Raw genomic sequence first — 56,777 nt, forward strand, 5'->3', positions numbered from 1 at the left:
CGCGGCTTCCCGCGCCTTCCCCCACCTGTCCCCGCCATGCCGCTGCCCGCCGTTCCGGCCGGTCGTGCGGTCCCCGCGCCTGCGGCGCCGACCCCTGTAGCGGTCACCGGGCAGAGCTTCCCCTTACAGCGCTGACACGCGCTGAACGATCACGCGTAACGCCGCGCTGGGAAAGTCCGCTGCGCCAGTAGTGAAAGGGGACATGACAGATGACCCAGTTCAATCGACGTGCCTTCCTGCGTGCCGTCGGCGCGACAGGCGGGGCGGGCGCGATGCTCGCCACCATGGGGGCGCTCGGCCTCACGCCCACCGCAGAAGCGGCGTCCCGCGAGGCGGCCTTCCGTGCCCCGCGCCGGGGCGACTTCCACCTCACCGGGAGGGCCGCCGCCAAGGTGGTCGTGCTCGGCGGCGGCATCGCGGGCCTCACCACCGCGTACGAACTCGGCAAGGCGGGCTACGACTGCACGATCCTGGAGGCGCGGGACCGGCCGGGGGGCCGCAACTTCACCGTCAGGGGCGGCGACAGCACCACCGACCTGTACGGCAACCGCCAGACCGCGCGCTTCTCCGACGGCCAGTACATGAACGCCGGTCCCGCGCGTATCGCCCAGTGGATGATCACCCTCGACTACTGCCGTGAACTCGGCGTGCCCATCGAGGTCTTCACCAACGTCAACGCGGACACCTACCTCTACAACGAGTCGGCCGGTATGACCGCGCCGATGCGCTACCGCGCGGCCAAGGCCGATGTGTTCGGCTATGTGACGGAACTCCTGGCCAAGGCGTCCGACCAGGGTGCCCTCGACGAGGCCCTGACCGAGACCGACCGGGAACGCCTGATGGAATTCCTCAAGGACTATGGCGACCTCGGCAATACGCTGGACTACACCGGCAGTTCCCGCCGCGGCTATTCCGTCTGGCCGGCCGCCGCCGGCACTCCGGGAGTCGTGAACACCGATGTGCCCGCCGCTTCCGAGATCTTCGCCTCGGGAGTCGGCCGCTACTTCGCGTTCGAGTTCGAATTCGACCAGGCCATGCTGATGTTCCAGCCCGTCGGCGGCATGGACCGGATACCGCACGCGCTGGCCAGGGCGATCGGGACCCACAAGGTCTGCACCGGCTGCGCCGTCACCCAGGTCACCGACAAGGCGCACGGTGTCAGCGTGACGTACACCCAGGGCGGCCGGACGAAGGTCGTCGACGCGGACTACTGCGTCGCCGCCATGCCGCCGAACATCCTGGCCAAGGTCCCGCACAACCTCGGCCCCGGCGTCCAGTCGGCACTGCAGGCCATCACGCCCTCCTCGGCCGGGAAGATCGGCCTGGAATACCGCTCCCGCTGGTGGGAGACCGACCACCGGATCTACGGCGGCATCACCGAGACCGACCTCGACGTCACCCACATCTGGCACCCGTCCTACGGCTTCCACGGCGAGCGCGGTGTGATGATCGGCTACTACAACACCGGCTCCCGCGCGGACTCCTACGCCCAGCTCAGCCCCAAGGACCGCGAGGCGCGGGCCGTGGCGGCGGGCGTGAAGATCTACGGGGAGAAATACCGCAGCGAACTGGCCACGTCCTTCTCCCACCACTGGCGCCAGTTCCCCTACCAGGAGGCCGCCTGGCACAGCACCCCCGGCGGCCCGGACGCGGCACGCTACAAGCCGCTCAACGAACCCGCCGGCCACGTCTACTTCGCCGGTGACTGGCTCAGCTACATGGACGCCTGGCAGCACGGGGCCTTCAGTTCGGCCCGCAAGGCGGTCACCGCACTCCACCAGCGCGTGCTCGCCTGACGGCGGGCTCCCAAGGTGCCGCCCCGCATCACCGGTGCGGGGCGGCGCGGAGCCGGCCGGCCGACGCCACCGTGGCGGCGGCCTCGCGCTCGCTCAGCCCGGTGTGCACCGCGGCCGTCACCAGGGCCGGCGCCAGCGCGTCGCCCAGACCGGCGTCATAGGCGCGGCAGGCGGCCCAGAACAGCCGGCCGTTGCGTTCTCCTTCGTGTGAATCCAGCACGAACCGCACCAGGGCCGCGGCCCGCTTCTCGGCGGGATGCCGCGGCCCTGCCGCGTGCTTGGGCTGCCGGTCGTACGGCGACGGCGGGGGAGCGGCGAGCCGCAGCAGCGCCGCGGGCGCCGCGGCAAGGGGGTGCCCGGCGGCGCCGGGGGCGAGCAGATAGCGGCCGGCCACCGTACGCGAACCGGGCCCGACCACGTAACCGCCTTCGCCGCGTATGTCGATGCCCGGGGCCAGCCGGCCGGCCGAATTGGGGACCGGGCCCGGCGCGGACAGCCACAGATGACGGCCGCCGCTCGGGGTGAGCACGGTGACGGTCCCGGGCACGGCGAAGCGGTGCGTTTCGGCCAGGGCGCGCAGCGCGCCGATCCCGTCGGCGCCGTGCTTCACGTCGAGGTCCAGGCCGATCAGATGGTGCGGCCCGCGGCCACAGGCGACGCCGTAGCCCGTGGCCCAGGGGGCGACGGCGAAGAGGGCGCGGATACGGGCCGGGTCGGTGGTCGCGTCGTGCACGCCGTGCCCGGGCCTGCCGCATTCGCCGCGGCACATGGCGGCGGACCGCGGCTCGTCGCGGTGCGGGGAGCGGACGGCGGGCAGCTTGGTGCGGGACAGCGGAATGACGGGCAGGCCGCGGGCGGCGGTCAGCAGCGCCGCGTGCAGGGCGCGGGTGTGGTCGGGGCGTGCCATGGCCTGCTCCCTGGATTTCGAACGTGTGTTCGTCTGCACTCCTCAGTGATACCGCGCTGGGGCGCCGCCGTCCACCGCGTATTGCGCCGACGTGCCGAAGCGCACGTCACGCGTACGGGGGGCGCGCTGGTGGACGATGCGTGCGGAGCGGCATCCGGGGGAAGGTCACCGCTCGGAGCGGCCTCTTTTTTGCCAAGCCATTACTCTTGACGCAGAGCTGCAGGACGCGGCCATGGAGGAGTGAGATGAGGAGCAGCAACCCGGTCTTCTCCCGGCGGGGTTTCACCCGCGGGAACGACTACGCCGGCTTCGGGGCGCAGGGCACCCAAGGCGTGCCCGGTGGCCCGCAGGGCGGCAACCCGTACGCGCAGGCGCCGCGCAATCCCTACGACCAGCCGCAGTCCCTCACCGCCGAGAACCTGGAGCAGGCGTACGCGGCTCCCGCCGCGGGCCCCGCGCAGACCGGCCGGATGACGATCGACGACGTCGTCATGCGTACCGGCATCACGCTCGGCACCGTGGTCGTCGGCGCGGTCCTCGGCTGGGTCGCGCTGCCCGACAACACCGGCCTGGCGGTCGGCGCGGCGCTGATCGCGTTCGTGCTGGCCATGGTGCAGGCGTTCAAGCGCACGCCCGTACCCGCGCTGATCCTCGGCTACGCGGTCTTCGAGGGCGTCTTCCTCGGAGTGCTCAGCCGGGCGTACAACGAGGCGTGGCAGGGCGCCCCGGTCCAGGCGGTGCTGGGCACCATGGCGGTCTTCGCCGGCATGCTCTTCGCCTACCGGGCGCGGATCATCCGGGTCACCGCGCGCTATCAGCGGATCGGCCTGGCCGTCGCGGTCGGCTTCGTCCTGGCGATGGTGGTCAACCTGGTCTTCGCCGCCTTCGGCAGCTCCGACGGCCTGGGGCTGCGCACCGGCCCGCTCGGCATCGTCTTCTGCCTGCTCGGCATCGCGCTGGGCGCGTTCTTCCTGTCGCTGGACTTCAAGCAGGTCGAGGACGGCATCCGCGGCGGCGCTCCGCGGCGGGAGTCGTGGCTGGCGGCCTTCGGGCTGACGCTGTCGCTGGTGTGGATCTATCTGGAACTGCTGCGGCTGATCGCGATCCTGCGCGACTGACGCCCTGCCCGCCGCGCCCGGCGGGCACATGGACGTACGGGCTGCCCGGAAGCACCGCTTCCGGGCAGCCCGACGGCGTGGTGGAGGGGGTCAGAGCAGATTGCGCGCGGCCCGCCGCAGGTCGTACTCGTGGACGAGGGCCTTGGCGTAGCCGTAGGAGAGGTCGTGCTCGCTGCGGAGCCAGCTCACCTTCTCGTCGAAGCGGAAGAACGACGGCCCGTCGGCGAGGTCGGACAGCCAGTCGCTGACCTCGCGGCCTGTGCAGTGCGGGATGCGGTCGAGCAGATTCCGGTGGGTTTCCTCGGAGAAATGCGTTTGGGACATCGGCGCCTCCGGTCTGTGGTCCGGTCACCCCACCGTGCCCGAGCGGCCGGTCGTTGGCAACCATCCCGGGCGGCGGATATGGGTGCGAGGGTGACTCCCGTACCCCGATAGGGTCGCGCCATGCCGGAGCGCACCGATCTGAATGCCGCACTCGAACGCCTCGCGGGACGCCTGCGGGCACTTCCGCAGCGCAGGCTCCAGGCGGGCGCGGCGGCCACAGGCCTCGAACTGGCGCGCTGGCTGGACCGCGAGGCGCAGCTGCTGGAATTCCCCGGGCGCGAGCCGTACGTGATGCCGGACGACGGCGTCTTCGTGGTGGGCGACCAACTGGCCCTCGCCGGGCGCGAATTCCTCGCGGTGGCGACGCCGCCCGAGCACCGGGCGCTCCTGGCAGAGGCGCGCGAGCGGGTGGCGCGGGCGGCCAGGGCGGTGGACTAGACGAGCCGCGGCGTCACAGCGAGGCGACGACCCGGTCGGCCAGCACATAGACGCTCTCCTCGCCGAAGGCGAAGGTCAGCGCATAGGCGCCGGCTATCGCGGAGCCGCCGCGCAGCACCGGCACATCACCCCGGTCCAGGGCGTCGCACAGCCGCAGTGCGGTCTCCCGGTGCCCCGGCGTCATGCACAGCGTGGTGCCGTCGGCGAAGACGTAGACGTCGAGCGTGCCGAGCGGGCCGGGACGGACGTCGGACAGCGGCACCCGGCCGTCGGCGAGGTCGGCGAGCCGGTCGGCGGTCTGGTCCTGCGAGGCGACGACCGGGGACGGCGCGAATTCCGGCCCCGAGGGGTGCGGGATCGTGCCGGGCGCGGGCAGGGTCGCCTCAGGCGCCTCGGCGGCGTCGGATTCGAGTCCCGCGTCGAAGCCGCCGTCGAGGCCGGCGAAGTCGGCCTGCCGGGGCAGGTAGGGCAGGACGGGCGGCACCTCGTAGTCGCCGCCGGGCAGCGTGCCGTCCGTACCGGTGCCGGAGAGCCCGCCGCGGAAGAAGGGCGCGTCGCCGGCGGTCTCGCGGGCCTCCTGCTCGGCCCAGAAGGCGCGGGCCTCGGCCAGTTCGCGCTCCCGCTCGTCGGCGAGGGCGTCGGCGACCGCGGCCCTGATGTCGCCGGCCGGGACACGCTGCCCCGGCACGCACGCCCCGGCCAGGTCCCGGCGCAGCGCGGACAGCTCGCGGCGCACACCGCGGGCGGACAGTATGGCGGCGGAACCCGCCGCCACGGCAAGCCCCGCGGCGACCAGCAGGACGGTGAAGTTGGCACTCACTGACGTTCTCCCGACTGACGCGACCCGAGCAATGCCCACTGGGGCATTGGACGAAACTTCCCCTCACCTCACTGTGCCGGTAAACCCCGGGCCTCCGCAGTGCGTAAAAGCATGAGTTGAGTAGGTCTGGGAGCCTGTCCGGTTTTTGTACAGACGGTTGACCTGCAAAAAGGCACCGCCCCCGGGAAAAGTCACGTCCCGGGGGCGATTTGATTGCGACTTACATCACAACTACGTGTACGCAGTCACCTGGCGGCGGAGTGTCACGAAAGCCGCTCGATGACCATGGCCATACCCTGCCCGCCGCCGACGCACATGGTCTCCAGGCCGAACTGCTTGTCGTGGAATTGCAGGCTGTTGACCAGCGTCCCGGTGATGCGCGCGCCGGTCATGCCGAACGGGTGGCCGACCGCGATGGCGCCGCCGTTGACGTTCAGCCGGTCCAGGTCGATGCCCAGGTCGCGGTAGGACGGGATGACCTGGGCGGCGAAGGCCTCGTTGATCTCGACCAGGTCGATGTCGCCGATCGCCATCCCGGCCCGCCGCAGCGCCTGCTGCGAGGCCTCGACCGGGCCGTAGCCCATGATCTCGGGGGACAGCCCCGACACGCCGGTGGAGACCACCCGCGCCAGCGGGGTGACGCCCAGCTCCCGCGCCTTGGTGTCGGACATGATCACCAGCGCGGCCGCGCCGTCGTTGAGCGGGCAGCAGTTGCCCGCGGTCACGGTGCCGTCGGGCCGGAAGACCGGCTTGAGGCCCTGGACGCCCTCCATGGTCACTCCCGGCCGGGGACCGTCGTCCGCGGCCACCACGGTGCCGTCAGGCAGCGTCACGGGGGTGATCTCGCGCTCCCAGAAGCCGTTCCCGAGCGCCTTCTCGGCCAGATTCTGCGACCGCACGCCGAATTCGTCCTGGTCCTGCCGCGTGACGCCCTTGAGCGCCGCCAGATTCTCGGCCGTCTGCCCCATCGCGATGTACGCGTCGGGCACCAGCCCGTCCTCGCGCGGGTCGTGCCAGCCGGCCCCGCTCTGCTCGGCCCGCGCGGCCGTGCGCGCGACGGCGTCGCCGAACAGCGGGTTCATCGTGTCGGGCAGGGTGTCGGAGTTGCCCTTCACGAACCGCGACACCATCTCGACGCCGGCCGAGACGAAGACGTCGCCCTCACCTGCCTTGATGGCGTGCATCGCCATCCGGGTGGTCTGCAGCGACGAGGAGCAGTAGCGGGTGACGGTGCAGCCCGGCAGGTGGTCCATGCCCATCTGCACCGCGACGATCCGGGCCAGGTTGAAGCCCTGCTCGCCGCCCGGCAGTCCGCAGCCCAGCATCAGGTCGTCGATGTCGCGCGGGTCGAGCTGCGGCACCTTGGCGAGCGCCGTGCTGATGATCGTGGCGGCCAGGTCGTCCGGGCGCAGATCCTTGAGCGACCCCTTGAAGGCGCGGCCGATGGGCGAACGGGCGGCAGAGACGATGACGGCTTCGGGCATCGCGACACTCCTCGGCGAGCTGCGGGCGGACGTGGTGCGTGGTGCTGCGGGCGGTGCCGCGGGGATGCGCGCGTCCCGGCGACCCGGGGCGCCCGGCACACGGCCGCGGACTCTCTGGAAAGTTACCCGTACGTATCGCAGCGAGTCACCGGGCGGCCGCTGTGATGCGGACTACTTTCTGAGCGCTTGCTTACCCGCGATGCTACGCCCGTACCCCACCGCGGCGGGAGCGGTACCGGCCGGCGCGCGTCCGCCGGGAGCTACGCCGACCGGTGCGCGGCGCCCTCCTCGTCCGCGCCCCGCGGCCCTTCCGCGTCCCCGGCGTCCGGCTGGGGATGCTCCTGCGCCAGCAGCCGCCGCCTGCGCCGCTTGATCAGCACCCAGCGCCCGCGCGGCCCCGACGCCGTGTCCCGCGCCGCGGTGACCTCGGTGCCGCCCTCCGCGGCGGCCTCGGCCGCCGCCTGGGCGACCGGCAGGAAGCCCTCGCCGCGCCGGACGTCCGGCCGCTCGTCGGTCTGCGGCCACACGCCCAGCGCGGCACACAGCGTCGGCAGTACGGCCATGGCGGCGGTCGCGTAGCCCTCGGCAGAGGGGTGGAAATTGTCCGGGCCGAACAGCTCGCGCGGCCTGGCCTCGAACTCCGGCCCCAGCAGGTCGCCGAGCGAGACGGTGCGCCCGCCCACCCCCACCACCGCGATGGTCTGCGCGGCGGCCAGCTGGCGGCTCATCCGGCGGGCCAGCCAGCGCAGCGGCTGGTAGACCGGCTCGACGGAGCCCAGGTCGGGGCAGGTGCCGACGATCACCTCCACGCCGGCCGCGCGCAGCCGGCGCACCGCGTCGGACAGCAGCCGGACCGAGGTGGCCGGCGGCATGCGGTGGGTGACGTCGTTGGCGCCGATCATGATCACCGCCACGTCGGGCGGCGGCGCCGCCGGGTCCAGGACCAGCGCCACCTGGCGGGGCAGATCGTCGGACTGGGCGCCCGGCTGTGCGACGTTGACCAGCTTCACCGGTCTTTCCGCGACCGCCGCCAGGCCCGAGGCGAGCAGCGCGCCCGGCGTCTCCCTGGCCCGGTGCACACCCTGCCCCGCGGCCGTGGAGTCGCCGAGGAAGACCAGCCGCAGCGGCGGCTCCCCGGTGCGGTGCGCGAACGCGGAACCGTACCGGCCGTCCGCCCGCGGCGGTACGTCCCCCGAGCCGCCGACCACCCGCTTGGCCAGCCGGACCTCCGCCAGCACCAGACCGAGCGCGGCTCCGCCCAGCAGGCTGACCCCGCCACCGCCGAACGCCGCCGCGGTCACGATCCGCCGTGCCACCCTCGCCCTCGACATCGAGCCCGCTCACCTCCTGTGTACTAGCCGGTACTAGATCCTGCTTGCCCAGAACGACACCCCGGGCAACGCCGACGTCGGTGTTTCGCTCCGGTCCGCGCGCAGCACCTAGGCTGACCCCACCATCACGGAGAACCCGGAGACACTACGGTGCAGTTTCACGACTCGATGATCAGCCTCGTCGGCAACACCCCGCTGGTGAAGCTGAACAGTGTGACCGAGGGCATTCAGGCGACCGTCCTGGCCAAGGTCGAGTACTTCAACCCCGGCGGTTCGGTGAAGGACCGCATCGCACTGCGCATGATCGAGGCCGCGGAGCGCAGCGGCGAGCTGAAGCCCGGCGGCACCATTGTGGAGCCGACCTCGGGCAACACCGGTGTGGGCCTGGCCATCGTCGCCCAGCGCAAGGGCTACCACTGCATCTTCGTCTGTCCTGACAAGGTCTCGACGGACAAGATCAACGTCCTGCGGGCCTATGGCGCCGAGGTGGTCGTCTGCCCGACGGCCGTCGACCCGGAGCACCCGGACTCGTACTACAACGTGTCCGACCGCCTGGTGCGCGAGACCCCGAACGCCTGGAAGCCCGACCAGTACAGCAACCCCAACAACGCGCTGTCGCACTACGAGTCCACGGGACCCGAGCTGTGGCAGCAGACCGACGGGCGGATCACCCACTTCGTGGCGGGCGTCGGCACCGGCGGCACCATCTCCGGGACCGGCCGCTACCTCAAGGACATCAGCGAGGGCCGGGTCCAGGTCATCGGCGCCGACCCCGAGGGCTCGGTCTACAGCGGCGGTTCGGGGCGGCCGTACCTGGTCGAGGGCGTCGGTGAGGACTTCTGGCCGGGCGCCTACGACCCCGACCTCGCCGACGAGGTCCTGGCCGTCTCCGACAAGGACTCCTTCCAGATGACCCGGCGGCTGGCCCGCGAGGAGGGCCTGCTGGTCGGCGGCTCGTGCGGGATGGCGGTCGTGGCGGCGCTCAAGGTCGCCGAGCGGCTCGGCCCGGACGACGTGATCGTCGTCCTGCTGCCGGACAGCGGCCGCGGCTATCTGTCGAAGATCTTCAGCGATGTGTGGATGAGCTCGCACGGCTTCCTCGACGAGAGCGAGGGCGAGGCGCGCGTCGCCGACGTCCTCGCGCACAAGGAGGGCGGGATGCCGCAGCTGGTCCACATGCACCCGGACGAGACGGTCGGCCAGGCGATCGAGGTGCTGCGCGAATACGGCGTCTCGCAGATGCCCGTGGTCAGGCCGGGGGCCGGCCACCCCGACGTGATGGCGGCCGAGGTGATCGGCTCGGTGGTGGAGCGGGATCTGCTGGACGCGCTGTTCTCCAAGCGCGCCACCCTGGAGGACCCGCTGGACAAGCACCTGTCCCCGCCGCTGCCCCAGGTCGGCTCGGGCGAGCCGGTCGCCGGCCTGATGACCGTGCTGGAGGCCGCGGACGCGGCGATCGTGCTGATCGCGGGCAAGCCGTCCGGCGTCGTCAGCCGCCAGGACCTGCTGGCCTTCCTGGCCGGGCACGGCGGGGCCTGAGCCGCCCGGCGGGCCGCCGCGGCGGTCCCGCCGCCCGGTCGGCGGAGATTCGCGGAACTGGTACACCCACGACACGTACGCGCAGCACGGACTTAACACGCGTCCGGCAGATTGGGTGTTGTCGAAAGGGCAGGTACTCCACCGGCCCGGACGGCACACCAACGGCGCCAAGGACCTCCGGAGCGGCTCCCGGACTCCATGGTGACCTGGACGCGCCAGCCCGGTCCTGACCCGGCTCGCGTCCCTCGCGGGGACCGCCGTCGTCCCGCCCTCCGGACTCGCTCCGGGGGTGCGGCGGTCCCCGCGATTAACGTTGTCCGCTCACGGCGTCCGCGACCTCGGCGCACGCGGGGGGGGGGGGGGGGGCGGGCGGCGGGGGGGGGGCCCCCCGGGGGGGGGGGGGCGGCCCCNCCCCCCCCCCCCCCCCCCCCCCCCCCCCCCCCCCCCCCCCCCCCCCCCCGCGGCCATGTGCGGCGGCTTCGCCGCAACCGGCGCTCAGTCGCCGTCCTGGCGGTGCCTCGACGCGAGCACGTTGGTCAGTCCCTGGACGAGATTCACCCCGATGATGCCCGCCCAGCTGATGAACAGCCCCGCGGTGCCGGCGTTCGCCACCCCGATGGCCGACAGCGGGATCGCCAGGATCAGCGTGAAACCGGCGAATCCGTAGCGGGCGAACCGCGCGCTGGGCTGCGGCGGGCCGATCGGGCGGCGGTCGGCGCGGGCCAACGACGTCTGCTGCTGAGCGAGTTCGCGGCGCACCCGCTCCTCGACACGCCTGTCGACGCGCTCTGTCACCTTCTCGATGAACGAGTCGATGAGTTCCGACTCGTACTCCGCTCCCAGATCCTTGCGGGCCTGCAAGGTGGCGGAGAGTTCTTTGCTGAGTTCCGGGTCGCGGGCGTCCATACGCTCACGGTAGAGAGCCCGGCAGGTGGGCGACACTGGGGTTAGCCCCCGATTTTCCCGGGGGCCAGCCGTCCGGAGGAGGACCATTCCATGGCCGACGTACCGCTGCTGACCGCCCTTCACGGGGGCGCCGACCGGGCGGACGCGGTGACCGTCGACGGGCGGAGCTGCTCGTACGGGGACCTGCTGGGAGCGGCCGGCGCGGTCGCCAGGCGGGTGGCGGGGGCCGAGGCCTTCGCGGTCAGGGCCACGGCGTCCCTGGAGACGGTGGCGGCGGTGGTCGGCGGACTGCTCGCCGGGGTGCCCGTGGTGCCGCTCGCGCCGGACGCGGGTCCCGCGGAGAGCGAGCACATCCTGCGGGACTCCGGCGCCGAGGTCGTGCCGGTGGACTTCGCGGAGCGCGCGGACTTCCCGGTGTCCGCCGTTCCGCCGCCCGGCCACGCGAACGCGTCCCACGGGCGCACCTACCGGGGCGCGGCCCTGGTGCTCTACACCTCGGGGACGACCGGGCCGCCCAAGGGCGTGCTGATCTCGCGCGCGGCCATCGCGGCCGACCTCGACGCACTGGCGCAGGCGTGGCAATGGACCGCGGAGGACACCCTGGTCCACGGACTGCCGCTGTTCCACGTCCACGGCCTGGTGCTCGGCGTCCTGGGTGCCCTGCGCACCGGCAGCCGGCTGGTGCACACCGGCCGGCCCACCCCGCAGGCGTACGCGGCGGCGGGCGGCAGCCTCTACTTCGGGGTGCCCACGGTGTGGCACCGGGTGGCGCGCGACGAGGCCGCGGCAAGGGCGCTGGCCGGCGCGCGGCTGCTGGTGTCGGGCAGCGCGCCGCTGCCCGCGCCCGTCTTCCGCGACCTGCGGGCGCTGACCGGCCAGGCGCCGGTGGAGCGCTACGGCATGACGGAGACGCTGATCACCGTGAGCGCGCGGGCCGGGGGCGCGCGTACGCCGGGCGCGGTCGGCACCGCGCTGCCCGGCATCGCCACCCGCATCGCCGACGCCGTCGACGGTGTCGGTGAACTCCAGGTGAAAGGTCCCACGCTCTTCGACGGCTATCTGGGGCGGCCGGAAGCGACGGCGGCGTCGTACACCGCGGACGGCTGGTTCCGTACCGGCGACATCGCGGCGATCGGGGCGGACGGCACGCACCGGATCGTCGGCCGGGCCTCGACCGACCTGATCAAGTCCGGCGGCTACCGGATCGGCGCGGGCGAGGTGGAGAACGCCCTGCTCGACCATCCGGCGGTGCGGGAGGCGGCCGTCGTCGGGGCGCCGCATCCGGACCTGGGGCAGGAAGTCGTCGCCTATGTGGTGGCAGACGGTGTGAGCGCCGCTGAGCTGACGGACTTCGTCGCGTCGCGACTGTCGGTGCACAAGCGGCCGCGCACGGTCCGCTTCCTCGCCGAACTGCCGCGCAATGCCATGGGCAAGCCCCAAAAGCGGTTGCTGCCTCCGGCCTGACCGGGGTAGGGCTTAGGGCAACAGGCCTGCTCGGACGGGTCGCCCCGGTGGCGTGGGACACCCGACCCCGGGGTTGCTCCTAGCCGGGCGGCAAGTAAGCTCAAGCCTCAGACACGATGCCCGCACCAACCGGGCGGCCCGCCCCGGCCGCCCGGGTCGCCGATACCCCGGTCCCGCTCCGACGGGTGGCGGTGATACGTCCTGCCATGGAGGCAGCACCGCATGTTCCACCGCATTGGACGCACAGTCGTCCGCCATCCCGTATGGACCATCGTCGCGTGGGTGATCGCGGCCGTCGCGATCATCGCGACGGCGCCGAGCCTGCCGTCCAACAGCGACGAGAGCAGCTTCCTGCCCAGCAGCTATGAATCCATCAAGGCCATGGACCTGCAGGAGAAGGCCTTCCCCTCGGCCTTCAGCCCGTCCGCGATCGTCCTGTACGAGCGGGCCGACCACGGCAAGCTGACGGCGACCGACAAGGCCGACATCGCCAAAATCACCAAGGGACTCGGTCAGAAGAAGATCGACCAGGTCCAGAAGGTGACCGACGGCACGCCGTCCAAGGACGGCAAGTTCGACACCGCGCTGGTCCAGATGGACAAGAAGTCGCAAGGCCAGCCGAAGCAGGCCGATGCGGCGAAGGCGCTGCGTGACGACTCCACGGCGCTGGCCAAGGGCACCGCACTCAAGGTGCAGGTCGGCGGTCAGGCCGCACAGAACCTCGACCAGCAGGACGCGGGCAAGACCTCCGACGCAGTGGCGCTGATCGGCTCGCTGCTGATCATCATCATCACGCTGGCGATCATCTTCCGGTCCCCACTGATCGCCGTCATGCCGCTGATCCTGCTCGTCGGTGTGGTCTTCACGGTCGCCAACGCCCTGATCGCCGACGCCACCAAGGTCTTCGGACTGCAGGCCAACAGCTCGATCTCGGCGCTGCTGATCGTGGTGGTGCTGGGCGTCGGCACCGACTACTTCCTCTTCCTGATGTTCCGCTACCGGGAACGGCTGCGGGCGGGTGACGAACCCAAGGAAGCGATGATCAACAGTGTCACCCGGGTCGGCGAGGCCATCGCCTCGGCGGCCGGCGCGGTCATCATCGCCTTCTGCGCGCTGGCGCTGTCCACCCTGGGCTTCCTCACCCAGCTCGGCCCGGCCCTGGCCATCCTGGTGGCCGTCACCTTGGTGGCGGGGCTGACGCTCTTCCCGGCGATCTGCTCGCTGATCCCGCCGCGCATCCTGTTCTGGCCCGGCAAGAAGTGGGACCAGGAGCCCACCGGCACCCGCTTCGCCTCCATCGGCAAGCTGGTCGGCCGCAGGTCCGGAATGGTGGCGATCGTCTCCGGCCTGGTGATGGTGCTGCTCGCGCTCGGAACCCTCGGCTACAAGGCGTCCTACGACCTGGCGTCCGGCTCGATCCCGAAGACCAAGGAGTCGATGGTCGTCCAGGACACCCTGTCCACGGCGTACTCCGCCGGAGCCGCCGAGCCGACCAACGTCTACCTCACCAGCACCGCGGGCAAGCCGCTGCCGGCCGACTTCACCTCGTACGCCGACAAGCTGCGCGGGGCCGACGGGGTCGCGGACGTCACCTTCGACCAGAAGACCGACCTGAACAAGGCCGGGACCACGGCCAACTTCACCGTGACGCTCAAGTACGAGGCGGCGAGCGACCAGGCCATCAAGGCGGTCGGGGACGTCCGCACCGTCGCCCACGACAACGCGCCGCCCGGTACCGAGGCCTACGTCGGCGGTTCCTCGTCGGTCTTCAAGGACATCAACGCGGCCGTCAACCACGACTACCGCACGGTCTTCCCGGTGGCCGCGGTGCTCATCATGGTCATCCTGGGCCTGCTGCTGCGCAGTGTGGTCGCGCCCTGGTACCTGATCGCGTCGGTCGGCCTCGGCTTCGGCGCGACGCTCGGCGCGACGGTGCTGATCTTCGGCCGCGGCGACGGGCTGATCTTCCTGCTGCCGATCATCATGTACCTGTTCGTGGTCGCCATCGGCACGGACTACAACATCCTGATGATCGCGCGGCTCAGGGAAGAGGCCAGAGAAGGCCGCGACCCGCGTGAGGCGGCCAGCATGGCGCTGCGGCACGCGGGTCCGACGATCGGCGCGGCCGGCCTGATCCTCGCGGCGACCTTCGCCACGCTGATGCTGTCGGGCAACGCCTTCCTGACCCAGATGGGCTTCGCGGTCGCCTTCGGCATCGTGGTGGCGGCCTTCGTGATGGCGATGTTCTTCACGCCGAGCCTCACCGCGCTGATCGGTCACGCGGCCTGGTGGCCGGGGCACGCCGACCGGGCCGAGCCGCTGGAGGCCGGGGCCGCGACAGCGGGCGGCACCGGTGACGCACACGATACGGAGCTGGACGAGTCCCGGCGGCGCTGAGCTGCTGCTTCGCCGGCGGCAGCCGGGTTGTCCACAGGGCCGGACAGGTGTCGATCACCTGTCCGGCCCTTTCGGTTACGCTGAGGCAGCAGCCAGTGACCGGCACTCCCGGGCGGGCGCTGCCCGGCATGGTCGCGGCTCTTGCCCGAACTGCATACCGTCATGCAGAGTCTTGGGCGAGTGAATAAGTGCCGGTGGACGGGGTCAGGGATGAACGGCGATGGGTAGTGCGGCCGGGGCCGAGCAGGGGACCGCGACCGGCGGCGCGTGCCGGCTGCTGAAGCTCTTCGAGGCGCACCGGCTGACACCCACGCAGCGCAGGATCGCGCACTGCCTGGTGCGCAGAGCCGTCGACGCGCCCTTCCTGTCCAGCGTGGAGGTGGCCGAACTCGCGGGCGTCAGCCAGCCGTCCGTGACCCGCTTCGCGGTGGCGCTCGGCTTCGACGGCTATCCGGCGCTGCGCAAGCACCTGCGCGAGGTGCCGTCGTCCGCCGCGCCGGACGCGGCGGGCGGCAACGAGTACCAGCAGGCGGTGCACGCCGAGATCGAGAATCTGCGGCATCTCGCGGCGCTGCTCGCCGACCCGGGGCCGGTCGCCCGGGCCGGCGCGCTGCTCGCCGGCTCGGTGCCGCTGCCGGTGCTCGGGCTGCGGGCGGCCGGGGCGCAGGCCCGCGGGTTCGCCTATTTCGCGGCCAAGGTCCACCCGGACGTGCGGCTGCTGGACGAGGGCGGCACGATGCTCGCCGACCGGATCGACGCGGCGGCGCGCGCGGGGGCCGGCGCGCTGCTCTGCTTCGCGCTGCCCCGGCACCCGCGGGAGGTGGTCGACGCGCTGGCCCACGCGCAGGAGGCGGGGCTGACCGTGGTCACCGTGGCTGACAGCGCGTTCGCGCCGGTCGCCGCGCACAGCGACGTGCTGCTGCCGGCCGCCGTCGGGACGGGCCTGGCGTTCGACACCGCGTGCGCGCCGATGCTGCTCGGCCGGGTGCTGCTGGAGTCGATGTGCGACGAACTTCCGGACGCGCAGGCGCGGCTGGAGGAGTTCGACACGCAGGCCGCGGCGCGCGGGGTCTTCGCGGAGTGAAGGGCGCCGGCCGTTCGCGGTGCGGCCGGACGAGTACGTCTTAACGAAAATCTGAGAATCGCGAAGTAACCTCCCCAGCACTTGTCAGGCGATGCCGTGCGGTGGACACGGCGGGGAGGAGGCGCGACGTGGTGCGCGGGGCCTACACATTGGCGCGGGTGGCGGTGGCGGTACGGACGGCGGGGACCTGGCTGTGGTGGCTGGGTGTCGTCGCGGCGGTGCCCGGAACCGCGGTGACCTTCAGTCCCACCGGACGGCGGATCGGCGTACTCGCCGGCGCCGCCCTCTTCATCATCGCGGCGGTGGCCGCGTTCGTCGTACGCGGCGGCCGGCACACCGCCCGCGCCGAGGCGGCGACCAGGGCCGCGAAGGGGGTCTTCCTCCAGGACCGCAGGGTCACCGCCCGCGCCTGGTCGCGGCGGCGCCGGTGGTGGCTCGTCGCGGCCTTCGCCGTGGCGGCGGCCTCCTCCGCCGTCCTGCCCTGCGCGGGCGGGATGCTCCTCGCCGGCCTCGGTGCCGGGCTGTTCGCGAGGTCGCTGCGGCTCGCGCGGATCGAACGGGACAGGGACGCGCTGCTGTGGGTCCGCCCCGACGGCGACCCCGCCGCCTACCAGCTCACCGGCACGGCCGCGGGGGACGCCGCACCCGGCGGCGCCCGTCGCCGACGGGGCTGAGCCGCTGCCAGGGCGGCGCTACGGCTGGAGCGGGGGGACGTCCGCGCCGCTCTCGGTGAGCAGGTCGGCGAGGGTCTGGGCCGGGCGGACCGGTGAGAATGCGGGCGCGGCGCCCGATCCGGCGGTGTAGGCCCAGACGGCGGGCCGGGGCAGCGAGTTGTAGGCGAAGTGCGTCGAGAAGTAGTAGGCGCCGGTGTCCAGCAGCGCGACATGGTCGCCCGCGTCCAGCCGGGGCAGGGCGCGGCCGCGGGCGACCAGATCCCCGGCGAAGCAGCAGGGTCCTGCCACGTCCTGGATTACCGGCTCGCCGGTCTTGCGGCGGCCTGCGGGGTCGAGGGCGAGCACCCGCAGCGGCCAGGAGTCCGGCGCGAAGACGGTACGGGTGGCGACCTGCGCGCCGGCGTGGGTGACCGCTATGGCCCGGCCGCCGGCGGACTTGGCGTACTCGACCCGGGCCAGGACGGTGCCGTGCTTGGCCAGCAGCGCGCGGCCGAATTCGGTGACGATGCCGTAGCGACCGTCGAAGAGGCCGGGGACCTCCGTACGCAGCAGGTCGGCGTAGTCGCCGAAGGTCGGCGTGATCTCGTCGGAGCCGAAGTTGACGGGCAGGCCGCCGCCGATGTCCAGGACGGTGACCTGCCGGCGGCCGGCGGCGGCGTTGATCCGTTCCGCAAGGTCGTAGGCGGCCCTGACGCCGGCGGCCATCAGCGGCAGCGGCACCCCCTGGGAGCCGGTGTGGGTGTGGAGGCGGTTCAGCCAGGGGCGTTCGGTGTACGTGCGCAGCACCCAGTCCTCGGCGCCCGGGTCGCGCAGGGCCACGCCGAATTTGGAGGTGGCCGTCGCGGTGCTCATCGCGTCGATGCTGCCGCCGCCGACCTGCGGGTTGACCCGCAGCCCGATGGGGGAGGGGGAGGGCGCGGCGGCCAGCAGGGCGTCGATCCTGGCGATCTCCTGCGGATTGTCGGCGTTGACGGCGATACCGAGGGCCAGCGCCTCGCGCAGTTCCGCGGTGGTCTTGGCGGGGGAGTCGAGCACGGTGCGCCGCGGCGGGATACCGGCGGCGCGGGCCAGGGCGAGTTCGCCGGGGCTGGCCACTTCGGCGCCGAGCCCGTACTGCCCGAGCAGCGCCAGGACCGGTACCAGGGACGCGGCCTTCACGGCGAAGGTGTGCTCGACGGCCACCCCGGGAGTGGCGAAGGCCGCGTGCAGGGAGGTCGCCGCCTGCCGGATGCCGGCGGTGTCCAGCAGTCCGACGACTGGTTCCGCCTCGCTCACCAGGCCGTTTTCCACCGCTGACCGCAGCGCGTCGTCCCGGCGTACCGCCCCCTCGTCCGTCATGGACGCCATCCCACCATCCCGGCGGGGCGCGACGCCACCGCGTCGGCCCCGGGTGCGAGCTTGTTGACTAGGGCTATTCAGCTGGCCAGGATGTGAATATTCACTGCCATGACGAGGAGGCCGCACCGATGACGGGACCGAGGCCGGTACGCGCGCCGCGCGGTACGGAACTGAGCGCTCTGGGCTGGCAGCAGGAAGCCGCCCTGCGCATGCTGCAGAACAACCTCGACCCCGAGGTGGCCGAGCACCCCGACAAGCTCGTCGTCTACGGCGGCACCGGCAGGGCCGCCCGCGACTGGAACAGCTTCGACGCGATGGTCAGCACCCTGCGCGGCCTGAAGCAGGACGAGACGATGCTGGTCCAGTCCGGCCGCCCGGTCGGCGTCATGCAGACCCACGAGTGGGCGCCCCGCGTCCTGATCGCCAACTCCAACCTGGTCGGCGACTGGGCCACCTGGGAGGAGTTCCGCCGCCTCGAAGCACTCGGCCTGACGATGTACGGCCAGATGACCGCGGGTTCGTGGATCTACATCGGCACCCAGGGCATCCTCCAGGGCACCTACGAGACCTTCGCCGCTGTCGCCGCCAAGCGGTTCGGCGGCTCGCTCGCCGGGACGATCACCCTCACCGCGGGACTCGGCGGCATGGGCGGCGCCCAGCCGCTCGCCGTCACCATGAACGGCGGCGTGGCCATGTGCGTCGACGCCGACCCGCGCGCCATCGACCGCAGGATCGAGCACCGCTACCTCGATGTGCGCGCCGACTCCCTCAACCACGCGCTGCGCCTGGCCACCGAGGCCCGCGACGCGCGCCGGCCGCTGTCCATCGGAATCCTCGGCAATGCGGCGGAGCTGGTGCCGCAACTGCTGGCCCTCCAGGCGCCCATCGACATCGTCACCGACCAGACGTCGGCCCACGACCCGCTGGCTTACCTCCCGCTGGGTGTCGAGCTCGCCGACATGGCCGACTACGCCGCCGCCGAGCCCGCCGAATTCACCCAGCGCGCCCGCGAGTCGATGGCCCGGCACGTCGAGGCGATGGTCGGCTTCCAGGACGCGGGCGCGGAGGTCTTCGACTACGGCAACTCCATCCGCGGCGAGGCGCAACTCGCAGGCTACGAGCGGGCCTTCGCCTTCCCCGGCTTCGTCCCCGCCTACATCCGCCCGCTGTTCTGCGAGGGCAGGGGCCCTTTCCGCTGGGCGGCGCTGTCCGGCGACCGAGGCGACATCCACCGCACCGACCGCGCCATCCTCGACCTCTTCCCGGAGAACGAGTCGCTGGCCCGCTGGATCAAGCTGGCCGGTGAACGCGTCCACTTCCAGGGCCTGCCGGCCCGCATCTGCTGGCTCGGCTACGGTGAACGCGACCGGGCGGGCGAGCGCTTCAACGAGATGGTCGCCGACGGCACCCTCAAGGCCCCGATCGTGATCGGCCGCGACCACCTCGACTGCGGCTCCGTCGCCTCCCCCTACCGCGAGACCGAGGCCATGCTCGACGGCTCCGACGCCATCGCCGACTGGCCGCTGCTCAACGCCATGGTCAACGTCGCCTCCGGCGCGTCCTGGGTGTCGATCCACCACGGCGGCGGCGTCGGCATCGGCCGCAGCATCCACGCGGGCCAGGTCACCGTCGCCGACGGCACCCCGCTCGCGGCGGAGAAGATCCGCCGGGTGCTCACCAACGACCCGGGCATGGGCGTCGTCCGCCATGTCGACGCGGGCTACGACCGGGCCGCCGAGGTCGCGGCCGAGCGTGACGTCCGGGTCCCGATGCGGGAATCCTCGTGACGCCCGGCGCCGCGGGCGCCGGCTTCCACACGATGTGGCGGGAGCTGGCCGCGATCGGCCGGCACGCCGGGTCCGGCGGCTACCGCCGCTACGCGTGGACGCCGGCCGACGCGGACTGCCGGGAGTGGTTCCGCGAGCAGGCCGCGGCCCGTGGGCTGGCGTACGAGACCGACCGCAACGGCAACCAGTGGGCCTGGCTCGGCGATCCCGCGGCGGGCGACGCGGTGGTCACCGGCTCCCATCTGGACTCCGTCCCCGACGGCGGCGCCTTCGACGGGCCGCTCGGCGTCGTCTCCTCCTTCGCCGCCCTCGACGAGATCCGCAACCGCGGCGCCCGGCCGCGCAGGCCGCTCGCGGTCGTCAACTTCGTGGACGAGGAGGGCGCCCGCTTCGGCCTGGCCTGTGTCGGGTCCCGGCTGACCGCCGGCCGGCTGGCCCCGCAGGACGCCAGGGAGCTGACCGACGCCGACGGGGTGAGCCTCGCGCAGGCCATGGAGAAGGCCGGGCAGGACCCGGCCGCGATCGGCCCCGACGAGGAACGGCTGGCCCGCGTCGGCGCCTTCGTGGAACTGCACGTCGAGCAGGGCCGCGCCCTGGACCTCCAGGACCGGCCGGTGGGCGTCGCCTCGGCGATCTGGCCGCACGGCCGCTGGCGCTTCGACTTCCGCGGCGAGGCCAACCACGCCGGCACCACCCGGCTCGACGACCGCCACGACCCGATGCTGACGTACGCCAACACGGTGCTGGCCGCCAGGAAGAAGGCCCGGCTGGCCGGCGCGCTCGCCACCTTCGGCAAGGTCGCGGTGGAGCCCAACGGCGTCAACGCCATCGCCTCGCTGGTCCGCGGCTGGCTGGATTCGCGGGCCGCGGACGAGGACACCCTCGCCGAGGTCGTGGCCGCGATCGAGCAGGCGGCGAGGGAGCGCGGCGCCCGGGACGGCGTCGAGGTGAGCGTCGTGCGCGAGTCGTTCACCCCGGTGGTGGAGTTCGCCCATGAGCTGCGTGATCGCCTTGCTGCCCTGCTCGGAGCGGGTGCGCGGGTACCCGTTCTGCCGACAGGCGCGGGACACGACGCCGGAATCCTCTCCTCGGCCGTCCCGACCGCCATGCTGTTCGTACGCAACCCCACCGGCGTCTCGCACTCCCCGGCAGAAAGCGCGGCCGAGGACGACTGTGCCGCCGGAGTGTCCGCGCTCGCCGACGTATTGGAAGGTCTCGCGTGCAGGTGACGTACTGGCTGGAACACGCCTGGCTCGGCACACACGCCGAACCGGGCATCGCCCTGACCGTGGCCGACGACCGGATCGCCGAGGTCCGCACCGGAGTCGAACGCCCGCCCGCCGGCGCGGCCGTGCTGCGCGGCCTGACCCTGCCGGGCCTGGCCAACGCCCACAGCCACGCCTTCCACCGGGCGCTGCGCGGCAGCGCGCAGATCGGCGCGGGGGCGGCGCAGACCGGCGGCGAACGGGCCGGCACCGCGCTGTCGGCGCCGACGTCCTTCTGGAGCTGGCGCGACGTCATGTACGACGTCGCACGGGTGCTCGACCCGGACAGCTACTTCACCCTCGCCCGTGCCGTCTACGCCGAGATGGCGCTGGCCGGCATCACCTGCGTCGGCGAATTCCACTATCTGCACCACCAGGGCGACGGCACGCCCTACGACAACCCCAACGCCATGGGCGAGGCGCTGATCGCCGCCGCGGGTGAGGCCGGCATCCGGATCACCCTGCTGGACACCGCCTATCTGCACGGCGGTTTCACCCGCACCTCCTACCGCCCGCTGGAGGGGCCGCAGCTGCGCTTCGGCGACGGCACCGCCGACCGCTGGTACGACCGCTGGTCGCAGCTCAAGGGCGAAGGGCACGCGAAGATCGGCGCCGCCGTCCACTCGGTGCGGGCCTTCTCCGACCGTGACGGCTACCGGCTCCTCGCCGAGCGCACCGCCGAAGTGCCCACCCACATCCACCTGTCGGAGCAGACCGCCGAGAACGACGCCTGCCTCGCGCTGCACGGCCGCAGCCCGACCCGGCTGCTGGCCGACTCCGGCTTCTGGCGGCGCAATACGACCGCTGTGCACGCCACCCACCTCACCGCGGGCGACATCGCGCTGCTCGGCGGCGCGGGCAGCACCGTGTGCATGTGCCCCACCACCGAGCGGGACCTGGCCGACGGCATCGGCCCGGCACCGCAATTGCGGCGCGCCGGCTGCCCGATGAGCCTGGGCAGCGACAGCCACGCGGTCATCGACATGTTCGAGGAGGCGCGGGCGGTGGAGCTGAACGAGCGGCTCCGGGCCAGGACCCGCGGCCACTGGACCGCGGCCCAGCTGCTGCGCGCGGCCACCGAGGACGGCCACGCCAGCCTCGGCTGGCCCGACGCGGGACGCCTGGAGGCGGGCGCGCTCGCCGACTTCACCACCGTCGCGCTGGACTCGGTGCGCACCGCGGGGCCGCCGCCCCGGCTGGCCGGCGAGACCGCGGTATTCGCCGCGACGGCGGCCGACGTACGGCACACCGTGGTGGGCGGACGGCAGATCGTCCGCGACGGGCAGCACCAGCTCGTCCAGGACGTACCGGCCGCGCTCGCCGCCGCGATCGGCGCCATCCGCGACTGACCCGCACCCGACACCCGGACCCCGACCCGTAACCCGACCCGGACCCCGCCTCGCGGCACCGGCCGGTGAAAGCACAGGAGATGACGACGACCGGCACGGCGACCAGCACGGTCATCACCAACATCGGCGCTGTGGTCACCAACGATCCCTCCCGTTCCACGACCGGCGGCAGCGACCCCCTCGGGCTGATCCCCGGCCCCGCGGCCGTCGTCGTCGTCGGCGACCGCATCGCCTGGGTCGGTGCTTCCAGCAAAGCACCCGCCACCGACAACCGGCTCGACGCCGGCGGGCGGGCGCTGCTGCCCGGTTTCGTGGACTCCCACGCGCACCTGCTCTTCGCCGGCGACCGCGGCGCCGAATTCGCCGCCCGGATGTCCGGCCGGCCCTACACCGCGGGCGGCATCCGCACCACGGTCGCCGCCACGCGCGCCGCCCCCGACGCGGCCATCACCGCCACCCTCACCCGTCTCCTGGCCGAGGCGCTCGGGCAGGGCACCACCACCCAGGAGACCAAGTCCGGTTACGGCCTCACCACCCGCGACGAGGCCCGCGCCCTGGAGATCGCCGCCCGGCACACCGACGAGGTCACCTATCTCGGCGCGCATGTCGTCGCCCCCGAATTCGCCGACGACCCGGCCGGATACGTCGCCCTGGTCACCGGCGAGATGCTGGACGCGTGCGCCCCGCACGCCCGCTGGGTCGATGTCTTCTGCGAGCGCGGCGCCTTCGACGGCGACCAGGCCCGCGCCGTCCTCACCGCGGGAATGTCCCGCGGCCTGACCGCGCGGGTGCACGCCAACCAGCTGGGCCACGGCCCCGGTGTGCAGCTCGCCGTCGAACTGGGCGCCGCCTCGGCCGACCACTGCACCCACCTGACCGATGCCGACGTCGCCGCGCTCGCCGACGCCGCGGGCACCACCGTGGCCACGCTGCTGCCCGGCGCGGAATTCTCCACCCGTGCCCGCTACCCCGACGCCCGCCGGCTGCTCGACGCCGGGGCCACCGTGGCACTGTCCACCGACTGCAACCCCGGCTCGTCCTTCACCACGTCCATGCCGTTCTGCATCGCGGTGGCGGTGCGCGACATGGGCATGACCCCGGACGAGGCGGTGCACGCCGCCACCTATGGCGGCGCGCGCGCTCTGCGGCGCAGTGACATCGGCCGGATCGCCCCGGGCGCCCGCGCCGATCTGCTGCTGCTCGACGCGCCCAGCCACGTCCACCTCGCCTACCGCCCGGGAGTGCCCCTGGCGGCGGCGGTGTGGAAGGACGGTGTGCTGCGCGGACGCGGCACCGGCGGCGGCCTATTCCTCGACGAGCAGCCCGCGGCGCAGCCGTGACAGCGTCCGGGTGAGCAGCCGCGACACGTGCATCTGCGAGATGCCCAGCTCGTCGCCGATCTCGGCCTGCGTCAGGTTGCCGACGAAGCGCAGCGACAGGATGGCCCGGTCGCGCTGCGGCAGCCCGGCGATCAGCGGCTTGAGCGACTCGACGTATTCGACGCCCTCGATCTCGGGCGCCTCGTAGCCGATCCGGTCGGCGAGCGCGCCCTCCGGGTCGTCCTCGGCGGGCTGGGCGTCCAGCGAGCTGGCCGTGTAGGCGTTGCTCGCCGCCATGCCCTCGATGACCTCGTCCTCCGGCAGGTCCAGCCGGGCGGCCAGCTCGCGCACGGTCGGCGTGCGGTCCAGTTGCTGGGCCAGCTCGTCGCCTGCCTTCGCCAGGTCCAGGCGCAGCTCCTGGAGCCGCCGCGGGACCCGTACCGACCAGCTGGTGTCGCGGAAGAAGCGCTTGATCTCACCGACGATCGTCGGCATCGCGAAGGTCGGGAATTCGACCCCCCGGCTCAGCTCGAACCGGTCGATCGCCTTGATCAGGCCGATCGTGCCGACCTGGATGATGTCCTCCATCGGCTCGCTGCGGGTGCGGAACCGGGAGGCCGCGAATTTCACCAGCGCGAGATTCAGCTCGACCAGGGTGTTGCGGACGTACGCGTGCTCCTCGGTGCCCTCCTCCAGCCCGTGCAGGCGGGCGAAGAGGGTCTTGGACAGGGCGCGCGCGTCGACCGGCCCGATCTCGTCGTACGGGGGAATCTCCGGGAGCCCCTCAAGCCCCTCGAACTGCTCCAGCACATGGTTCTCGTGATCCAGGCCGAGCCGGGGTGCCATATGGTCCTCCCTTTCCTGCGGCGCCGGCTGCGCGCCGATGCCGTATCTCCACCCCTACGCCTGTTGCCTGGGGCTTCGCAAGTTGTGGGGGAGTCCTGGGCGATTTGTCCGTCCCGTCGCTCACACACCGCATACGGTGGGTCATTTTGCGTGAAATCGCCCGGGTCCCGTGCGGCTACGTCAGAGTGACGACTACCGTCTCACTTGCGAACCGCGTAGGGTCTGGGACGCGTCATCACGAAGGGCGAAGGAGCGAAAATGGACCGCGAAGCGGTCGACACCGCCGGCCTCGGCCGGCTTCATGTCGAGGTCGCGCACAATGGCCACACCGCGGTCTTCACTCCGGCGGGTGAGCTTGATCATCACACCGCGGATCTGCTGAGCGAACCGCTCGGCGCCGCCGTGGACGCCGGTGCGAGCCGGCTGGTGGTCGACTGCTCGCAGCTGGAGTTCTGCGACTCGACGGGACTCAACGTCCTGCTGAGCGCGCGGCTGCGGGCCGAGGCGAACGGCGGCGGCGTGCACCTGGCCGCCATGCAGCCGACTGTCGCCCGGGTGCTGGAGATCACCGGCGCCGAGGCGGTCTTCACCCTGCACGACACACTTGACCAGGCACTCCAGGAGTAAAGGGATGCGAGCGGGGGCGGGACACGGACAGGGTGCCGGACGGCACCCGAGGTTTCGTGGTCTCCCGGACGTGTTCCGGGAGATCCATCGGGCAGAAGAAGGTCGGACCCAGTCGTACATCCGTGAGGTGAGGCCTAGATGAGCACCACCCGGCCCTTCGCCGCGGATGACCGTGGCCCCGACGCGGGCGACGGCGCCCAGCAGGGCGAGACAGGAGCGCGCGAGCCGGAGACCGTACGGCGGCTCCAGCTCAGCGGCGAAAGCGGCATAGTGCCCCGCGCCCGGGACTTCACCCGCCAGGCGCTGCGGGAGTGGGGCTGGCTGCCGGCCGCGTCCGCCGACCGCAGGGCCGCCGCCGAGGACGTCCTGCTGGTGGTGTCCGAGCTGGTCACCAATGCCTGCCTGCACGCCGGAGGCCCCGAGGAGCTGCTGCTGCGCCGCGGCGACAAGTCGCTGCGCCTCGAAGTGGTCGACGGCGGCGACGGCGAGCCCGCCCCGCGCACCCCGCACCGGGCCGGCCGCCCTGGCGGCCACGGCATGTTCATAGTCCAGCGGCTGTGTCTGGACTGGGGCGTCGTCCGCAGAACCGATCAGCCGGGAAAGACCGTCTGGGCCGAACTCGCGGCCCCGTCCTGACCCGCGGTACGCCCTCGGACCCGTGGTGAGTCCGCGGCCTGGGGGCGTCCGCCGGTACGGCCCCGGACTCTCTGTGCACGTCCGCGGTACGAGGCGGGCGCCGCACGTGTCCGTCGCTCCGTCCGCGTACGCCTGCCGATACGGGCAGATGCCGCGCCTGCGCGGGTACGTCCGCCCGTACAGGGGCGGATACCGCGCCAGACCTCCCGCGTGAGTCCGCCCACTCGTACGCCCCGCCGGCGCCGTCCTCATGCCCGCAGCACCCGCGTCAGCGCCGCGAGCGCCGCGGGATAGCCGCCCTCGCCCGGGGTGCCGTAGCCGACGATCAGGCCCTGCGGGCGGCCGGGAGCCGGCCGGACCGTGCCCTCCGCGGTGTGCCAGTGCCCGCCCAGGGCGCCGACGGCGAGACCCTCGGCCGCGGCCCTGCGCAGCGCCTCCGCCTCGTCCGGGCCGTCCTGCGGCAGGCTCACCAGCGCGTGCAGCCCGGCCGCGATGCCCCGCACCCCGACGCCCGGGCACCCCGCGGCGCCGGTCAGCCGGGCGACCAGCAGGTCCCGGCGGCGCCGGTAGCGCAGCCGGGCGGCCCGCACGTGCCGGTCGTAGGCGTGGTCGGCGATCAGCTCGGCCAGCGTCAACTGGCCGATGGCCCCGGTGTGGTAGTCGCTGTAGAGCTTGGCCTCGGTGACCGGCCGCACCAGCTGCGGCGGCAGCACCATCCAGCCGAGCCGCAGCGCGGGCCCCAGCGTCTTCGACGCGGTGCCGACGTAGACCACATGGTCGGGCGCGGTGCCCTGCAACGCGCCCACCGGCTGCCTGTCGTAGCGGAATTCACCGTCGTAGTCGTCCTCGACCACGACGCCGCCGGTTTCCCGCGCCCAGGCGGTGAGCGCGTGGCGGCGGGCCGGGTGCAGGGTGACGCCGGTCGGGTACTGGTGGGCGGGGGTGACCACCACCGCGTCCATCCGCGGCAGGTCCGCGCCAGCGCCCCGCTCGTCGACCGGCACCGGCACCACCCGGCCGCCGGCCTGCCGGACCACCTCGCGGTGGAAGGGCAGCCCCGGGTCCTCCATGCCGACCACAGGACCGGCGCCCGTACGTCCCGGCGCACCGCCCAGCACCCCCGTCAGCAGTGCCAGGCCCTGCACGTATCCCGAGACGACCACGATCCGGTCCGGTTCCGCGACCACCCCCCGGGTCCTGCCCAGGTATTCGGCCAGCACCGCTCTCAGCTCCGGCCTGCCGCGCGGGTCGCCGTAGCCGTAGGCCGCGGACGGGACGGCGGCCAGCGCGCGGCGGGTGGCGCGCAGCCAGGCGGAGGTGGGGAAGGACGCCACATCGGGGCTGCCCGGGCGCAGGTCGTGCAGCGGCGGCCGGGCGGCGGAGGAACGGCCGGGCGCGGGCGCCGACGGCCCCCGCGGGCGGTCCGCGACCACCGTGCCCGAGCCCTGACGGGCGGTCAGGTACCCCTCGGCGGTGAGCTGGTCGTAGGCGGCCTTGACCGTGCCGCGGGACAGCCCGGTCTCCGCGGCCAGCCTGCGGCTGGACGGCAGCCGGCTGCCCGGGGCGAGCCGCCCGCCGCGCACGGCCTCGCGCAGCGCCCGCTCAAGGCCCGCGCGGCGCCCGTGCGGAGTGCCGGACGGCAGGTCGAGATGCAGGTCCACGCCGGATTCCCTGCGCTCTGCGGCGGCGGAAGTGGGCCATGGATCGTCCATGGAAGTGGACCTTATCCGCGTTCCACTCCGGCCGTAGATTCGCTGTCATGAGCACCGAGACCACTGACACCCCCGGCGCTGCGAGCGCCACCGCCCAGCCTGTTGTCGTCCCCGCCGTCCGCCTCGCCGTGGACACCCTCGTCCCGCACGCCAACCGCGCCATGAACGCGCTGGACGCCGCGGCCCGCGACGTCGGCCTCGAAGCGCCGCTGCTCGAACTGGTCCGCGCCCGCGCCTCGCAGCTGAACGGCTGTGCCTATTGCGTCGACACTCACGCGCGGGACGCGCGCGAGGGCGGCGAGAGCGAACGCCGCCTCTATGCGCTGCCGGTGTGGCGCGAGACCCCGTTCTTCACCGCCCGCGAGCGGGCGGCGCTGGAACTGACCGAGGCCGCCACCCGGCTCACCGACGGGCAGGTCGGCGACGATGTTTTCGCCCGGGCGGCCGCGCAGTTCAGCGAAAAGGAGCTGGCCGAACTCATCTGGGCGATCACCGTGATCAACGCCTGGAACAGGCTCGGCGCCACGGCGCGCCCGTGGCCGCTGTCCTGACGGCCGCCGCCCGGCACCGGGCGGCGCGCGGGCGCCGCAGGGGGCGTGAAGGGACTGCGGCGTACCACCACCTCGCACCCGGGGGGTGCGGTCTACCATCAAGCCCATGACCCGCGTACTTCTGGCCGAGGACGACGCATCCATCTCGGAACCGCTCGCGCGCGCACTGCGCCGCGAGGGCTACGAGGTCGAGGTGCGCGAGGACGGACCCACCGCGCTGGAGACGGCGTTGCTCGGTGCCGTCGACCTGGTGGTGCTCGACCTGGGCCTGCCCGGGATGGACGGCCTCGACGTATGTCGGCGGATCCGCACCGAGGGCCACACCTTCCCTGTGCTGGTGCTGACCGCCCGCGCCGACGAGGTCGACACGGTCGTCGGCCTGGACGCCGGGGCGGACGACTACGTGACCAAGCCCTTCCGGCTGGCCGAACTGCTGGCCCGGGTGCGCGCCCTGCTGCGGCGCGGCACCACCGAGCCCGCGCAGCCGTCCACCCACGGGGTGCGGATCGACGTCGAGTCGCACCGCGCCTGGATGGGCGACGACGAACTCCAGCTCACCGCAAAGGAGTTCGACCTGCTCCGGGTGCTGGTACGGGACGCGGGCCGGGTCGTCACCCGCGAGCAGCTGATGCGCGAGGTGTGGGACACCACCTGGTGGTCGTCCACCAAGACGCTGGACATGCACATCTCCTGGCTGCGCAAGAAGCTCGGCGACGACGCGGCCAATCCGCGGTACATCTCCACGGTTCGCGGGGTCGGTTTCCGGTTCGAGAAGAACTGACCCGCCGCCGCCGTGCGCCGTCGTCTGATCTCCTCCACGCTGGCCGTGGTGCTCGTCGTCATCGCCGTCTTCGGGCTGTCCCTGATCATCGTGGAGACCAGGACCATCGAGAGCAGCGCGCGCGACGGCGTCGAGTCCGAGGCCGTACGGCTGGTCGGGATCGTGGAGAACCGCATCCTGGCGGGGGAGAGCGTCGACGCCAAGGGCCTGGACCGGCAGATCGCCGCCGACCGCTACGCGGTGGTGCGGGTGCCGGACCGCCCCCTGGTGACCCTCGGGAACCGCCCCAGGGGCAAGGTCATCACCTCCACCCAGCGCGGTGACCACGGCGAGTCCGTCACCGTGGAGCAGCCGCGCTCCACGGTCAGCGAGGAGATCGGCCGCAATCTGCTGGTGATCCTGGCCGTCGCGCTGCTCGCCGTCCTCGCCGCGGTCGGCCTCGCCGTACGCCAGGCCATGAGGCTGGCCAGCCCGCTCAGCGACCTCGCCGCGACCGCCGAACGCCTCGGCTCCGGTGACCCGCGGCCCCGGCACCGCCGCTACGGCGTCCCCGAACTGGACCGGATCGCCGATGTCCTGGACTCCAGCGCCGAGCGCATCGGGCGGATGCTCACCGCCGAGCGCAGGCTCGCCTCCGACGCCTCGCACCAGCTGCGCACCCCGCTGACCGCGCTGTCGATGCGGCTGGAGGAGATCGTGGCCACCGACGACCAGGAGACGGTCAAGGAGGAGGCGACGATCGCGCTCGGCCAGGTGGAGCGGCTGACCGACGTGGTGCAGCGGCTGCTGACCAACGCGCGCGACCCGCGGACCGGCTCCGCGGTCTACTTCGACCTCGACGAGGTGATCAAGCAGCAGGTCGAGGAATGGCGCCCGGCGTATCAGAACGAGGGCAGGTCCATCGTCCGCTCCGGCACCCCCGCACTGCGGGCGGTCGGTACGCCGGGCGCGGTCGCGCAGGTGCTGGCCACCCTGATCGAGAACTCGCTGATGCACGGCTCGGGCACGGTCGGGCTGCGGACCCGGGTGACCGGGAACCAGGCGGTGGTCGAGGTCACCGACGAGGGCCGGGGGGTGCCGTCCGACCTGGGGGCGCGGGTCTTCGAGCGCACGGTCAGCGGCCGCAACTCCACCGGGCTCGGCCTCGCGCTCGCCCGCGATCTCGCCGAGGCGGACGGCGGCCGGCTCGAACTGCTCCAGCAGCACCCGCCGGTCTTCGCACTCTTCCTGGCCCGGGAGATGCAGCCACCGTCGCCGCGCGAGGACATCGTGAGCTGATCAGGCGGCGGCCCGCGTCAATCCGGCGGCAGGGCGCGGCCAGGCCGCGGGACGAGCGTCAGCCGTTGAGGTTGACGCCGTTGGCGTCGGCTTTCCTGGGCTTGCGCCGGACCCCGCCCGCCGCCTGGTCGGCGGCGGTGCCGTCCGCGGTCCCGTCCGCCGTCAGGAACGACTCGGCCTGCTCCACCGCGTCCCGCGCGGGGAGCCGCCGGAAGACCCAGGTGCGGTACGACCAGAAGCGGAAGAGCGTCGCGACACCGATACCGAGGAATTTGAACACGTTGCTCTGCAGCTGGCTGTCCCAGTGGAAGCCGTACGTCGCCACGAACAGCACGCCGTTCTCGATCACCATGCCGATGCAGCTGAAGAACAGGAAGAGCCCCAGCTCCTTGGTGCGGCCCGCCCGGTCCCGGTCCCGGTAGGTGAAGTAGCGGAATCCGACGTAGTTGAACGCGATCGACACCAGCGTCGCCAGGACGCTGGCGCGCACGGTCTGCAGCCCGGTGCTGTGCCGGACCAGGTTGAACACCCCGATGTTGACCAGGACGCCGGCGCCCCCCACCGCGCCGAATTTCGCGATCTCGCGGTACATCAGACTCAGCTTGACGCGCAGGGCGTGGAATCCGGTCATGGTGATCGCTCGGGCCCTGTCTGTCGGGTGGGTGGGTCGGTGAAGCGGGCTGCCGGGGACGGTTCGGGGTTCCCTCATGCTAACCGCCCCCTGGAAGACGCCGTAGGGCCGTCCGGCGTTCGGTCGGCCGCAAGGCCGATACCCTGGTAATGCCATCACCGGGGGACCGGCCCCCGTGCACCACCGGCAGGAAAAAACGTGACATTCCCCGTAGTCGGCATGGTCGGCGGCGGCCAGCTCGCCCGTATGACCCACGAGGCGGGCATCCCGCTCGGCATCAGGTTCAGGATTCTCAGCGACACGGCTCAGGACTCGGCCGCGCAGGTGGTCGCGGACGTCACCGTCGGCGACTACCGCGACCTCGACACCCTGCGGGCCTTCGCACAGGGCTGCGACGTGATCACCTTCGACCACGAGCATGTGCCGACCGAGCACCTGCGCGCCCTGGAGGCGGACGGCATCGTGGTACGCCCCGGCTCCGACGCCCTGGTGCACGCGCAGGACAAGGGCGTCATGCGCACCAGGCTCGCCGAGATCGGTGTTCCCTGCCCGCGCAACCGGATCGTCGCCGATCCGGCGGACGTCACACGCTTCGCGGGCGAGACCTCCGGATACCCGGTGGTCCTCAAGACCGTGCGCGGCGGCTACGACGGCAAGGGCGTGTGGTTCGTCCGCGCCGAGCAGGACGCGGCCGACGCCTTCCGGGCCGGTGTGCCGGTGCTCGCCGAGGAGAAGGTCGACTTCGTGCGCGAGCTGGCCGCGAACGTCGTGCGCTCGCCGCACGGCCAGGCGGTGGCGTATCCGGTGGTGGAGTCCGTGCAGGTCGACGGGGTGTGCGACACGGTGGTCGCGCCCGCGCCCGGGCTGCCCGACGAGCTGTCCGCGCAGGCGCAGCGCCTCGCGCTGACCGTGGCCCGAGAGCTGGGCGTGATCGGCCACCTCGCCGTCGAGCTGTTCGAGACCGCGGACGGCCGCATCCTGGTCAACGAACTGGCCATGCGCCCGCACAACAGCGGCCACTGGACCATCGACGGCGCCGTCACCTCGCAGTTCGCCAACCACCTGCGGGCCGTGCTCGACCTGCCGCTCGGCGACCCGCGCCCGCGCGCCCGCTGGACGGTGATGGCCAACGTCCTCGGCGGCGACTACCCCGACATGTACGCCGCCTACCTGCACTGCATGGCCCGCGACCCCGGGGTGAAGATCCACATGTACGGCAAGGACGTGAAGCCCGGCCGCAAGGTCGGCCATGTCACCACCTACGGCGACGACCTGCCCGACGTGCGCGAGCGCGCCCGCCACGCGGCCGACTATCTGCGAGGGACGATCGATGAGTGAAGCGCAGGACACCACCGCACCCGCGGTCGGCATCGTCATGGGCTCCGACTCCGACTGGCCGGTGATGGAGGCCGCGGCCGGCGCGCTGCAGGAATTCGACGTCACCTTCGAGGTCGACGTCGTCTCCGCGCACCGCATGCCGCACGAGATGATCGCGTACGGCGAGCAGGCCGCGGGCCGCGGGCTCAAGGTGCTGATCGCGGGCGCGGGCGGCGCCGCCCACCTGCCGGGGATGCTCGCCTCGGTCACCCCGCTGCCGGTCATCGGGGTGCCGGTGCCGCTGAAGTACCTCGACGGCATGGACTCGCTGCTGTCCATCGTGCAGATGCCGGCCGGCGTGCCCGTCGCCACGGTCTCGGTGGCCGGCGCGCGCAATGCCGGGCTGCTGGCGGTGCGCATCCTGGCCGCGCACGACCAGGAACTGCAGGCCCGGATGCGCGACTTCCAGGTGTCGCTCAACGAGCAGGCCACCGAGAAGGGCCGCCGCCTGCGCGCGAAGGCCACGGGAGCGGCGGGCTTCGGCTTCGCGAAGTAGTCCTCCGCGGCCTGGCGCCGGTGTCGCGGGGCGGTCCGCCGTCGCCAGGCGCCGGCCTGGTCGGGCGGGCGGCCGTCGCCAGGCGGTCGCCTTCGTCTGGCGACGCCTCTTCCATGGACGCCGCCGCATAGGCTGGCCTGCATGGACCTTCCCGCCCGCGCCCGCGACCTGCTCGCCGCCCACCCCGTCGTCGACGGGCACAACGACCTGCCGTGGGCGCTGCGCAAACAGGTCTGCTACGACCTCGACCGGCTCGACATCGCCGCCGACCAGAGCGACCGGCTGCACACCGACATCCCGCGGCTGCGGGCCGGCGGCGTCGGCGGGCAGTTCTGGTCGGTCTACGTGTCGGTGGAGCTGGCCGGCGCGGACGCGGTCACCGCGACCCTGGAGCAGATCGACGTCGTCCGCCGGATGACCGCCCGCTACCCCGAGGACCTCGCGCTCGCCCTGACCGCCGACGACATCGAGGAAGCCCGCGGCAGGGGCCGTATCGCCTCGCTGATGGGCGCCGAGGGCGGGCATTCCATCGACGGCTCACTGGCCGTCCTGCGGGCCTTCTACGACCTCGGTGTGCGCTACATGACGCTCACCCACAACGACAACACCCCGTGGGCGGACTCCGCCACGGACGAGCCCGCCGCGGGCGGCCTGACCGCCTTCGGCGAGGAGGTCGTCAGGGAGATGAACCGGCTCGGCATGCTGGTGGACCTCTCGCACGTCTCCGCCGACACCATGCGCGCCGCCCTGCGGGTGGCCGGTGCGCCGGTGCTCTTCTCGCACTCCTCGGCCCGCGCGGTCTGCGACCACGTACGCAACATCCCCGACGACGTGCTCGCCCAGCTGCCCGCCAACGGGGGCGTGGCCATGGCCACGTTCGTGCCGAAGTTCATCCTGCCCGCGGCCATCGAGTGGACCGCGGCGGCCGACGACAACATGCGCGCGCACGGCCGGCACCCGCTGGACACCACACCCGAGGGGATGGCCGTCCAGCGGGCGTACGAGGCGGAGCACCCGCGCCCGGTCGCCACCGCGGCGACGGTCGCCGACCACCTCGACCACATGCGCGAGGTGGCCGGAGTCGACCACATCGGCCTCGGCGGCGACTACGACGGCACGGCCTTCACGCCCGAGGGCCTGGACGATGTCGCCGGCTATCCGAACCTGATCGCCGAACTGCTGCGCCGCGGCTGGTCGGACGCCGACCTCGCCAAGCTCACCTGGCACAACGCGGTGCGGGTGCTGCGGGACGCGGAGTCGGCGGCGACCGCGCTGCGGGCCGTGCGCGGCCCGTCGGTCATGGTGCAGCCGGCCGGCTGACCGCGCCGGGCCGCGCGCTCAGCAGGCGCAGAGGCAGAACGGGTGTCCCACCGGGTCGGCGTAGACCCGCCAGTTGCGGCTGCCGTCGAGGTCGCCCTCCAGCAGCGTCGCGCCGAGCGCGAGCACCTTCTTCTCGGCGTCGTCCATATCCGCGCGCTCCACCGCGATGTCCAGGTGGTACTGCTGCGGGCGCTCGGGGTCGGGCCAGGCGGGCGCCCGGTACGCGGGGGCGAGCTGGAAGGACAGCTGCTGGCCTCCCTCGCGGTTGAGGTCCACCCAGGTCTCGTCGTCGGCCTCGACGGTGCCGCCCACCAGTTCGGCGTAGAAGGCGGCGAGGGCGGCGGGGTCGGGACAGTCGAGGACGACGGCGCTCAGCCGGCCGATCATGGCGGGTCCTTTCGTCGGACGGTGTTACCGGCATAGGGGCATGTAGCGGTAACCGTTACTTCATGATGGGGGAGCAGCGGTAACGTGGCAAGGGTGGAGCAGCCCGGAGTACGCGACCCCGCGCCCGAACCGCTGCGGTTTGTGCAGGATCTGGTCAACACCGTGGATCTGGAGAGCGACCGCGACGAACTGCGGACCGCGGCGGAGGCCGCCGCCTGGGCACGCCGGCAGGGCCTGTCGGGGCGTCACTTCGACGCCGGTGCGCTCGCCGACGTGCTGACGCTGCGGGAGGCCCTGCGGGAGGTCTGCGCGGCCCACGCGGGCACCGACGTGCCCGCCGCCACTGTGGACGCCCTGGACCGGCTGCTGGCGCGGGCGCCGCTGCGGCTGGCCGTCGACGCCGAGGGCCGCGCCGCCGTGCGCCCCGCCGACGGGCTCACCGGCGCGGCCGGGGTCACCGCCGCGGCTGCCTCGGCCATCGCGCGGGCGAGCGCGGACGGCACCTGGCAGCGGCTCAAGGCGTGCGCCGCCGACAGCTGCCGCTGGGTCTACTACGACCGCAGTCCGGCGGGCCGCAGCCGCTGGTGCACGATGGCGATCTGCGGCAGCCGGGCGAAGATGCGGACCTACCGGAAGAACAGCAGGGCGGACGCGCCGGAGCCGGGCTGACCGCGGGTGCGCGGCTACGCCTGCGGGCGGCCCATCGCGCGATACGTCCAGCCCGCCTTGCGCCAGACCGCCGGGTCCAGGGCATTGCGGCCGTCGAGCACCGACCTGCCGCGCGCCACATCGGCCAGCGCGGCCGGGTCCAGCTCGCGGAATTCCCGCCACTCGGTCAGGTGCAGCACTATGTCTGCGCCGCGGACCGCCTCCAGCGCGGTGGGGGCGTAGCCGAGGGTCGGGAAGAGCGAGCGGGCGTTGTCCATGCCCTTGGGGTCGTAGACGGTGACCTGGCCGCCCTGCAACTGGATCTGGCCCGCCACATTGAGCGCGGGGGAGTCCCGTACGTCGTCCGAGTCGGGCTTGAAGGCGGCGCCGAGCACCGCGATCCGGCGGCCGAGGAAGCCGCCGCCCAGGGCCTCGCGGGCCATTTCCACCATATGGGTGCGGCGCCGCATATTGATCGAGTCGACCTCGCGCAGGAAGGTCAGCGCCTGGTCGGCGCCCAGCTCGCCCGCCCTGGCCATGAAGGCGCGGATGTCCTTGGGCAGACAGCCGCCGCCGAAGCCGATGCCGGCCCGCAGGTATTTGTGGCCGATCCGGTCGTCGTAGCCGATCGCCTCGGCGAGCTTGGCCACGTCGCCGCCGGCCGCCTCGCTGACCTCGGCCATGGCGTTGACGAAGGAGATCTTGGTGGCGAGGAAGGCGTTCGCCGCGGTCTTGACCAGCTCGGCCGTCGGATAGTCGGCGACGACGAAAGGCGTGCCTTCTGCGACGGGCGTGGCGTAGACCTCGCGCAGCAGCGATTCCGCGCGCTCGCTCGTGACGCCCACCACGATCCGGTCCGGGTGCAGCGTGTCCTGCACCGCGTAGCCCTCGCGCAGGAATTCCGGGTTCCAGGCCAGCTCCGCCTCCGCGCCCGCCGGCGCCAGCTCGGCCAGCAGCGCCGCCAGCCGGGCCGCGCTGCCCACCGGCACGGTGGACTTGCCGACCACCAGGACCGGCCGCCGCAGCAGCGGTGCGAGCCGGGTGAAGGCGCGGTCCACGTAGCTCATGTCGCAGGCGTACTCGCCCTGCTTCTGCGGAGTGTTGACGCACACGAAGTGCACATCGCCGAAGTCGGCCAGCTCCTCCCACGACAAGGTGAAGCGCAGCCGCCCGGTCGACCCCTCGATCCCGGCCACGTGCTTGGCCAGCAGCTCCTCAAGTCCCGGCTCGAACATCGGCACCCGGCCCTGCGACAGCATCTCGATCTTGCGCGGCTCGATGTCGAGCGCGAGCACGTCGAAGCCGAGTTCGGCCATGGCGGCGGCATGGGTGGCGCCGAGGTAGCCGGTACCGATGACGGTGAGCTTGAGAGGCATGGGCCAGAGCATAGTCGGCACGGGGTGGACCAAAAGGGGGGTGTACGCGGGCCGGCCGGTCCACAATGCGGTGACCGATCCGGCGGGGTCGGGCTTACCGGGGTGGGGTGCGATCGTGGCTGGTGGCGAGGACGGCAGAGGCGGCGGGGCCGGGGGAGGCCCGCTGCGGCACGCGGGCGACCGGACGGACGGGACCGGGGGCGGCCCCGCGGACGCGGAAGCGCCCGGGGCCATCCAGCCGCCGGGGCCGCCGCAACCGGCGAAGGCACCCGGATCGGGCGCCGTACCCGAGCTGTCCGGGACCCCCGAGCTGTCCGGGACCCCCGAGTCGTCCGGGGCACCTGAACCGCCCGGCGCGCCCGAGCCGGCCGCTCCGGAGTCGCCCGAGCGCCGGCGTGCCCGGATCCGCCGCCGCACCCGCCGGGTGCTGTACGGCGCGCTCGTCCTGCTGTGCACCGGCGCCCTGCTGATCGCCGGCACCGGCTACTGGGCGTACGAGCACTACACCGGCCGGGTGCAGCGCATCCCCAACGCCTTCCCCACCGGCCTGCCGGCGGGCGCGGTCCCGCCGCCTTCCAAGAGCGGCAGCCAGACCTTCCTGCTGGTCGGCGTGGACGCCCGCTCCGACCTGCCCACCACGGGCAAGGACGCCGAGGCGCCGGAGTGGAAGCCGGGCGCCCAGCGCAGCGACACGATGATGCTGGTGCACCTGCCGGCCGACCACAAGCACGCCTATGTCGTCTCGCTGCCCCGCGACTCCTGGGTGAACATCCCTGGGCACGGCATGGCCAAGCTGAACGCGGCCTTCTCCTGGGGCGGCCCGCCGCTGCTGATCGACACCGTGCAGCGGCTGACCAGGGTCTCGATCGACCACCTCGCGGTGATCGACTGGAGCGGCTTCAAGAAGCTCACCGACGCGGTCGGCGGGGTGGACATCACCGTGGACAAGACCGTCGAACGCCGCAACGGCCCCGGCGGCGTATGGACCGCGGGTCCGCACCACATGGACGGCGACGACGCGCTGGACTACGTACGCGAGCGCTACGGCCTGCCCAACGGCGACCTCGACCGCACCCACCGGCAGCAGAATTTCCTGCGGGCGGTGCTGGCCGAGGTGCTCTCCGGCGGCACCGTGACCAATCCGCTCAAGCTCAAGCGCACCCTGGACCAGGTCACCTCGGTGGTCAGCGTCGACGACCGGCTGTCCGACGGCGCGCTGCGCGGCCTGGTGTGGGACATGCGCTCGGTGGGCTCCTCGGACATGGTCTTCATGAACGCGCCCGTCGCGGGCTTCGACACCGTCAGCAAGCAGTCGGTCGTGCTGCTCGACGACAACGGCGGCTCGCAGCTGTGGGAGGCGATACGCAACGACACCATGGCCGACTTCGTGGCCACCCACGCCCTCGACAAGCTCGGCACCAAGGTGTCGTGAGCGCTCCTGGCGCCCTTCGGGCGAGCCGCTTGTGCTGTCGTGAACGTCACGTAGGCCGCATGATGGGCGCGGCTTTAGGATCGTAGGGTTACTTAACGGTAGTTAGCATCGGGGAGTGAGACTCTGTGGCCGGATCCTCCGACTTCGACCTTTTCCGGACCTCCGAAGAGCACGACATGCTCCGGGACGCCGTGCGCTCCCTCGCCGAGGCGAAGATCGCCCCTTTCGCCGCCGAGGTGGACGAGCAGGGCCGCTTCCCCCAGGAGGCGCGTGACGCGCTGGAGGCCAACGACCTGCACGCGGTGCACATCCCCGAGGCCTACGACGGCCCGGGCGCCGACGCGCTGTCCACCGTCATCGTGATCGAGGAGGTCGCCCGGGTCTGCGCCTCCTCCTCGCTCATCCCCGCGGTCAACAAGCTCGGCTCGCTCCCGGTGGAACTGTCCGGGTCCGAGGAGCTGAAGACGAAGTACCTGGGCGCGCTGGCCCGCAAGGAGGGGATGTTCTCCTACGCCCTGTCGGAGCCCGAGGCGGGTTCCGACGCGGCGGGCATGAAGACCCGTGCCGTGCGCGACGGCGACTTCTACGTACTCAACGGCGTGAAGCGCTGGATCACCAACGCCGGGGTCTCGGACTTCTACACGGTCATGGCCGTCACCGACCCCGACAAGCGCTCCAAGGGCATCTCCGCCTTCGTGGTGGAGAAGAGCGACGAGGGCGTCTCGTTCGGCGCCCCGGAGAAGAAGCTCGGCGTCAAGGGCTCGCCGACCCGCGAGGTCTACCTCGACAACGTCCGCATCCCCGCCGACCGCATCATCGGCGCGGAGGGCACCGGCTTCGCCACCGCGATGCGGACCCTCGACCACACCCGCGTCACCATCGCCGCCCAGGCCCTCGGCATCGCGCAGGGCGCGCTGGACTACGCAAAGGGATATGTGACGGAGCGCAAGCAGTTCGGCAAGGCCATCGCCGAATTCCAGGGCATCCAGTTCATGCTGGCCGATATGGCCATGAAGCTGGAGGCCGCCCGCCAGCTCACCTACGCCGCCGCGGCCAGGTCGGAGCGCTCGGACCCCGACCTGACCTTCTTCGGCGCCGCCGCCAAGTGCTACGCCTCCGACGTGGCCATGGCGGTCACCACCGACGCGGTCCAACTGCTCGGCGGATACGGCTACACACGCGACTATCCGGTCGAGCGGATGATGCGCGACGCCAAGATCACCCAGATCTACGAGGGCACCAACCAGATCCAGCGGATCGTCATGGCCCGCAACCTGCCCGCGTAGCAACTCTGTAACACCGCCGCGCGAAGAGCACCCGGACCGGGTGCTCTTTGTGCGTGTGAGGTCGTGTAGTAGTCGGTTTGCGATCAATTGACAAGCGTGCGCGGGGGCTTGTAGAGGTGTGAGGGCCATCAGTGGGGCGGGGGGCCATCGTGTCCGCTGAGCGGCCTTTCCGCACTTGTGATCCGATCCCGTGAAGGGAAGACGTGTCCATAAACCGCCGTACCGCAATCGCGGTGCGTTCCATTGGCGTCGCCTCCGCCGCAGCCGCTCTTGCGCTGGGCGTTGCAGGCAGCGCGTTTGCTTGCCACATCGGCCAGTTCACCCCGTCCGCCTCGTGTGACGGCGACCACGGCGTCATCACCGTCCTCGACCAGGACAACAGCACCAATGTCGACATCACGGTGTCGCAGGGCTCGACCGAGGTCGGCTCCCAGAAGGGCGTCAAGGGCACCACGGAAGGCGTTGCCTTCGCCATCGCCGTGGACTGGACGCCGAACACGGTCTACACCGTGCACGTCGTGAAGTCGGCCGGGCAGGTGGAGGTCGGTACCAAGGAGGTGACCACGCCGGACAAGGCGTGCGCGTCCCCGTCGCCGTCCCCGTCGCAGACGACTCCCACCACGCCGCCCGAGACCACCGCCCCCGCGGCTCCGGCGCCGACCACCACCGCCCCGGCCGCGGCTGTCGCCGACACCAACGCGCCCTCGCCGGCCGGTGGTACGTCCAACCTGGCCGAGACCGGTGGCGGCTCTAACACCGGCATGATCGCCGGTGTCGCGGCGGTGCTCGTCGCGGCCGGCGGTGGCACGGTCTTCATGCTGCGCCGCCGCAACCCGGCGGGACGTCACTGACGTTCGCACCCCCAGAGGCGTAAGTGCCGCCGGAAGGCGGTACGCTGCGACGCCGCTGTCGTGTCCACGACGGCGGCGTCGCATTTGTTCGTCAGCACATCCGCACCGTCAGCACGTCGAAAATGGGGGCACCACATGGCTATTCGCAAGTCCACCATGCAGGAGCAGGTGGCCGAGGCCATCGCGCAGATCAACCCGGGCGACCGGCCGATCGCCACGATCCACACCGTGACCGGCCCGAGCCCTTACCTGACCAACGCGCTGGGCGTGATCGCCCAGGCGTTCGTGAAGTACTACTTCGTGACGGTCACCGAGCAGGCCGTGGTCTTCCACAAGGCCGGCCGGATGAGCGCCCGGCCCAAGGAGCTGGTCGTGGCCATACCGCGGCAGGAGGCCGCGGCCCTGGTCAGCGAGGTCAAGCGGAACGCCATGTGGAGCTCGCTGAAGTTCCAGCTGCCCGGCGAGGCCAAGCCGACCCGGCTGAACGTCGCCCGTTACTGGCGGCCCGAGCTGGACCAGTGGGTGCTCGCGGTCACCGGCGCGCCGATCGCGGCCTGAGCCTGGACCCCGCGGGATCCGTCAGGAACCGCTGAGCACGAAGGACGGCCCCGGTTCCCACCGCGTCGATCGCGGGGGAGCCGGGGCCGTCGATGCCGCCGCGCGGCCGGGCACGTGGTGCGCGGCTACTTGGCGGCGGTGACCTTGTCGTCGTTCTTCAGCTCGCCGAAGAGCGTCTTCGCCTTCGTCATGTCCCACTTCACGGCGTCGCCGTCATTGGGGGTCTGGTAGTTGGCGCTGGCGATCGGCACGGTGATGGATTTCCCGTCGCCGCCGGTGGCGCCCTTCATCGCCCAGAACATCGACGCGAGATTGCGCAGGCTCATCTTCTTGTCCACGATGAGCGTGTCGAGGCCCGAGCCGATCACCGGGTAGAGCTTGAACGGGTTCAGCACCGTCGAGGGCGACGCCGCCTGGTGGGCGAGGGTCGACAGGAACTTCTGCTGGTTGCGCATCCGGCCCAGGTCCTGGTCGGCCTCCTGGTGGCGCTGCCGGACGAAGGCCAGCGACTGCTGGCCGTTCATCTTCTGGCAGCCCGCGGAGAAGTCCGCGCCCGACGCCTTGTCGTGCAGCGGCTTGTCCAGGCACATGTCCACGCCGCCGAGCGCGTTGACCAGGTTCACGAAGCCCGCGAAGCCGATCTCGGCGTAATGGTCGATGTGGAGGCCGGTGTTGTACTCGACGGTCCTGGTCAGCAGCTCGGGGCCGCCGTCGGCGTACGCGCGGTTCAGCTTGTGGGTGGAGGCCGGGTAGCGCTTGTGCGACTGCTGGCCGGTGAAGGCCGGGATGGTGACGTAGGAGTCGCGCGGCAGGCTCATCATCGTGGTGCCGTTGCTGCCGGTGTGCAGGATCATCATCGAGTCGGTGCGCTGGCCCGACGCGGCTCCGGTGTGCAGATCCTTCTCGTCCTGCTTGGTCAGCCCCTCACGGCTGTCCGAGCCGACGATCAGGTAGTTGGTGCCCTTGCCGGTTGCCGGGCGGTCCTCGACCTTGCTCAGGTCGACCTCGCGCCGCACCTTGGAGTCGGCCCAGAAGTACGTCGACACCGACACCACGAGCAGCACCACGACGAGCCCGAGGGCCGCGTAGCCGATCTTCTTGCGGGTGCTCCAGCGCGGGGCGCGCGGCCCCGCGCCGCCGGGGCCGCCGGTGGCCGGCGGGCCGTAGCCGTCGCCCGATCCGTCGCCGGGCTGCGGGATCGCGCCGGGCGGCGGGCGGTCGCCCGGCGCGGGGCGGCGAGTGGGCTGCGGCGGGACTCCGCCCGAGGCAGCGGCGGCCCGGCGCGGCGACAGTTCTGGGGGCAGCGGAGGCTCGGATAGCCGGCGCCGCTCGGTGTCATCGCTCCAACCGTTCATGTCCGTCAGTGTGCCCGGCCGCGGCGTGGGACCTTGAATCCAGGGCGGTTCTGTAGCTAATCCGATGCATTCGGCCACCAGCCGCAGCTGTTTCGTAACGGACATAAAGTAGCGGTCATGATCGATCCATCCGCAGGCTCCGGCACCCCCGAGCCGCCCGCCGTCCCGCGCGCCCCGGACGTCCCGCAGTTCCCGGTGATCCCGGGCAAGGCGACGTCCGCCGCCCGGATCACGCTGTCGCACATCATGAGCGCCCATGACACCAACCTGCTGGGCACGGTCCATGGCGGCGTCGTGATGAAACTGGTGGACGACGCGGCCGGCGCGGTCGCGGGCCGGCACTCCGAGGGGCCGGCGGTGACCGGCGCGATGGACGAGATGGCCTTCCTCGAACCGGTCAGGGTCGGCGACCTGCTCCAGGTGAAGGCCCAGGTCAACTGGACGGGGAAGACCTCCATGGAGGTCGGCGTCCGCGTCGTCGCCGAGCGCTGGAACGAGGCGGGGCGGCCCGCCAAGCAGGTCGCGAGCGCCTATCTGGTCTTCGTCGCCGTGGACGCCGAGGGCCGCCCGCGCCGGGTGCCGCCCGTGATGCCGGAGACCGCGCAGGACCGGCGCCGCTGGCAGGAGGCCCAGATCCGCCGTACGCACCGGCTGGCCCGCCGCCGGGCGATCCTGGAACTGCGCAGGGAGCGGGCGGCGGAGGGCCTGGACGACTGACCCGCCGCCCCGCCCGCGGCTCGCGTCAGGGGCAGCCCACCTGGTCGCCGGTGAGGGCGCCGGCGGCCTGCCGCGTACCGGGGTCGGGCGCGGGCGCGGTCACCGGCCTCACCTTGGCGGTGGCGAAGTCCGGGCCGAGCGTGACCCGCATCAGCGGCCCCTGCTTGGCCGCGGGCACCAGCCGCGCCCCCGGCAGGGCGACAGCCAGCGCCTTCGCCGAGTCGTCCCAGCGCGGGTCGTAGCGGATCACGCTGTGCGGTACGTGCCGGGGCGCCGTGGCCGGTGCGCCGGGTGTGAGGAAGCCGGTGGCGTGCAGCGCCTGCTGGGTGTTCGCGGCCAGGCCGCGGACGCCGGTGCCGTTCTCGACCCTTACCCGGATCCTGGCCGGGTCCACCCCGACCGGTACGCCGGCCGGCCCGGCGCCGGCCGGGCGCGGGGCGGTGAGCGGCTTGTCGGCGCGGATGGCCGCCCACAGCCGCCCGGCTTTCAGGGCGTCCCACTTCACGGTGGAGCCGACGCCGGGGACGTGGAAGCTGCTGGTGCTCAGCGGCACCGAGGTGAATTCCGACGAGCCGGGCGTGAAGTCCTTCATGGCACGGGCGAGACCGATCAGGTCCCCGCTGCCGAGCCCCTGGTCGGCGCGGACCGAGCCGAGCACAGCGGAGACCACCTTGCCGAGCCGCAGCGGGTCGCCGAGGGTGCCGCCGCTGGTGGTCTTGTGGATGACCTGGGCCAGGAAGCGCTGCTGGCGCTGCATCCGCCCGAGGTCGGCGGCCGGGTCCAGATGCCGGGAGCGCACGTACTGCAGCGCCTGGCCGCCGTTCAGGGTCGTGGTGCCCACCGGCAGGTTCAGGCCGGAGTACGCGTCCTTGAGCGGGCGGGAGGTGCAGACCGGGACGCCGCCGATCACGTCCACGGTCTTCATGAAGCTGGTGAAGTCCACCTCCAGGTAGTGGTCGATGTGGACGCCGGTCAGCTGCTCGACGGTCCGCACGGTGAGCTTGGGGCCGCCGTCGGCGTAGGCCTGGTTGATCTTGGCGGGCCGGGGCGCGGACACGGGCTTCGCGGTGCCCCCGCTCCCGGCCTTGGCGCCGGCCTTCTTCCCGGCCCTGCTTCCGGGCGCCGCGGGCAGGGCGGGCAGCAGGACGTAGGTGTCGCGCGGGATGCTGACCACGCTGGCGCGGGAGCGGCCCTGCGACAGGTGGACCAGGATGATCGTGTCCGTGCAGTGGCAGGGCACGCCGCCCAGGTGGTAGCGCTTCTTCTCGTCCGGGGCGATGTCGTCCCGGCTGTCGGTCCCGACGAGCAGGAAATTCGTGCCTTTGCTGCCGCCGGGGCGGCCCTGCATCCCGCCGAAGGCGTCCACCCGGCCGATCGCCCCGTCCACCCCGGTCACCACGGCGTGGCCGATGCCGCTGGCGGTGATCACCAGCAGCGCCACCGCGCCGACGATCCGGGTGCTCAGCCGGATCGGCGGCCACCGGCCCGGCGCCGGCCGTCGCCCCGGCTGCGTCCGTGGGGGGCCGGGTGGACGGCGGCTGGTCAGCGGCACGGGATTCCCTCCGCAGTGGTACAGAACAGGAAGACCCGTTCAGGCTAGGGACAAATAGGACTGTCAGTCTTGCCCCCACGCGCTGGGGTCCCCCATTGGCGGTAACGTTTCCCGCAATGAACGCCGCCACTGACTCCGCGCTCCCGGCCGTCTCCGTGATCATGCCGGTGCTCAACGAGGAGCGCCACCTGCGTAACTCCGTCCGGCACATCCTGGAACAGGACTATCCGGGCGAGCTGGAAGTCGTCATCGCGCTCGGCCCGTCGAAGGACCGGACCGACGCGATCGCGGCCGAGCTGGTCGCCGAGGACCCCCGGGTCCATACGGTGCCCAATCCCACCGGGCGCACGCCCGCCGCCCTGAACGCCGCGATCTCCGCGTCCCGCCACCCGGTCGTGGTGCGGGTCGACGGGCACGGCATGCTCTCGCCGGACTACATCGCCACCGCCGTACGCCTGCTGGACGCCACGGGCGCGGCGAATGTCGGCGGCATCATGCACGCCGAGGGCGAGAACGCCTGGGAGGAGGCGGTCGCCGCGGCCATGACCGCGAAGATCGGCGTCGGCAACGCCGCCTTCCACACCGGTGGCTCCGCCGCCCCCGCCGACACCGTCTATCTCGGTGTCTTCCGGCGCGAGGTGCTGGAGCAGCAGGGCGGCTACAACGTGGAATTCATCCGCGCCCAGGACTGGGAGCTGAACTACCGGATCCGCGAGGCCGGTCATCTCATCTGGTTCTCGCCCGAGCTGCGGGTCTCCTACCGGCCGCGGCCCAGCGTGCGCGCCCTGGCCAAGCAGTACAAGGACTACGGCCGGTGGCGCCGGGTGGTGACGCGCTACCACCGCGGCTCGGTCAATCTGCGGTATCTGGCGGCGCCCGGCGCCCTGCTGGCCAATGCGGCGGGCATCGTCGTCGGCGCCGTCCTGACGCCGTGGGCGCTGCTGGTGCCCGCGGCCTATCTCGCGGCCATCACCGTCGGTTCGCTGCCGGCCGGCCGCGGCCTGGGCGCGGGCGCCCGGCTGCGCATCCCGCTCGCGCTGGCCACCATGCACATGTGCTGGGGCTACGGCTTCCTCACCAGCCCGCGCTCGCTGGCCCGCAAGGTGATCGCCAGCCGCCGCCCCGCCGTCACGGCGACCGCCGCGGAGTCGACGACGGCCGACGCGTAGCCCGTACGTACGCCCGCGGGCGCCGCTCTTACGACGGCGGAGGGGTCCACCGGAAGCTCCGGCGGACCCCTTCCGCGTACCTGCGCTGCCTGCCACGGGCCGTTCAGCCCGCCCAGCGGTAGATCGGCTGGATGGGCATGCAGCCCGTGGTGTCGGCGCCGTTGATGGCGTCGGCGGACTTGGGGACGCCGCCCTCCTTGGGCAGCGTCGTGCTGTAGTCGGTGCCTTTCTTCCAGTCCCCGCCGACCGTCAGGGTGATGCTCTGCACGGTGTCGGACGGCTTCACATTGCTCACCGGGATCTTGAGCGCCTTCGCCACCGAGGTCGCGTCCGCCTTGCCCTGCTCACCGTCGGCCGCCGGGTACGTCAGGGTGGTGCCGGGGCTGGGGGCGGCCTTCTGGCTCGACTCGGCCTTGGTGAAGCCCGCGGTGCCCAGCGCCGCGGCGATGTCCCCGGCGCGGTGCGGCACGGCAGGGTTGCCCGTGGTGCCCGCGGTGCCGTTGACCACGGTGACCGGGATCGTCGCGGGGGCCGCGGCGGGCGGTCCCGTCGGGTCGACCGGCTTCGGCGAGGTGCTCGCCGTCCCCGGGGCCTTGGCCTTGCCGTCCGCGTCCATGGCCACGTCGTTGCGCATCAGCGACCACACGGTGGAGGCCGCCGCGGCCGGCACATAGTGCGCGTTGACCGCCTGCGGGTCCGCGTCGTGCGGCATGGTCAGCATCGTCATCCGGGCCGGCGGGATGCTCTTCAGCTCCATGCCGAGGTCGTAGAGCTTCTTCGGGGTACCGATCTCCGAGGAGACCTCGAAGGCGCCCATCGCCGTGGTGGCGATCTTGTTCAGCCGCGACGGGTTGGTGAAGAGGTTCTGGCTGCGCAGGGTGCGGATCAGCGAACTCATGTACATGTGCTGCGCCTTGGCGCGGCCCGAGTCGTCACCGAAGGCGTCGCGGGTGCGCAGCCACTGGAGCGCCTGCTTGTCCTTGATGAGGTGGTGGCCCGCGGTGAGCTTCAGCCCGGAGCCGCCGTGCTTGATGTATTTGGTGGGACGGTCCCAGACGCTGTGCTCGACACATACGTCCACGCCGCCGAGCACGTCCGCCATCTTCACCACACCGGAGAAGTCGATCATCAGCCAGTGGTCGATGTAGACGTTGGTGAGGTTCTGCACGGTCGCCAGGGTGCAGCCGGGGCCGCCGCGGCCCAGCGAGGCGTTGATGATCTCGTTGACCTTCGGATACGTGCGGTGGGTCTTGGGGTCCTCGCACTCGGGGATGTCGACCCGGGTGTCGCGCGGGATGCTGACCACCGACATGTTGCTGCGGTCCGCGGACAGGTGGGCGATCATGATCACGTCCGCCCGGGCGCCCGCGCTGTCGGCGGCGCCGCCGAGCTTCTGGTCGTCCGCGCTGATCCGGCTGTCCGAGCCGAGGATCAGGATGTTCATCGCCGAGCTGCCGTTGGCGTTCGCCTTCGGCTTGGCCACGGAACTGTTCCCGCTGACCCGCTGGCCCTTGCGGATCTTGCCCGCCAGGTACTCGTAGTAGCCGTACGCGGCCCCCGCCGAGCCCAGGACGCCGACCGCGGCCACGATCGCCACCCAGCGCAGCACCCTGCTCTTGCGGCTGCGCTGCCGCCGCGGGCCGCCCCTGCGGTGCCCGCCGGCGTTCGCCGGGCTGCCGCTGTCGGCGCCGCCCGCGCCAGGTCCGCCGGGTATCGGGTCGGGGCCGTCGCCGCCCCCGTGCGGGCTTCTGGGCCCCGGTATCTGCCCGGTCTCGCGGTCGGCCGCCGGTCCCGGGGCGTACGAGGGCGCGTCGTCCCGGTAGAGCCCGTCGTCCCAGCCGAGGTCGCCATGGTTCGACGCGGAACCCTGACCGCCGCCCATTGCCCCGTCCCGCATGAAGAACCCTCCCCTGCTCCGGCCGAATCTCGGTCGTCCCCGTGTCAGACGGTGATCTGGCGCACGGAGTTGCATCCCGCGGCCCTGACTTAACACGACGGCGGTCACCGGAAGGTTTCGTGAGTCAGCTCACGCAGGACGAATTGTCCGCCCTTGTCCTGGTCAGGTCCTCGGGGGGTGCCGCGGGGTCCGCGATCGGAACCCCGGCCCGGACGAAGTCCGCGCCGAGGGTGAGCGACATGTCCGCGCCCTGGGCGTCGTCGGCTCCGGACGAGGGGCGCAGGGCCGAGCCGGGCAGGCCGAGCATCGCGGCGAGGGCGCGGGCCTGGTCGGCCTGCCCTGGGGCGTAGGCCAGGGTGGTCCGCGGGGCGGGGGAGGGCGCGTTGCCGCCGTTGGCGGGGCCGCCGACGCCCTGGACGCCGCGCAGCCAGTCCACCGTGCCGCGGGCGGCGCCGGAGACGCCGCTGCCGTTGTAGACCTGCACCCGGACGTCGGAGGCCGCAGCCCGGGGGCCGACCAGCCGCGGATCGGTCCCCGGCTGCTTCCTGCGGCCGCTGAGCGAGACGTCGTTCCTGATCATCGCGAACAACTGCTCCGCCCTGGCCCGGTCGACCACGACCGTGGCGTGGACCCGCTCGTTGGGGTTGTCGACCACCGGCAGGGTGGTGAAGGTGATGTGCTTGGCGTCGACCCTGCTGAGGTCCTTGGCCAGGCCGGTCAGCCGCGAGACACTGCCGATCGCGCTGTCCACGGTGAGCGCCCGGGTCGCCGCGTCCGCCAGGGTGAAGAGCTTCCCCGGGCTGGTCAGGGTGCCGCTCGACTTGATCTTGCGGATCATCGCGCTGAGGAAGTTCTGCTGGAGCCTGATCCGGTCCAGGTCGCTCTGGTTGCGCAGCGCGTGCCGGGTCCTGACGAACTCCAGCGCCTGCTCGCCCTCGATCCGGTGCCGCCCCGCCGACAGGTTCAGATGCGACTTGGGATCGACCAGCGGCCTCGACAGGCACACGTCCACCCCGCCGACCGCCGTCGACAGCGCCTTGACCGCCTCGAAGTCGACCATCATGAAGTGGTCGACCGGAATCCCGGTCAACAGCGTGACGGCGCGCATCGTGCAGCCGGGGTCCCGCCCGCCCACGCCCAGGCTCTCGTTGAACCTCGGCGTGGTCAGGCCGGCGGGAATGCCGGGGATCGTCGTCGTGCTGCCGTCCTTCCGCCGGGTCGGGCAGTCCGGGATGCCCGTGACAATGTCCCGCGGGATGCTCATCGCCGTCGCATTGCTGCGGTCGGCCGACACATGGAAGAGGATCGTGGTGTCGGCGTGGCCGACACTGTCGGCGTCGCCGTATCTGCGGCCCAGCCCCTGACGGCTGTCGGTGCCGATGACCAGCAGATTGAGCGGACCGTTGCCGCCGACGTTCTTGCTGCCCGCGTCGCCGACGTCCACGGTGGTGAGGTTGCCGTTGAAGTGCTCGTAGGCCAGGTAGCCGCCGACGCCCACCGCGGTCAGGACCAGGCCCATCGCGCCCGCCGTCCACAGCAGCGCCTTCCTGCGCCGGGACGGCCGGCCGTCCGGCTTCCCCCTGCGGCGGCTGGGCGGACCCGGCGCGGCGGCCGTACGGCGGCTCCTGGGCGGGAGTGAGGCGGCGGCGGGCACGTGGCTGCTCTGCCGGGGCAGACCGGGCTGCTTCCGCGCCCGGTCCTGCGCCGGCCGCTCCCGCAGCCGGTAGGTGCCGGTGGCCGGGTCGAGCACCCACTGGTCCGCCGGATCGATATCGTCTCGGCCTTGCGTGTCCACGGTCGCTCGGGTCCTCCATCCGGTAACCGCCGGATCGCTTACAGTAGTCGCCCGATGAGGCGCCGATGGGCGATCCCGGTGGATCTCCCCTCCTCGCCACCGGACAAAACCCCCGATTCCTCTCGGAAGTGGCGTGGTTTTTCAGCGGCCTTGCACCGGGCTCTGCCGCAGATGTCCGGCTCGGCGGCCGACGCGCGCCGCCGCCGTCAGCAGTGGACGCCTGACGCGGGCGTCAGCCGTACGCCCTTGGGCGGCGCGGTGGGCGGCCCCACCGGGACACCGGGCGCGGTGAAGTCCGCGCCCAGAGTGAGCGTCATGTTCGCCCGGGGCGCCGCGTCCTGGGCGCCCGGGCTCAGCGCGGACGCGGGCAGGCCCATCATCGCGGCCAGCGAGCGCGCCTGGTCGGCCTGGTTCGGCGCATACCGCAGCGTGGTCCGCGGCACCTTCGCATGGGCGTCGCCGCCATTGGTGGAGCGGTTGACGCCCTGGGTGTTCTGCAGCCAGCTCAGCACGTCCTGGGAGGCGCCGAAGACCCCCGTGCCGTTGTAGATCTCCACCCGGGTGTTGTGCGGAGTCGCCTTCGGGCCGGCCAGCTTCGGATCGGCCGCCGGGGGGTGGTCGGGGGACAGGGACACATCACGCGCCATCAGGGCGTAGAGCTGCGACGCCGTGGCCTGGTCGGCGACCGGCGGACCGGTGCCGCCCCGCACCGGCACCGTCACAAAGGTGACGTGCTTCGGGTCGGCCGCACCCATGGCGTCGGCCAGTGCGCCCAGCGCCTTTGCGCTGCCGAGCGGGCTGTCCGTGGTGAGCGCGGCAGGCGCGGTACGTGCCAGCGCCGTCAGCGTCCCCGGGACGGCCAGCGTACGGTCCACGCACAGGTCCGCCGCCCCGACACCGGTCGATGCCGCTTTCGCCGCCGCATAGTCGACCAGCACCACATGGTCCACCGGCAGCCCGGTCAACTGCTTCACCACCCGCAGCGCACAGCCGGGGCCGCGCCCGGTCAACGCGGCGGAGAACGGCTGCTGCTCGGCCCCCTTGACTGTCCCGCCGCCCACCGGGCAGTCCGGGATGTCCGTCACCAGCGCCGGCGGAATGACCAGCGCCGTCGCATTGCCGCGGTCCGCGGCCACATGCAGCAGCACGGCGGTGTCCGCGGTGGCGCCCACAGGTCCGCCGCCGAGCACCAGGACGTTCATCGCACCGGCGTGGACAGGATCCTTGCTCCCGGCCGCACCGATGTCCACGGTACGGATGCCGGGCCCGTCGCCCTGCCGCAGTACGACGATCCCCGCGGTCACACCGGCGACCAGCACGGCGCAGGTGGTCCCGACCGCCCACGCCAGGGCGCGCGGCCTGCGTGGCTTGGCCTTGCGGCGCCGCGACCCGGCGGCGGGGGCGGCGGCCCTGCGTCCGCCGTGGCCCGCGCGGGCTGCCGGGGTACGTACCGCGGCCCGCCGCGCCGGTGCGGGCCTGACCGGTGCGGGCGCGGGCGGCACCGGCACCGGCTCCGACGGCGCGTCAAGGCGCAGCTGGTACATGCCGGTTGCCGGGTCCAGCACCCACTGGTCAGCCGGGTCGACGTACCCGGAGTCCTCCGTGTCCACGGTCGCTCGGGTCCTCCCTCCACGGCCGGCCGGGCATTCATCTTAGTTCATCAGGCTTTGCCGCAGATGTCGGCATCGGCGGTCGTACCCCGATAGGTGGGTCCCGTGGTGGCAGGCGTGCCGCTCCTGGCGGGTGTGCCGGTCGCGCCGGGCTTCCCGCTCTTCGGCTTCCCGCTGTCCTGCTTACCGGACTCCGGTGTCCCGCTGCCCGATTTCCCGTCCGGCGTCACCGTCACCGGCATGTCGTCGCGCAGCGCCGCGAAGAGCCGGCCGGCGGCGGGCTGCACGAGCTGGTCGCGGTTGCGGTCCTTCGTGTACTGCTCCCGCGGCAGTGTCAGGAACTGCACCTGCCCGGTCGGTATCCGCTGGATGTCCCGCGCCAGGCTGTACAGCTCGCTGAGCGAGTCGAGGCCCGGGTCAGCGGTGAGCGAGGAGGTCGCGGCCGAGAGCACCGGGTAGACCTTGGTCGGGTTGAGCAGCACGCCGTTGCTGCTGACCTTGGAGAACAGCGAGCCGAGGAAGCCCTGCTGGCGGTCCATCCGCTCGGTGTCGCTGCCGTCGCCGAAGCCGTGCCTGGACCGCACATAGCCGAGCGCCTGTTCGCCGTTCAGCGTCTGCCGCCCGGCCGGCAGGTCGAGGTGCGCCTTCGTGTCGTGCACCGGCTCCGCCAGGCACACGTCCACGCCGTCGACCGCGTTCACGATCTTCTTGAACCCGGAGAAGTCCACGATCAGGTGATGGTCGATCCGGATCCCCGTCATGTTCTCGACAGTCCGGATCGTGCAGGCGGCACCGCCGAATTCGAAGGCCCAGTTGAACTGCACGAACCGCGCCGCGGTCTTGCCGCCGTTCGGCTTGTCGCAGCTCGGCACGTGCGCCATCAGGTCGCGCGGAATGCTCATCGCCGTCGCACTGTGCCGGTCCGCGGCCAGGTGCAGCAGGATCGCGGTGTCCGAGCGCTGGGTGCCGCTGTCCTGGCCGTACTTCCCGTTGCCGTCACCGCGGTTGTCCGAGCCCAGCAGCAGGATGTTCTCCGCGGAGGTCGGCCCCTCCGTCGGCCGCTCCGACTCGTGTACGTTCAAGTCGTTCTCGGTCACCGTGTCCGTGGTGATGTTCCCGTCGAGCTGCTGGTACAAGTAGTAGAGGCCGCCGGCCCCGGCCAGCACGGCCACGGCGGTGCCCGCCGCCAGCAGCTTGACCCACCGATACCTCCGCCGGCCCGCCTCCGGCGCGGCTCCGGCCTCCGGGTACGCCTCCAGCCCCGCCAGAGGCTCTGGCTGCACCTGCGACCCTGCCTCCGGCTCCGGCTCCGGCTCCGGCTCCGCCCCGGGCGCGGGGCCGAGGTCGGGCTCTGCCTCAGCTCCGGGCTCAGGACCCGGCTCAGGCTCCGCCTCGGCCTCGGGGTCCGGTTCAGGTCCCGCCTTGGCCCGGGCCTCCGGCTGCGGGTCCGCGCCCGCCTCAGGTGCGGGCTCCGCCTGAACCTTTGGCTCGGACTCAGGCTCGGGGCCCGGCCCGGACTCGGAGTCCGGCTGAGGTCCGGGCTGCGCCTGCGGCTTGGGTCCAGGCTGCGGATCCGACTGCGGATCCGACTCCGTAGGGTCCTCCTCCGGAGGCTCTGCTGACGTCGTCACGTCCCCGCCCATCCCTCGTCCGCCGGCACCCCGGGCTCGTGTGCCCGCACGTCACTCGTTCAGACAGTCGAATCCGCCCCTTGGTTGCGTCCACCTGCCCACTTGCTCAGCCAGCCTTACGAACGCGAGGAGCAGCCCCCACCGAGGGCCACGGGCGCGGCAGGTGGCGGGGCCACGGCAAGTGCCACCCACCCAGGGGCGCGGGGAACTGCGCGCCCAGCCCCGATGGCGCGGCAGTTGGCGAGGCCCACCGCAAGCCGCACCCCCCGCCCCCGCGGCCCCGGCCAGAGCGCGGCGCTACACCGTGAGAGTGACCCGCTCCGCCGCCTCCCGAGTGGCAACCTCCTCCGCCCCCAAGCCGGAGGCGTTCCTGCACAGGACGACGGAACCGCCGATCGCGAGCGGCGCGAGGAGCCCCGCCGCCAGACCGGGCCAGCTGTCCAAGGGCAGCCGGGACAGCACCCGCGCCCCCGGCGCCAGCCGGTACGCCTCGGCCGAGGCGACGGCCCGTTCCACGACCTCCCCGGCGGTCATCGTGCCCTCGCCGGCGAGTTCGAGCGCCGGCGAGCCCGCGCCCACCGGCGCGTACGGCACGAAGCGGTCGCCCTGCCCGGGCACCTCGACGGCGTAGTCGAGAAAGCCCGCGGGCGGCTGCGGGAAGCGCCCGCCGAGCGGGCGCAGCGCCAGCGCCACCCGCTCCCCGCCGCAGGCCCGCGCCCGCTCCAGGGTGTCGGGTCCGCTGACGACGAGGTCGGCGGTGCCGGGGTCCGCGCCCGGCGCGACCACCACGCCGGTGGAGAACCCGGCCAGTACCCACACCGCCGTCTGCCAGTGCGCGGGCAGCAGCAGCGCCAGCCGGTCGCCGGGCTGCGCCCCCAACTCGTCCTGCAGGAGATTCGCGGTCTTCGCGACCCAGTTCCCGAAGGTGGCGACCGACAGTTCGACCCGCTCACCCGTGGCGTCGTCGTAGAAGGTGATCAGCGGCCGTGCCGGATCGGTGCGCAGGGCGGAGGCGAGCAGGCCGGCGGGGGTTTCCCGGGTGGGTGACGTCACGCCGGCCAGGCTACCGGCCGTGCCGGGGTACGGCGGCGGCTACCCTCGGGCGGGTGCCTTCACCGCGACCGCGCCTCACCGGCGGCGTCCCCGCCCCCAGGCCGGAGCGGGGGCGTATCCGTGCCCTGACCCCGCGAGGACCCCTCGACGTACGCCGTACGCTCATGCCGCTGCGCCGCGGTCCGGGCGACCCGGCGTTCCGGGTCGACGCCGACGGCACCTTCTGGCGGGCCAGCCGTACTCCCGCGGGCCCCGGCACACTGCGGCTGCGGGGCAGCGCGGCCGCAATGGAGGCCGAGGCGTGGGGCCCGGGCGCGGAGTGGCTGCTCGACGCGCTGCCCGCGCTGCTCGGCGACGGCGACGACCCGGCGGCGTTCACCCCCCGGCACCGGATCGTGCACGCGGCGCACCGGCGTCATCCGGGCCTGCGGCTGACCAGGACCGGGCTCGTACTGGAGGCGCTGATCCCGTCGGTGCTCGAACAGAAGGTGACCACGGCGGAGGCCTACCGTGCCTGGCGGCTGCTGCTGCTCCAGCACGGTGAGCCGGCGCCGGGCCCGGCCGGCCGTATGCGGGTGATGCCCGACGCACGCGGCTGGGCGCGGGTGCCGTCGTGGGACTGGCACTGCGCCGGGGTGGACGACAAGCGCGCGTCCGCGGTCCTGCGGGCGGCCCGCCTGGGGCCCAGGCTGGACGCGCTGACGTCGCTGCCGCCGCAGGAGGCGGGCACCCGGCTGCAGAGCGTGCCCGGCATCGGCCCGTGGACGGCCGCGGAGACGCTGCAGCGCAGCCACGGCGCCCCGGACGCGGTCACGGTCGGCGACCTGCACCTGCCGCACCACATCGGCTACGCGCTGACCGGCGCGCGGCGGTCGGACGACGCCACGATGCTCGACCTGCTGGCCCCCTACGCGGGCCAGCGCCACCGGGCCGCCCGGCTGATCCTGCTGGCCGCGCCGAGCCCGCCCCGGCACGGCCCCCGCCTGGCTCCGAACCCGCCGACCCGCCACTCCTGAGCGCGGGCCGAGCGCCGGGCCGCCGCCGTGGGCCGGGTGTCCACCGCGACTCGCTCAGCGCACTGCGATGAAGGCGTCGGCCCCGCGCGGCACCCGCGGCGCGGGCGCGGTGGACGGGCGGCCGATGGCCACCGCGCCCATCGGGTCCCAGTTCGGCGGCAGGTCGAGGACGGAACGCACCACATCGCGGCAGAACATCGTGGACGACACCCATGCGGAGCCGAGCTGTTCGCCGGCCAGGGCGACGAGGAAATTCTGCACACCCGCACCGGCGGCGACCACGAACATCTCGCGCTCCGCCTGGGAGCGCCGGGCGTCGGGATAGGCGTGGGCGCCGTCGGCGACCAGGCACGGCACGGCAAGATACGGCGCCCGGCGCAATACGTCGCCGCGCCGCAGCCGCCGGGCGACGCTCTCCTCCGAGAAGCCGTCCCGCTGCAGGTCCGCCGCCCAGGCGTCACGCATGGCGTCGAGCAGCCGCTCGCGTACCTCGGGCGTCTCCAGCAGCACGAAACGCCACGGCGTGGTGTGGTGCGGCGCGGGCGCGGTCACCGCGAGGGCGACCGCCCGCCGGACGGCCGCGGGTTCCACCGGGGTGTCGGCGAAGTCGCGCACCGTGCGGCGCAGCGACACCGCCTCCCGTACGGCCTCCGATGTGCCGAGCCGGAACATGTCGTTGGCGGCAGTGCGCACCAGCGGCCGGGCCCCGGCGTCGTCCGCGTCGGCGGTCTCCGGCGGGAGGACCGTGCCGGGCAGTCCGCGGACCACGGCGACCGGGCGGCCGGTCGCCTTGCCCTTGACCAGGTCGCCGGCCGCGGCCAGTTCGTCGGCCGTGGCGGTCACGGTCATATGCAGCGGATTGCCGTGCGAGTCCGCCCGGCCGCGCAGGTCCTCCAGGACGGCGACGCCCGCGGCGCCGATCGCGACATCGGTGAGCCCCTCGCGCCAGGGTCGCCCGAAGGTGTCGGTGACGACGACGCCGACGTTGACGCCGAGGCCGTCGCGCAGCCCGGTCCTGATCCGGCGGGCGGAGGCGTCGGGATCCTCGGGTAGCAGCAGGACGGTGCCGGGCGCGGTGTTGGACGCGTCGACGCCGGCCGCGGCCATGACGAAGCCGTGCCGGGACTCGACGATCCTGGTCGTTCCGCGGCGCGCCACCAGCCGTACGGCCTCGGCGTCGATCGCGGCCTCCCGGTCGCCGGCGTGCACCAGGCGGCCCTCGGCCTTGCTGACGATCTTGGACGTGACCAGCACGATGTCGCCGTCGGCCAGTTCGACCGCGGTGGCGGCGATGAGCTTGGCGATGTCCGCGCCCGGCTGGACCTCGCCGATGCCCGCGAGGGCGAAGACCTCGACGCGCGGCGTGCTCATGCCCGTACCTCCCGTACCTCTTCGGCGAGCGTCAGCGCCTCGCGCGCCATCCGCGTGGTCGCCTCGCGCCCGGTCATCAGCAGCGGGACCGCCCGGCAGCGGATGCCGGCCGCCTCCACCGGTGCGACGGCGCCCGCGTCGACGGTGTCGACCAGCCAGCCGTCGAGCAGGCCGGAGCCGTAGTGCGCGGCGACCGCGGCGGCCGTGGACTCCACGCCGACCGCGGCCAGCACCTTGTCGGCCATACCGCGCACGGGCGCGTCGCCGATGATCGGCGACAGGCCGACCACCGGCACCCCGGCCTCCGCGATCGCCTCACGGACGCCGGGCACGGCCAGGATCGTGCCGATGCTCACCACCGGATTCGACGGCGGGAAGACGATGACGTCGGCCGCGCCGATGGCCTCCAGCACTCCGGGCGCGGGCTTGGCCGCGTCCGCCCCGACCGCCACGACGGCGTGCGCCGGGACCGCGGCGCGCAGCCGTACCCAGTATTCCTGGAAGTGGACCGCCTTGCGCTCGCCGTCGGTCTCGATCAGGACGTGGGTCTCGATCCGGTCGTCCGACATCGGGATCAGCCGGACGCCCGGCTTCCAGCGGGCGCACAGGGCCTCGGTGACGGCGCTGAGCGGATAGCCGGCGGCCAGCATCTGGGTCCGGACGATGTGCGTGGCGAAGTCCCGGTCGCCCAGGCCGAACCACTCCGGTCCCACCCCGTACGCGGCCAGCTCCTCCTTCACGGTGAAGGTCTCGTCGGCCCGGCCCCAGCCCTGCTCCTCGTGGATGCCGCCGCCCAGGGTGTACATCACGGTGTCGAGGTCGGGGCAGACCTTCAAGCCGAACAGATGGATGTCGTCTCCGGTGTTGCCGATGACGGTGATCTCCGCCTCCGGCGCCGCTGCCAGCAGACCGCGCAGAAAGCGCGCCCCGCCGATTCCTCCGGCCAGAACCACGATTCGCATGGGTCCCAGTCTGTCAGCCCGCCGAAGCGGCTCTTACGGCTGCTGCCCGGCCGGGGCCTGCGCGGTCACCTGGGCGGCGGCCGTCGCGCCCGCGGCGGAGGTGCAGGCGTACGGCGTCATCTCGGTGAGGCCGGGGAAGTAGACGTGCAGGCTGACCGCGGGCTCCAGGCTGTCGTTGACGACCTCGTGCACATAGCCGGGTGCGAAGGCGCGCTGGCCGCCCCCGGCGAGCGCGCGGACGGTCTCGCCGCGGTCGCCGAGCGCGCGTTCGCGCAGCGCGCCCTGCAGGACGGTCAGTACGCCCGACGAACCGCCGTGGTCGTGCAGCCCGCTGCTCTGGCCCGGGAGCCAGCTGAGCAGCCACACCTCGTAGCCGGGGCCGGTCTGCAGGCGCGCGTACCAGCGGGTGGTGGCGTCGTAGCGCACCAGGGGGGCCCATCGCCCGCGGTCGGCGGCGATGGAGCGGGCGAGTCCGGCGAACTCCGCCACGGTGCCGGGGTGTTGCGGCACCGGGGG

At 72.7% G+C, this 56,777-nt stretch carries 50 protein-coding genes (1 of these 50 running past the window's edge); 28 read left to right on the forward strand and 22 right to left on the reverse strand.

Annotated features, from left to right (window positions below; all coding sequences use genetic code 11):
- The first annotated feature begins 272 nt into the window (after positions 1-272).
- Complete coding sequence (locus tag V7E46_RS03240; RefSeq protein ID WP_333767014.1) at positions 273-1,796, forward strand: flavin monoamine oxidase family protein; 1,524 nt, start codon at positions 273-275, stop codon at positions 1,794-1,796.
- A 28-nt stretch (positions 1,797-1,824) separates the two neighbouring features.
- On the opposite strand, the gene V7E46_RS03245 is transcribed toward V7E46_RS03240, so the two are convergent.
- Complete coding sequence (locus V7E46_RS03245) at positions 1,825-2,703, reverse strand: bifunctional DNA primase/polymerase (protein WP_333766967.1); 879 nt, start codon at positions 2,701-2,703, stop codon at positions 1,825-1,827.
- 245 nt (positions 2,704-2,948) lie between these two features.
- On the opposite strand from V7E46_RS03245, the gene V7E46_RS03250 reads away from it, so the two are divergent.
- Positions 2,949-3,821: a Bax inhibitor-1/YccA family protein gene (locus tag V7E46_RS03250; protein ID WP_333766968.1), complete on the forward strand. Its 873-nt coding sequence runs from the start codon at positions 2,949-2,951 to the stop codon at positions 3,819-3,821.
- A gap of 90 nt (positions 3,822-3,911) precedes the next feature.
- Here the strand turns inward: V7E46_RS03250 and V7E46_RS03255 are convergent, their stop codons facing one another.
- Positions 3,912-4,145: a DUF4287 domain-containing protein gene (locus V7E46_RS03255; RefSeq protein WP_329178450.1), complete on the reverse strand. Its 234-nt coding sequence runs from the start codon at positions 4,143-4,145 to the stop codon at positions 3,912-3,914.
- Positions 4,146-4,265: 120 nt separating this feature from the next.
- Between V7E46_RS03255 and V7E46_RS03260 the strand changes: the two genes are divergently transcribed.
- Positions 4,266-4,583, forward strand: a complete 318-nt coding sequence (locus V7E46_RS03260; protein WP_333766969.1) for a hypothetical protein — start codon at positions 4,266-4,268, stop codon at positions 4,581-4,583.
- 13 nt (positions 4,584-4,596) lie between these two features.
- Here the strand turns inward: V7E46_RS03260 and V7E46_RS03265 are convergent, their stop codons facing one another.
- The 3 genes from V7E46_RS03265 to V7E46_RS03275 form a co-directional block, all read right to left on the reverse strand.
- Positions 4,597-5,403, reverse strand: coding sequence for a hypothetical protein (locus V7E46_RS03265; RefSeq protein WP_333766970.1), 807 nt, complete (start codon positions 5,401-5,403; stop codon positions 4,597-4,599).
- 263 nt (positions 5,404-5,666) lie between these two features.
- Positions 5,667-6,887, reverse strand: a complete 1,221-nt coding sequence (locus tag V7E46_RS03270) for an acetyl-CoA C-acetyltransferase (protein WP_333766971.1) — start codon at positions 6,885-6,887, stop codon at positions 5,667-5,669.
- 260 nt (positions 6,888-7,147) lie between these two features.
- Positions 7,148-8,218, reverse strand: a complete 1,071-nt coding sequence (locus V7E46_RS03275) for an SGNH/GDSL hydrolase family protein (protein ID WP_333766972.1) — start codon at positions 8,216-8,218, stop codon at positions 7,148-7,150.
- A 150-nt stretch (positions 8,219-8,368) separates the two neighbouring features.
- Here V7E46_RS03275 and V7E46_RS03280 point away from each other — a divergent pair, with 150 nt between their 5' ends.
- Entirely contained in the window at positions 8,369-9,757 is a 1,389-nt protein-coding gene (locus tag V7E46_RS03280) for a cystathionine beta-synthase (RefSeq protein ID WP_333766973.1), read from the forward strand.
- A gap of 495 nt (positions 9,758-10,252) precedes the next feature.
- Here V7E46_RS03280 and V7E46_RS03285 read toward each other — a convergent pair whose 3' ends face one another.
- Entirely contained in the window at positions 10,253-10,663 is a 411-nt protein-coding gene (locus tag V7E46_RS03285) for a hypothetical protein (protein WP_329178459.1), read from the reverse strand.
- Between the two features lie 90 nt (positions 10,664-10,753).
- Between V7E46_RS03285 and V7E46_RS03290 the strand changes: the two genes are divergently transcribed.
- The 4 genes from V7E46_RS03290 to V7E46_RS03305 all read left to right on the forward strand — a co-directional run bounded on the left by V7E46_RS03290 (position 10,754) and on the right by V7E46_RS03305 (position 16,282).
- Complete coding sequence (locus V7E46_RS03290) at positions 10,754-12,127, forward strand: AMP-binding protein (RefSeq protein ID WP_333766974.1); 1,374 nt, start codon at positions 10,754-10,756, stop codon at positions 12,125-12,127.
- Positions 12,128-12,349: 222 nt separating this feature from the next.
- Positions 12,350-14,524, forward strand: a complete 2,175-nt coding sequence (locus V7E46_RS03295) for an MMPL family transporter (protein ID WP_333766975.1) — start codon at positions 12,350-12,352, stop codon at positions 14,522-14,524.
- Positions 14,525-14,744: 220 nt separating this feature from the next.
- Positions 14,745-15,608, forward strand: coding sequence for a MurR/RpiR family transcriptional regulator (locus tag V7E46_RS03300; protein ID WP_333766976.1), 864 nt, complete (start codon positions 14,745-14,747; stop codon positions 15,606-15,608).
- Positions 15,609-15,736: 128 nt separating this feature from the next.
- Positions 15,737-16,282, forward strand: a complete 546-nt coding sequence (locus V7E46_RS03305) for a hypothetical protein (protein ID WP_333766977.1) — start codon at positions 15,737-15,739, stop codon at positions 16,280-16,282.
- 18 nt (positions 16,283-16,300) lie between these two features.
- Here V7E46_RS03305 and V7E46_RS03310 read toward each other — a convergent pair whose 3' ends face one another.
- A complete protein-coding gene (locus tag V7E46_RS03310) occupies positions 16,301-17,620 on the reverse strand; it encodes a diaminopimelate decarboxylase (RefSeq protein WP_333766978.1) in 1,320 nt (439 codons plus the stop codon).
- A 128-nt stretch (positions 17,621-17,748) separates the two neighbouring features.
- On the opposite strand from V7E46_RS03310, the gene hutU reads away from it, so the two are divergent.
- The 4 genes from hutU to hutI all read left to right on the forward strand — a co-directional run bounded on the left by hutU (position 17,749) and on the right by hutI (position 23,361).
- A complete protein-coding gene (gene hutU / locus V7E46_RS03315; protein WP_333766979.1) occupies positions 17,749-19,407 on the forward strand; it encodes a urocanate hydratase in 1,659 nt (552 codons plus the stop codon).
- Between the two features lie 32 nt (positions 19,408-19,439).
- Positions 19,440-20,636, forward strand: a complete 1,197-nt coding sequence (locus V7E46_RS03320; protein WP_329182538.1) for an allantoate amidohydrolase — start codon at positions 19,440-19,442, stop codon at positions 20,634-20,636.
- Complete coding sequence (locus tag V7E46_RS03325; protein ID WP_333766980.1) at positions 20,627-22,021, forward strand: formimidoylglutamate deiminase; 1,395 nt, start codon at positions 20,627-20,629, stop codon at positions 22,019-22,021. The genes V7E46_RS03320 and V7E46_RS03325 overlap by 10 nt, the downstream gene beginning before the upstream one ends.
- Before the next feature lie 80 nt (positions 22,022-22,101).
- Complete coding sequence (gene hutI / locus V7E46_RS03330; RefSeq protein WP_333766981.1) at positions 22,102-23,361, forward strand: imidazolonepropionase; 1,260 nt, start codon at positions 22,102-22,104, stop codon at positions 23,359-23,361.
- Here hutI and V7E46_RS03335 read toward each other — a convergent pair.
- The gene (locus V7E46_RS03335; protein WP_333766982.1) at positions 23,326-24,186 is read right to left on the reverse strand and encodes an RNA polymerase sigma factor SigF; all 861 of its coding nucleotides are present in this window, start codon (positions 24,184-24,186) and stop codon (positions 23,326-23,328) included. The two genes, hutI and V7E46_RS03335, sit on opposite strands and share 36 nt — an antisense overlap.
- 258 nt (positions 24,187-24,444) lie before the next feature.
- Between V7E46_RS03335 and V7E46_RS03340 the strand changes: the two genes are divergently transcribed.
- Together V7E46_RS03340 and V7E46_RS03345 are read left to right on the forward strand one after the other, a co-directional pair.
- Positions 24,445-24,813, forward strand: a complete 369-nt coding sequence (locus V7E46_RS03340) for an STAS domain-containing protein (RefSeq protein ID WP_329178476.1) — start codon at positions 24,445-24,447, stop codon at positions 24,811-24,813.
- 138 nt (positions 24,814-24,951) lie between these two features.
- The gene (locus V7E46_RS03345; protein ID WP_333766983.1) at positions 24,952-25,449 is read left to right on the forward strand and encodes an ATP-binding protein; all 498 of its coding nucleotides are present in this window, start codon (positions 24,952-24,954) and stop codon (positions 25,447-25,449) included.
- 248 nt (positions 25,450-25,697) lie between these two features.
- Here V7E46_RS03345 and pdxR read toward each other — a convergent pair whose 3' ends face one another.
- Positions 25,698-27,161, reverse strand: a complete 1,464-nt coding sequence (gene pdxR, locus V7E46_RS03350) for a MocR-like pyridoxine biosynthesis transcription factor PdxR (RefSeq protein ID WP_333766984.1) — start codon at positions 27,159-27,161, stop codon at positions 25,698-25,700.
- A 47-nt stretch (positions 27,162-27,208) separates the two neighbouring features.
- On the opposite strand from pdxR, the gene V7E46_RS03355 reads away from it, so the two are divergent.
- The 3 genes from V7E46_RS03355 (at position 27,209) to V7E46_RS03365 (ending at position 29,771) form a co-directional block, all read left to right on the forward strand.
- The gene (locus V7E46_RS03355) at positions 27,209-27,712 is read left to right on the forward strand and encodes a carboxymuconolactone decarboxylase family protein (RefSeq protein ID WP_329178479.1); all 504 of its coding nucleotides are present in this window, start codon (positions 27,209-27,211) and stop codon (positions 27,710-27,712) included.
- A gap of 106 nt (positions 27,713-27,818) precedes the next feature.
- Positions 27,819-28,493 (forward strand): response regulator transcription factor, encoded by a 675-nt coding sequence (locus V7E46_RS03360; RefSeq protein ID WP_329178480.1) that lies wholly within the window; start codon positions 27,819-27,821, stop codon positions 28,491-28,493.
- Between the two features lie 12 nt (positions 28,494-28,505).
- Positions 28,506-29,771: an ATP-binding protein gene (locus V7E46_RS03365; protein ID WP_333766985.1), complete on the forward strand. Its 1,266-nt coding sequence runs from the start codon at positions 28,506-28,508 to the stop codon at positions 29,769-29,771.
- A 58-nt stretch (positions 29,772-29,829) separates the two neighbouring features.
- On the opposite strand, the gene V7E46_RS03370 is transcribed toward V7E46_RS03365, so the two are convergent.
- Positions 29,830-30,402 carry a GtrA family protein gene (locus tag V7E46_RS03370; protein WP_333766986.1) on the reverse strand — a complete coding sequence of 191 codons (573 nt, stop codon included), beginning with the start codon at positions 30,400-30,402 and terminating at the stop codon, positions 29,830-29,832.
- 198 nt (positions 30,403-30,600) lie between these two features.
- Here V7E46_RS03370 and V7E46_RS03375 point away from each other — a divergent pair, with 198 nt between their 5' ends.
- The 3 genes from V7E46_RS03375 (at position 30,601) to V7E46_RS03385 (ending at position 33,595) form a co-directional block, all read left to right on the forward strand.
- Entirely contained in the window at positions 30,601-31,740 is a 1,140-nt protein-coding gene (locus V7E46_RS03375) for a 5-(carboxyamino)imidazole ribonucleotide synthase (protein ID WP_333766987.1), read from the forward strand.
- The gene (gene purE / locus V7E46_RS03380) at positions 31,733-32,275 is read left to right on the forward strand and encodes a 5-(carboxyamino)imidazole ribonucleotide mutase (protein WP_333766988.1); all 543 of its coding nucleotides are present in this window, start codon (positions 31,733-31,735) and stop codon (positions 32,273-32,275) included. Before V7E46_RS03375 ends, purE begins: the two co-directional genes overlap by 8 nt.
- Before the next feature lie 141 nt (positions 32,276-32,416).
- Positions 32,417-33,595, forward strand: a complete 1,179-nt coding sequence (locus V7E46_RS03385; protein ID WP_333766989.1) for a dipeptidase — start codon at positions 32,417-32,419, stop codon at positions 33,593-33,595.
- 18 nt (positions 33,596-33,613) lie between these two features.
- Here the strand turns inward: V7E46_RS03385 and V7E46_RS03390 are convergent, their stop codons facing one another.
- Positions 33,614-33,982: a VOC family protein gene (locus V7E46_RS03390; protein WP_333766990.1), complete on the reverse strand. Its 369-nt coding sequence runs from the start codon at positions 33,980-33,982 to the stop codon at positions 33,614-33,616.
- Between the two features lie 93 nt (positions 33,983-34,075).
- On the opposite strand from V7E46_RS03390, the gene V7E46_RS03395 reads away from it, so the two are divergent.
- Complete coding sequence (locus V7E46_RS03395; RefSeq protein ID WP_333766991.1) at positions 34,076-34,651, forward strand: CGNR zinc finger domain-containing protein; 576 nt, start codon at positions 34,076-34,078, stop codon at positions 34,649-34,651.
- 14 nt (positions 34,652-34,665) lie between these two features.
- Here the strand turns inward: V7E46_RS03395 and V7E46_RS03400 are convergent, their stop codons facing one another.
- Positions 34,666-36,006 carry a UDP-glucose dehydrogenase family protein gene (locus V7E46_RS03400; RefSeq protein WP_333766992.1) on the reverse strand — a complete coding sequence of 447 codons (1,341 nt, stop codon included), beginning with the start codon at positions 36,004-36,006 and terminating at the stop codon, positions 34,666-34,668.
- Positions 36,007-36,121: 115 nt separating this feature from the next.
- Between V7E46_RS03400 and V7E46_RS03405 the strand changes: the two genes are divergently transcribed.
- From V7E46_RS03405 to V7E46_RS03420, 4 genes are all read left to right on the forward strand, one after another.
- Positions 36,122-37,438, forward strand: coding sequence for an LCP family protein (locus tag V7E46_RS03405; protein WP_333766993.1), 1,317 nt, complete (start codon positions 36,122-36,124; stop codon positions 37,436-37,438).
- A 125-nt stretch (positions 37,439-37,563) separates the two neighbouring features.
- Positions 37,564-38,724 carry an acyl-CoA dehydrogenase family protein gene (locus V7E46_RS03410; protein ID WP_329178498.1) on the forward strand — a complete coding sequence of 387 codons (1,161 nt, stop codon included), beginning with the start codon at positions 37,564-37,566 and terminating at the stop codon, positions 38,722-38,724.
- 203 nt (positions 38,725-38,927) lie between these two features.
- Positions 38,928-39,575: an LAETG motif-containing sortase-dependent surface protein gene (locus tag V7E46_RS03415; protein ID WP_333766994.1), complete on the forward strand. Its 648-nt coding sequence runs from the start codon at positions 38,928-38,930 to the stop codon at positions 39,573-39,575.
- Between the two features lie 135 nt (positions 39,576-39,710).
- Complete coding sequence (locus tag V7E46_RS03420) at positions 39,711-40,133, forward strand: hypothetical protein (RefSeq protein WP_329178502.1); 423 nt, start codon at positions 39,711-39,713, stop codon at positions 40,131-40,133.
- Positions 40,134-40,258: 125 nt separating this feature from the next.
- Here the strand turns inward: V7E46_RS03420 and V7E46_RS03425 are convergent, their stop codons facing one another.
- A complete protein-coding gene (locus V7E46_RS03425; RefSeq protein WP_333766995.1) occupies positions 40,259-41,488 on the reverse strand; it encodes an LCP family protein in 1,230 nt (409 codons plus the stop codon).
- A gap of 246 nt (positions 41,489-41,734) precedes the next feature.
- Between V7E46_RS03425 and V7E46_RS03430 the strand changes: the two genes are divergently transcribed.
- Complete coding sequence (locus V7E46_RS03430; protein WP_333767015.1) at positions 41,735-42,205, forward strand: acyl-CoA thioesterase; 471 nt, start codon at positions 41,735-41,737, stop codon at positions 42,203-42,205.
- Between the two features lie 25 nt (positions 42,206-42,230).
- On the opposite strand, the gene V7E46_RS03435 is transcribed toward V7E46_RS03430, so the two are convergent.
- Positions 42,231-43,757, reverse strand: coding sequence for an LCP family protein (locus V7E46_RS03435; RefSeq protein WP_443053968.1), 1,527 nt, complete (start codon positions 43,755-43,757; stop codon positions 42,231-42,233).
- Between the two features lie 116 nt (positions 43,758-43,873).
- Here V7E46_RS03435 and V7E46_RS03440 point away from each other — a divergent pair, with 116 nt between their 5' ends.
- A complete protein-coding gene (locus tag V7E46_RS03440) occupies positions 43,874-44,926 on the forward strand; it encodes a glycosyltransferase family 2 protein (protein ID WP_329178508.1) in 1,053 nt (350 codons plus the stop codon).
- Between the two features lie 103 nt (positions 44,927-45,029).
- Here V7E46_RS03440 and V7E46_RS03445 read toward each other — a convergent pair whose 3' ends face one another.
- The 5 genes from V7E46_RS03445 to V7E46_RS03465 all read right to left on the reverse strand — a co-directional run bounded on the left by V7E46_RS03445 (position 45,030) and on the right by V7E46_RS03465 (position 52,912).
- Positions 45,030-46,823 carry an LCP family protein gene (locus V7E46_RS03445; RefSeq protein ID WP_333766997.1) on the reverse strand — a complete coding sequence of 598 codons (1,794 nt, stop codon included), beginning with the start codon at positions 46,821-46,823 and terminating at the stop codon, positions 45,030-45,032.
- 124 nt (positions 46,824-46,947) lie between these two features.
- A complete protein-coding gene (locus tag V7E46_RS03450) occupies positions 46,948-48,618 on the reverse strand; it encodes an LCP family protein (protein WP_333766998.1) in 1,671 nt (556 codons plus the stop codon).
- A gap of 206 nt (positions 48,619-48,824) precedes the next feature.
- A complete protein-coding gene (locus V7E46_RS03455) occupies positions 48,825-50,228 on the reverse strand; it encodes an LCP family protein (protein WP_333766999.1) in 1,404 nt (467 codons plus the stop codon).
- Between the two features lie 50 nt (positions 50,229-50,278).
- Complete coding sequence (locus V7E46_RS03460; protein WP_333767000.1) at positions 50,279-51,511, reverse strand: LCP family protein; 1,233 nt, start codon at positions 51,509-51,511, stop codon at positions 50,279-50,281.
- Between the two features lie 645 nt (positions 51,512-52,156).
- Positions 52,157-52,912 carry a TIGR03089 family protein gene (locus V7E46_RS03465; protein WP_333767001.1) on the reverse strand — a complete coding sequence of 252 codons (756 nt, stop codon included), beginning with the start codon at positions 52,910-52,912 and terminating at the stop codon, positions 52,157-52,159.
- Positions 52,913-53,076: 164 nt separating this feature from the next.
- Between V7E46_RS03465 and V7E46_RS03470 the strand changes: the two genes are divergently transcribed.
- On the forward strand, positions 53,077-53,928 hold the full coding sequence (locus V7E46_RS03470) for a DNA-3-methyladenine glycosylase family protein (protein WP_333767016.1): 852 nt from the start codon (positions 53,077-53,079) through the stop codon (positions 53,926-53,928).
- A 54-nt stretch (positions 53,929-53,982) separates the two neighbouring features.
- On the opposite strand, the gene V7E46_RS03475 is transcribed toward V7E46_RS03470, so the two are convergent.
- The 3 genes in view from V7E46_RS03475 to V7E46_RS03485 are tightly spaced (at most 33 nt apart) and all read right to left on the reverse strand, a layout consistent with a single transcriptional unit that may run on beyond the window.
- Positions 53,983-55,299 (reverse strand): coenzyme F420-0:L-glutamate ligase, encoded by a 1,317-nt coding sequence (locus V7E46_RS03475; protein WP_333767002.1) that lies wholly within the window; start codon positions 55,297-55,299, stop codon positions 53,983-53,985.
- Positions 55,296-56,261, reverse strand: coding sequence for a 2-phospho-L-lactate transferase (gene cofD / locus V7E46_RS03480; RefSeq protein ID WP_333767003.1), 966 nt, complete (start codon positions 56,259-56,261; stop codon positions 55,296-55,298). Before cofD ends, V7E46_RS03475 begins: the two co-directional genes overlap by 4 nt.
- A gap of 33 nt (positions 56,262-56,294) precedes the next feature.
- Positions 56,295-56,777 carry the 3' portion of a cysteine dioxygenase gene (locus V7E46_RS03485; RefSeq protein WP_333767004.1) on the reverse strand. 54 nt of this gene lie beyond the right edge of the window, so 483 of the gene's 537 nt are visible here — the last part of the coding sequence; the start codon falls outside the window, past its right edge — the gene reads right to left on this strand; its stop codon occupies positions 56,295-56,297.

It is taken from the genome of Streptomyces sp. IBSBF 2435 (assembly GCF_036815005.1).
GTDB lineage: Bacteria > Actinomycetota > Actinomycetes > Streptomycetales > Streptomycetaceae > Actinacidiphila.

Coding starts and splice junctions, on each gene's coding strand:
- V7E46_RS03285 (WP_329178459.1), bottom strand. CDS start 10,663: ATGGACGCCCGCGACCCGGAACTCAGCAAAGAACTCTCCGCCACCTTG.
- V7E46_RS03335 (WP_333766982.1), bottom strand. CDS start 24,186: ATGGCACCCCGGCTCGGCCTGGATCACGAGAACCATGTGCTGGAGCAG.
- V7E46_RS03340 (WP_329178476.1), top strand. CDS start 24,445: ATGGACCGCGAAGCGGTCGACACCGCCGGCCTCGGCCGGCTTCATGTC.
- V7E46_RS03400 (WP_333766992.1), bottom strand. CDS start 36,006: ATGCCTCTCAAGCTCACCGTCATCGGTACCGGCTACCTCGGCGCCACC.
- V7E46_RS03345 (WP_333766983.1), top strand. CDS start 24,952: ATGAGCACCACCCGGCCCTTCGCCGCGGATGACCGTGGCCCCGACGCG.
- V7E46_RS03420 (WP_329178502.1), top strand. CDS start 39,711: ATGGCTATTCGCAAGTCCACCATGCAGGAGCAGGTGGCCGAGGCCATC.
- V7E46_RS03390 (WP_333766990.1), bottom strand. CDS start 33,982: ATGATCGGCCGGCTGAGCGCCGTCGTCCTCGACTGTCCCGACCCCGCC.
- V7E46_RS03260 (WP_333766969.1), top strand. CDS start 4,266: ATGCCGGAGCGCACCGATCTGAATGCCGCACTCGAACGCCTCGCGGGA.
- V7E46_RS03295 (WP_333766975.1), top strand. CDS start 12,350: ATGTTCCACCGCATTGGACGCACAGTCGTCCGCCATCCCGTATGGACC.
- V7E46_RS03475 (WP_333767002.1), bottom strand. CDS start 55,299: ATGAGCACGCCGCGCGTCGAGGTCTTCGCCCTCGCGGGCATCGGCGAG.
- V7E46_RS03385 (WP_333766989.1), top strand. CDS start 32,417: ATGGACCTTCCCGCCCGCGCCCGCGACCTGCTCGCCGCCCACCCCGTC.
- hutU (WP_333766979.1), top strand. CDS start 17,749: ATGACGGGACCGAGGCCGGTACGCGCGCCGCGCGGTACGGAACTGAGC.
- V7E46_RS03360 (WP_329178480.1), top strand. CDS start 27,819: ATGACCCGCGTACTTCTGGCCGAGGACGACGCATCCATCTCGGAACCG.
- V7E46_RS03275 (WP_333766972.1), bottom strand. CDS start 8,218: ATGTCGAGGGCGAGGGTGGCACGGCGGATCGTGACCGCGGCGGCGTTC.
- V7E46_RS03440 (WP_329178508.1), top strand. CDS start 43,874: ATGAACGCCGCCACTGACTCCGCGCTCCCGGCCGTCTCCGTGATCATG.
- V7E46_RS03355 (WP_329178479.1), top strand. CDS start 27,209: ATGAGCACCGAGACCACTGACACCCCCGGCGCTGCGAGCGCCACCGCC.
- V7E46_RS03300 (WP_333766976.1), top strand. CDS start 14,745: ATGGGTAGTGCGGCCGGGGCCGAGCAGGGGACCGCGACCGGCGGCGCG.
- V7E46_RS03470 (WP_333767016.1), top strand. CDS start 53,077: ATGCCGCTGCGCCGCGGTCCGGGCGACCCGGCGTTCCGGGTCGACGCC.
- V7E46_RS03245 (WP_333766967.1), bottom strand. CDS start 2,703: ATGGCACGCCCCGACCACACCCGCGCCCTGCACGCGGCGCTGCTGACC.
- hutI (WP_333766981.1), top strand. CDS start 22,102: ATGACGACGACCGGCACGGCGACCAGCACGGTCATCACCAACATCGGC.
- V7E46_RS03250 (WP_333766968.1), top strand. CDS start 2,949: ATGAGGAGCAGCAACCCGGTCTTCTCCCGGCGGGGTTTCACCCGCGGG.
- purE (WP_333766988.1), top strand. CDS start 31,733: ATGAGTGAAGCGCAGGACACCACCGCACCCGCGGTCGGCATCGTCATG.
- V7E46_RS03290 (WP_333766974.1), top strand. CDS start 10,754: ATGGCCGACGTACCGCTGCTGACCGCCCTTCACGGGGGCGCCGACCGG.
- V7E46_RS03430 (WP_333767015.1), top strand. CDS start 41,735: ATGAGCGCCCATGACACCAACCTGCTGGGCACGGTCCATGGCGGCGTC.
- V7E46_RS03445 (WP_333766997.1), bottom strand. CDS start 46,823: ATGCGGGACGGGGCAATGGGCGGCGGTCAGGGTTCCGCGTCGAACCAT.
- V7E46_RS03425 (WP_333766995.1), bottom strand. CDS start 41,488: ATGAACGGTTGGAGCGATGACACCGAGCGGCGCCGGCTATCCGAGCCT.
- V7E46_RS03370 (WP_333766986.1), bottom strand. CDS start 30,402: ATGACCGGATTCCACGCCCTGCGCGTCAAGCTGAGTCTGATGTACCGC.
- V7E46_RS03240 (WP_333767014.1), top strand. CDS start 273: ATGCTCGCCACCATGGGGGCGCTCGGCCTCACGCCCACCGCAGAAGCG.
- V7E46_RS03270 (WP_333766971.1), bottom strand. CDS start 6,887: ATGCCCGAAGCCGTCATCGTCTCTGCCGCCCGTTCGCCCATCGGCCGC.
- V7E46_RS03310 (WP_333766978.1), bottom strand. CDS start 17,620: ATGACGGACGAGGGGGCGGTACGCCGGGACGACGCGCTGCGGTCAGCG.
- pdxR (WP_333766984.1), bottom strand. CDS start 27,161: ATGGACGATCCATGGCCCACTTCCGCCGCCGCAGAGCGCAGGGAATCC.
- V7E46_RS03255 (WP_329178450.1), bottom strand. CDS start 4,145: ATGTCCCAAACGCATTTCTCCGAGGAAACCCACCGGAATCTGCTCGAC.
- cofD (WP_333767003.1), bottom strand. CDS start 56,261: ATGCGAATCGTGGTTCTGGCCGGAGGAATCGGCGGGGCGCGCTTTCTG.
- V7E46_RS03320 (WP_329182538.1), top strand. CDS start 19,440: ATGTGGCGGGAGCTGGCCGCGATCGGCCGGCACGCCGGGTCCGGCGGC.